General features: G+C 59.9%; 60 protein-coding genes and 2 pseudogenes (2 of these 62 only partly in view). 30 read left to right on the plus strand and 32 right to left on the minus strand.

Annotated features, from left to right (window positions below; translation table 11 throughout):
• From G6P99_RS07690 to G6P99_RS07725, 8 genes are all read right to left on the minus strand, one after another.
• Positions 1–31, minus strand: the 5' end (the start) of a protein-coding gene (locus G6P99_RS07690) for a HEAT repeat domain-containing protein (protein ID WP_165127714.1). 434 nt of this gene lie to the left of the window's left edge; only the first 31 of its 465 coding nucleotides appear in the window; its start codon is at positions 29–31; its stop codon lies beyond the left edge, outside the window.
• 140 nt (positions 32–171) lie between these two features.
• A complete protein-coding gene (gene cheB, locus G6P99_RS07695) occupies positions 172–1,242 on the minus strand; it encodes a chemotaxis-specific protein-glutamate methyltransferase CheB (RefSeq protein WP_029083818.1) in 1,071 nt (356 codons plus the stop codon).
• Entirely contained in the window at positions 1,239–2,765 is a 1,527-nt protein-coding gene (locus G6P99_RS07700) for a chemotaxis protein CheW (RefSeq protein WP_051346622.1), read from the minus strand. Before G6P99_RS07700 ends, cheB begins: the two co-directional genes overlap by 4 nt.
• The gene (locus G6P99_RS07705) at positions 2,758–4,539 is read right to left on the minus strand and encodes a methyl-accepting chemotaxis protein (protein ID WP_245284833.1); all 1,782 of its coding nucleotides are present in this window, start codon (positions 4,537–4,539) and stop codon (positions 2,758–2,760) included. The genes G6P99_RS07700 and G6P99_RS07705 overlap by 8 nt, the downstream gene beginning before the upstream one ends.
• A gap of 508 nt (positions 4,540–5,047) precedes the next feature.
• Positions 5,048–5,557 (minus strand): ferritin-like domain-containing protein, encoded by a 510-nt coding sequence (locus tag G6P99_RS07710; protein WP_035977790.1) that lies wholly within the window; start codon positions 5,555–5,557, stop codon positions 5,048–5,050.
• A gap of 311 nt (positions 5,558–5,868) precedes the next feature.
• On the minus strand, positions 5,869–5,973 hold the full coding sequence (locus tag G6P99_RS07715; protein ID WP_156928858.1) for a DUF2934 domain-containing protein: 105 nt from the start codon (positions 5,971–5,973) through the stop codon (positions 5,869–5,871).
• 14 nt (positions 5,974–5,987) lie between these two features.
• Positions 5,988–8,111, minus strand: a complete 2,124-nt coding sequence (locus G6P99_RS07720; protein WP_165127716.1) for a catalase — start codon at positions 8,109–8,111, stop codon at positions 5,988–5,990.
• Positions 8,112–8,262: 151 nt separating this feature from the next.
• Positions 8,263–9,042 carry a transglutaminase-like domain-containing protein gene (locus tag G6P99_RS07725; RefSeq protein ID WP_029083815.1) on the minus strand — a complete coding sequence of 260 codons (780 nt, stop codon included), beginning with the start codon at positions 9,040–9,042 and terminating at the stop codon, positions 8,263–8,265.
• Between the two features lie 676 nt (positions 9,043–9,718).
• Between G6P99_RS07725 and G6P99_RS07730 the strand changes: the two genes are divergently transcribed.
• Both G6P99_RS07730 and G6P99_RS07735 read left to right on the plus strand, forming a co-directional pair.
• On the plus strand, positions 9,719–11,101 hold the full coding sequence (locus G6P99_RS07730) for a serine hydrolase domain-containing protein (protein WP_029083814.1): 1,383 nt from the start codon (positions 9,719–9,721) through the stop codon (positions 11,099–11,101).
• A 705-nt stretch (positions 11,102–11,806) separates the two neighbouring features.
• On the plus strand, positions 11,807–11,935 hold the full coding sequence (locus G6P99_RS07735; protein ID WP_256375193.1) for a hypothetical protein: 129 nt from the start codon (positions 11,807–11,809) through the stop codon (positions 11,933–11,935).
• 442 nt (positions 11,936–12,377) lie between these two features.
• On the opposite strand, the gene G6P99_RS07740 is transcribed toward G6P99_RS07735, so the two are convergent.
• Positions 12,378–12,737, minus strand: coding sequence for a PRC-barrel domain-containing protein (locus G6P99_RS07740; protein ID WP_029083811.1), 360 nt, complete (start codon positions 12,735–12,737; stop codon positions 12,378–12,380).
• 369 nt (positions 12,738–13,106) lie between these two features.
• Positions 13,107–14,027, minus strand: a pseudogene (locus G6P99_RS07745) (SDR family oxidoreductase); the annotation flags it as partial.
• A 338-nt stretch (positions 14,028–14,365) separates the two neighbouring features.
• On the opposite strand from G6P99_RS07745, the gene G6P99_RS07750 reads away from it, so the two are divergent.
• The 7 genes from G6P99_RS07750 (at position 14,366) to G6P99_RS07780 (ending at position 18,709) form a co-directional block, all read left to right on the plus strand.
• Positions 14,366–15,214 carry a hypothetical protein gene (locus G6P99_RS07750; protein ID WP_165127718.1) on the plus strand — a complete coding sequence of 283 codons (849 nt, stop codon included), beginning with the start codon at positions 14,366–14,368 and terminating at the stop codon, positions 15,212–15,214.
• 34 nt (positions 15,215–15,248) lie between these two features.
• Complete coding sequence (locus G6P99_RS07755) at positions 15,249–15,470, plus strand: hypothetical protein (RefSeq protein WP_029083809.1); 222 nt, start codon at positions 15,249–15,251, stop codon at positions 15,468–15,470.
• Positions 15,471–15,477: 7 nt separating this feature from the next.
• Complete coding sequence (locus G6P99_RS07760; RefSeq protein WP_414645586.1) at positions 15,478–15,918, plus strand: hypothetical protein; 441 nt, start codon at positions 15,478–15,480, stop codon at positions 15,916–15,918.
• Between the two features lie 105 nt (positions 15,919–16,023).
• Positions 16,024–16,842 carry a mechanosensitive ion channel family protein gene (locus tag G6P99_RS07765; protein WP_051346621.1) on the plus strand — a complete coding sequence of 273 codons (819 nt, stop codon included), beginning with the start codon at positions 16,024–16,026 and terminating at the stop codon, positions 16,840–16,842.
• 55 nt (positions 16,843–16,897) lie between these two features.
• Positions 16,898–17,398 (plus strand): hypothetical protein, encoded by a 501-nt coding sequence (locus tag G6P99_RS07770; RefSeq protein WP_245284831.1) that lies wholly within the window; start codon positions 16,898–16,900, stop codon positions 17,396–17,398.
• 2 nt (positions 17,399–17,400) lie between these two features.
• On the plus strand, positions 17,401–18,486 hold the full coding sequence (locus G6P99_RS07775) for a YihY/virulence factor BrkB family protein (protein WP_029083807.1): 1,086 nt from the start codon (positions 17,401–17,403) through the stop codon (positions 18,484–18,486).
• Positions 18,487–18,496: 10 nt separating this feature from the next.
• Complete coding sequence (locus G6P99_RS07780) at positions 18,497–18,709, plus strand: hypothetical protein (protein WP_029083806.1); 213 nt, start codon at positions 18,497–18,499, stop codon at positions 18,707–18,709.
• A 107-nt stretch (positions 18,710–18,816) separates the two neighbouring features.
• Here G6P99_RS07780 and G6P99_RS07785 read toward each other — a convergent pair whose 3' ends face one another.
• Together G6P99_RS07785 and G6P99_RS07790 are read right to left on the minus strand one after the other, a co-directional pair.
• Positions 18,817–19,119, minus strand: coding sequence for a hypothetical protein (locus G6P99_RS07785; RefSeq protein ID WP_029083805.1), 303 nt, complete (start codon positions 19,117–19,119; stop codon positions 18,817–18,819).
• Positions 19,120–19,347: 228 nt separating this feature from the next.
• On the minus strand, positions 19,348–20,424 hold the full coding sequence (locus G6P99_RS07790; protein WP_029083804.1) for a flavodoxin family protein: 1,077 nt from the start codon (positions 20,422–20,424) through the stop codon (positions 19,348–19,350).
• 267 nt (positions 20,425–20,691) lie between these two features.
• Between G6P99_RS07790 and G6P99_RS07795 the strand changes: the two genes are divergently transcribed.
• From G6P99_RS07795 to G6P99_RS07805, 3 genes are read left to right on the plus strand one after another with little or no spacing between them, the layout of a single operon-like run.
• Positions 20,692–21,261 carry a phosphatase PAP2 family protein gene (locus G6P99_RS07795; protein WP_029083803.1) on the plus strand — a complete coding sequence of 190 codons (570 nt, stop codon included), beginning with the start codon at positions 20,692–20,694 and terminating at the stop codon, positions 21,259–21,261.
• Positions 21,258–21,635: a DUF3147 family protein gene (locus tag G6P99_RS07800; protein WP_051346620.1), complete on the plus strand. Its 378-nt coding sequence runs from the start codon at positions 21,258–21,260 to the stop codon at positions 21,633–21,635. Before G6P99_RS07795 ends, G6P99_RS07800 begins: the two co-directional genes overlap by 4 nt.
• The gene (locus G6P99_RS07805) at positions 21,601–22,056 is read left to right on the plus strand and encodes a DUF3147 family protein (protein ID WP_029083802.1); all 456 of its coding nucleotides are present in this window, start codon (positions 21,601–21,603) and stop codon (positions 22,054–22,056) included. The genes G6P99_RS07800 and G6P99_RS07805 overlap by 35 nt, the downstream gene beginning before the upstream one ends.
• Positions 22,057–22,471: 415 nt before the next feature.
• Here G6P99_RS07805 and G6P99_RS07810 read toward each other — a convergent pair whose 3' ends face one another.
• The gene (locus G6P99_RS07810) at positions 22,472–23,188 is read right to left on the minus strand and encodes a Crp/Fnr family transcriptional regulator (protein ID WP_035977788.1); all 717 of its coding nucleotides are present in this window, start codon (positions 23,186–23,188) and stop codon (positions 22,472–22,474) included.
• 17 nt (positions 23,189–23,205) lie between these two features.
• On the opposite strand from G6P99_RS07810, the gene G6P99_RS07815 reads away from it, so the two are divergent.
• The 5 genes from G6P99_RS07815 (at position 23,206) to G6P99_RS07835 (ending at position 25,622) form a co-directional block, all read left to right on the plus strand.
• Entirely contained in the window at positions 23,206–23,406 is a 201-nt protein-coding gene (locus tag G6P99_RS07815; protein ID WP_029083801.1) for a hypothetical protein, read from the plus strand.
• A gap of 117 nt (positions 23,407–23,523) precedes the next feature.
• Positions 23,524–23,679 carry a hypothetical protein gene (locus G6P99_RS07820; RefSeq protein WP_165127720.1) on the plus strand — a complete coding sequence of 52 codons (156 nt, stop codon included), beginning with the start codon at positions 23,524–23,526 and terminating at the stop codon, positions 23,677–23,679.
• A 200-nt stretch (positions 23,680–23,879) separates the two neighbouring features.
• Positions 23,880–24,122 (plus strand): DUF6894 family protein, encoded by a 243-nt coding sequence (locus G6P99_RS07825; protein WP_035977787.1) that lies wholly within the window; start codon positions 23,880–23,882, stop codon positions 24,120–24,122.
• Between the two features lie 637 nt (positions 24,123–24,759).
• Entirely contained in the window at positions 24,760–25,197 is a 438-nt protein-coding gene (locus tag G6P99_RS07830; RefSeq protein WP_156928829.1) for a hypothetical protein, read from the plus strand.
• Between the two features lie 332 nt (positions 25,198–25,529).
• Complete coding sequence (locus G6P99_RS07835) at positions 25,530–25,622, plus strand: hypothetical protein (protein ID WP_245284816.1); 93 nt, start codon at positions 25,530–25,532, stop codon at positions 25,620–25,622.
• Between the two features lie 19 nt (positions 25,623–25,641).
• Here G6P99_RS07835 and G6P99_RS07840 read toward each other — a convergent pair whose 3' ends face one another.
• Together G6P99_RS07840 and G6P99_RS07845 are read right to left on the minus strand one after the other, a co-directional pair.
• On the minus strand, positions 25,642–27,348 hold the full coding sequence (locus tag G6P99_RS07840) for an alpha-amylase family protein (protein ID WP_165127722.1): 1,707 nt from the start codon (positions 27,346–27,348) through the stop codon (positions 25,642–25,644).
• 329 nt (positions 27,349–27,677) lie between these two features.
• Positions 27,678–27,779, minus strand: coding sequence for a hypothetical protein (locus tag G6P99_RS07845; protein ID WP_334262126.1), 102 nt, complete (start codon positions 27,777–27,779; stop codon positions 27,678–27,680).
• On the opposite strand from G6P99_RS07845, the gene G6P99_RS07850 reads away from it, so the two are divergent.
• The 3 genes from G6P99_RS07850 to G6P99_RS07860 all read left to right on the plus strand — a co-directional run bounded on the left by G6P99_RS07850 (position 27,750) and on the right by G6P99_RS07860 (position 29,838).
• On the plus strand, positions 27,750–28,178 hold the full coding sequence (locus G6P99_RS07850; protein WP_246709892.1) for a hypothetical protein: 429 nt from the start codon (positions 27,750–27,752) through the stop codon (positions 28,176–28,178). The two genes, G6P99_RS07845 and G6P99_RS07850, sit on opposite strands and share 30 nt — an antisense overlap.
• A 334-nt stretch (positions 28,179–28,512) precedes the next feature.
• Positions 28,513–28,707: a hypothetical protein gene (locus G6P99_RS07855; protein ID WP_035977695.1), complete on the plus strand. Its 195-nt coding sequence runs from the start codon at positions 28,513–28,515 to the stop codon at positions 28,705–28,707.
• A 309-nt stretch (positions 28,708–29,016) separates the two neighbouring features.
• Positions 29,017–29,838 (plus strand): class I SAM-dependent methyltransferase, encoded by an 822-nt coding sequence (locus tag G6P99_RS07860; protein ID WP_165127724.1) that lies wholly within the window; start codon positions 29,017–29,019, stop codon positions 29,836–29,838.
• 598 nt (positions 29,839–30,436) lie between these two features.
• Here G6P99_RS07860 and G6P99_RS07865 read toward each other — a convergent pair.
• Positions 30,437–30,649, minus strand: coding sequence for a hypothetical protein (locus G6P99_RS07865; protein ID WP_165127726.1), 213 nt, complete (start codon positions 30,647–30,649; stop codon positions 30,437–30,439).
• A gap of 518 nt (positions 30,650–31,167) precedes the next feature.
• Here G6P99_RS07865 and G6P99_RS07870 point away from each other — a divergent pair.
• Together G6P99_RS07870 and G6P99_RS07875 are read left to right on the plus strand one after the other, a co-directional pair.
• Positions 31,168–31,479 (plus strand): hypothetical protein, encoded by a 312-nt coding sequence (locus G6P99_RS07870; RefSeq protein ID WP_165123019.1) that lies wholly within the window; start codon positions 31,168–31,170, stop codon positions 31,477–31,479.
• The gene (locus G6P99_RS07875; protein ID WP_198031225.1) at positions 31,476–31,661 is read left to right on the plus strand and encodes a hypothetical protein; all 186 of its coding nucleotides are present in this window, start codon (positions 31,476–31,478) and stop codon (positions 31,659–31,661) included. The genes G6P99_RS07870 and G6P99_RS07875 overlap by 4 nt, the downstream gene beginning before the upstream one ends.
• 193 nt (positions 31,662–31,854) lie before the next feature.
• On the opposite strand, the gene G6P99_RS07880 is transcribed toward G6P99_RS07875, so the two are convergent.
• The gene (locus G6P99_RS07880) at positions 31,855–32,193 is read right to left on the minus strand and encodes a DUF1236 domain-containing protein (protein ID WP_029083510.1); all 339 of its coding nucleotides are present in this window, start codon (positions 32,191–32,193) and stop codon (positions 31,855–31,857) included.
• Positions 32,194–32,943: 750 nt separating this feature from the next.
• Here G6P99_RS07880 and G6P99_RS47465 point away from each other — a divergent pair.
• Positions 32,944–33,090, plus strand: coding sequence for a hypothetical protein (locus G6P99_RS47465; RefSeq protein ID WP_156928828.1), 147 nt, complete (start codon positions 32,944–32,946; stop codon positions 33,088–33,090).
• Here the strand turns inward: G6P99_RS47465 and G6P99_RS07885 are convergent.
• The 4 genes and pseudogenes from G6P99_RS07885 to G6P99_RS07900 all read right to left on the minus strand — a co-directional run bounded on the left by G6P99_RS07885 (position 33,068) and on the right by G6P99_RS07900 (position 35,364).
• A complete protein-coding gene (locus tag G6P99_RS07885) occupies positions 33,068–33,727 on the minus strand; it encodes a DNA ligase (protein ID WP_245284814.1) in 660 nt (219 codons plus the stop codon). The two genes, G6P99_RS47465 and G6P99_RS07885, sit on opposite strands and share 23 nt — an antisense overlap.
• 801 nt (positions 33,728–34,528) lie before the next feature.
• The gene (locus G6P99_RS07890; RefSeq protein ID WP_165127730.1) at positions 34,529–34,744 is read right to left on the minus strand and encodes a hypothetical protein; all 216 of its coding nucleotides are present in this window, start codon (positions 34,742–34,744) and stop codon (positions 34,529–34,531) included.
• Between the two features lie 62 nt (positions 34,745–34,806).
• Entirely contained in the window at positions 34,807–35,001 is a 195-nt protein-coding gene (locus G6P99_RS07895) for a hypothetical protein (protein ID WP_035977693.1), read from the minus strand.
• Positions 34,998–35,364, minus strand: a pseudogene (locus G6P99_RS07900) (hypothetical protein). The gene G6P99_RS07895 and the pseudogene G6P99_RS07900 overlap by 4 nt, the downstream one beginning before the upstream one ends.
• 867 nt (positions 35,365–36,231) lie before the next feature.
• Between G6P99_RS07900 and G6P99_RS07905 the strand changes: the two are divergent.
• Both G6P99_RS07905 and G6P99_RS07910 read left to right on the plus strand, forming a co-directional pair.
• Positions 36,232–36,975 carry a hypothetical protein gene (locus G6P99_RS07905; RefSeq protein WP_029083506.1) on the plus strand — a complete coding sequence of 248 codons (744 nt, stop codon included), beginning with the start codon at positions 36,232–36,234 and terminating at the stop codon, positions 36,973–36,975.
• Between the two features lie 469 nt (positions 36,976–37,444).
• Positions 37,445–37,636: a hypothetical protein gene (locus G6P99_RS07910; protein ID WP_156928827.1), complete on the plus strand. Its 192-nt coding sequence runs from the start codon at positions 37,445–37,447 to the stop codon at positions 37,634–37,636.
• A 1,251-nt stretch (positions 37,637–38,887) separates the two neighbouring features.
• Here the strand turns inward: G6P99_RS07910 and G6P99_RS07915 are convergent.
• The 4 genes from G6P99_RS07915 to G6P99_RS07930 all read right to left on the minus strand — a co-directional run bounded on the left by G6P99_RS07915 (position 38,888) and on the right by G6P99_RS07930 (position 44,046).
• Positions 38,888–39,079: a transposase gene (locus G6P99_RS07915; RefSeq protein ID WP_165129280.1), complete on the minus strand. Its 192-nt coding sequence runs from the start codon at positions 39,077–39,079 to the stop codon at positions 38,888–38,890.
• Positions 39,080–39,649: 570 nt separating this feature from the next.
• The gene (locus G6P99_RS07920) at positions 39,650–39,847 is read right to left on the minus strand and encodes a hypothetical protein (protein ID WP_035977692.1); all 198 of its coding nucleotides are present in this window, start codon (positions 39,845–39,847) and stop codon (positions 39,650–39,652) included.
• 1,251 nt (positions 39,848–41,098) lie between these two features.
• Positions 41,099–42,235: a M91 family zinc metallopeptidase gene (locus G6P99_RS07925; RefSeq protein WP_165127732.1), complete on the minus strand. Its 1,137-nt coding sequence runs from the start codon at positions 42,233–42,235 to the stop codon at positions 41,099–41,101.
• A gap of 527 nt (positions 42,236–42,762) precedes the next feature.
• Positions 42,763–44,046, minus strand: a complete 1,284-nt coding sequence (locus tag G6P99_RS07930; protein WP_246709470.1) for a tyrosine-type recombinase/integrase — start codon at positions 44,044–44,046, stop codon at positions 42,763–42,765.
• Between the two features lie 452 nt (positions 44,047–44,498).
• Here G6P99_RS07930 and G6P99_RS07935 point away from each other — a divergent pair, with 452 nt between their 5' ends.
• Entirely contained in the window at positions 44,499–45,632 is a 1,134-nt protein-coding gene (locus G6P99_RS07935; RefSeq protein ID WP_156928826.1) for an HWE histidine kinase domain-containing protein, read from the plus strand.
• A 37-nt stretch (positions 45,633–45,669) separates the two neighbouring features.
• On the opposite strand, the gene G6P99_RS07940 is transcribed toward G6P99_RS07935, so the two are convergent.
• The 4 genes from G6P99_RS07940 to G6P99_RS07955 form a co-directional block, all read right to left on the minus strand.
• Complete coding sequence (locus G6P99_RS07940) at positions 45,670–46,530, minus strand: TorF family putative porin (RefSeq protein ID WP_029083502.1); 861 nt, start codon at positions 46,528–46,530, stop codon at positions 45,670–45,672.
• Positions 46,531–46,617: 87 nt separating this feature from the next.
• Positions 46,618–47,235, minus strand: coding sequence for a VIT1/CCC1 transporter family protein (locus G6P99_RS07945; RefSeq protein ID WP_051346588.1), 618 nt, complete (start codon positions 47,233–47,235; stop codon positions 46,618–46,620).
• A 275-nt stretch (positions 47,236–47,510) separates the two neighbouring features.
• Positions 47,511–49,148 (minus strand): calcium-binding protein, encoded by a 1,638-nt coding sequence (locus tag G6P99_RS07950; RefSeq protein WP_051346587.1) that lies wholly within the window; start codon positions 49,146–49,148, stop codon positions 47,511–47,513.
• 457 nt (positions 49,149–49,605) lie between these two features.
• Complete coding sequence (locus G6P99_RS07955) at positions 49,606–51,741, minus strand: calcium-binding protein (RefSeq protein WP_084518613.1); 2,136 nt, start codon at positions 51,739–51,741, stop codon at positions 49,606–49,608.
• 378 nt (positions 51,742–52,119) lie between these two features.
• On the opposite strand from G6P99_RS07955, the gene G6P99_RS07960 reads away from it, so the two are divergent.
• A complete protein-coding gene (locus tag G6P99_RS07960) occupies positions 52,120–52,449 on the plus strand; it encodes a hypothetical protein (RefSeq protein ID WP_051346585.1) in 330 nt (109 codons plus the stop codon).
• A gap of 134 nt (positions 52,450–52,583) precedes the next feature.
• Entirely contained in the window at positions 52,584–52,928 is a 345-nt protein-coding gene (locus tag G6P99_RS07965; RefSeq protein WP_051346584.1) for a hypothetical protein, read from the plus strand.
• Positions 52,929–52,940: 12 nt separating this feature from the next.
• On the opposite strand, the gene G6P99_RS07970 is transcribed toward G6P99_RS07965, so the two are convergent.
• A complete protein-coding gene (locus G6P99_RS07970; protein ID WP_256375189.1) occupies positions 52,941–53,075 on the minus strand; it encodes a hypothetical protein in 135 nt (44 codons plus the stop codon).
• Between the two features lie 34 nt (positions 53,076–53,109).
• On the opposite strand from G6P99_RS07970, the gene G6P99_RS07975 reads away from it, so the two are divergent.
• Positions 53,110–53,790 (plus strand): ParA family protein, encoded by a 681-nt coding sequence (locus G6P99_RS07975; protein WP_029083498.1) that lies wholly within the window; start codon positions 53,110–53,112, stop codon positions 53,788–53,790.
• Between the two features lie 185 nt (positions 53,791–53,975).
• Here the strand turns inward: G6P99_RS07975 and G6P99_RS07980 are convergent, their stop codons facing one another.
• Together G6P99_RS07980 and G6P99_RS07985 are read right to left on the minus strand one after the other, a co-directional pair.
• A complete protein-coding gene (locus tag G6P99_RS07980; RefSeq protein WP_165127734.1) occupies positions 53,976–54,119 on the minus strand; it encodes a hypothetical protein in 144 nt (47 codons plus the stop codon).
• Positions 54,120–54,274: 155 nt separating this feature from the next.
• The gene (locus G6P99_RS07985; protein ID WP_029083497.1) at positions 54,275–54,571 is read right to left on the minus strand and encodes a DUF4282 domain-containing protein; all 297 of its coding nucleotides are present in this window, start codon (positions 54,569–54,571) and stop codon (positions 54,275–54,277) included.
• Between the two features lie 315 nt (positions 54,572–54,886).
• On the opposite strand from G6P99_RS07985, the gene G6P99_RS07990 reads away from it, so the two are divergent.
• A protein-coding gene (locus G6P99_RS07990) for a MaoC family dehydratase (protein ID WP_029083496.1) crosses the window boundary here: on the plus strand, positions 54,887–55,206 show its 5' portion. 139 nt of this gene lie beyond the right edge of the window; only the first 320 of its 459 coding nucleotides appear in the window; it begins with the start codon at positions 54,887–54,889; its stop codon lies off the right edge, out of view.

Raw genomic sequence — 55,206 nt, forward strand, 5'->3', positions numbered from 1 at the left:
CGCTCTCCTTTGACAGCGCTTCACTGAGCAATGGAAGCGCGTTTGGAAGCGCCGGAGCGTTTCGCGCCGCGGTCCATCGGTCCTCCAATGACCCGCCGAGAAGCATTTCGGAAACTCGCCGGTTGTCCAGTATGGGCTCTGTTGGGGATGACGGCTTCCGTACCAACGGCATCAGCTCACCAATTTCTTCAACTGCGCTGCAATCTTGTTGAGTGGCATAATGAAGTCGGCGCCTTTCGCCTTGACCAGTTCTCCGGGCATGCCCCAGACGACGGCCGTTTCCTCCGCTTCCGCGATGGTCTTGCCGCCGCCCGCATGGATCAGCGCCATTGCCTCTGCCCCGTCATTTCCCATGCCCGTCATGAGTACTCCGATCAACTGGCTCGCGGCCATATGGTTCAGTGCGCTCCGGACCAACCGGTCCGTGCTGGGGTGCCACGGATAGTCAGCCTGTGCGGGGGCGGCCATGGCGAGAAGGGCCGAGCCCCGCCTTGAGACGATGACGTCGGCGTCGCCGCGGCCGATGTAGACGTGCCCGGGCTGGATCGCGATCGGATCGCGCACTTCCTGAACGCGAAGTGCGCTCATTCCGTCCAGGCGGCGCGCCAATGGCCCAGTGAAGGTGGCCGGCATATGTTGGGCAACCAGGATTGGCCACGGAAAGGACGGGGGAAGGCCCGAGAGCAGGGCCTCCAATGCCGGGGGGCCTCCGGTCGACGTTCCGACCAGCACCAGACCTTCGCCTTTGCGGATTGGCTTAGCTTTTCTGCCTGGTGACGACGCGGGGGGGCGGGCGCCTTCGCCGATCCGGAAGCGGACCCTGTCGCGGAGCCTCAAGCTGGATTTCAGGCGGGCCCCCGCGGCAGCCCGGACTTTCTCGATCAGCATGCGGCCGACATCGTCAAACCGGAGAGAAACCGCGCCGGTGGGCTTCGCCACGAAGTCGACCGCGCCGAGCCGCAACGCCTCGAGCGTGGCGTCAGCCCCTGCCTCCGTCATCGACGACACCATGACGACCGGGCAGGGCGTTTCGACCATGATCCTGTCGAGGCAGGCGAGGCCGTCCATCACTGGCATGTGAACGTCTAGCGTCACCACGTCGGGCCGAAAGCTCGCAATCGCGGCAAGCGCCTCACGCCCGTTTCGGGCGAAGCCGACCTCGAAATCGGCCTCTCTCGAAAACGCCTGGCCGATCAATTTCCGGACGAGCGCGGAATCGTCGACGACAAGGACTTTGATCACGGCTTCGTCTGCCGGCTCTCTTTGCTGAGGGCTTCCTTGTTGAAGGAATCCAGTAGGCCTCGTTCGGTCCGGGTCAATAACTCGGCAGGGTCGAGCAGCAGGACGATCCGGCCTGACGCCTCGAGATTGATGACCGACTGCACGACGCCAAGTGCATCCCCGGTCAGATCGGGGGAGGGCTTGATCGATTCAGGCGCGCAACGCAGGACCTCCTGGACGCTGTCGACGATCAGTCCGGCGCGATGTTGCTTGGTCCGAACCACAATCAGCCGCCGGTTCTCTCCCGCAATGGTTGCGGTCATGTCAAAGCGGCGTCGTTGATCGACAACTGGAAGGACTTCACCCCGAAGATTGACAACGCCTTCAAGGAACTTTGGCGTTTTCGGAAGACGGGTCATGCGATCCGGCACTCTTGCGACTTCCTCTACTGCTTCGATCGGTAACGCGAACTCACCGCCGTCGAGCCGGAAGACCAGAAACTGTAACTCGTCGGCCTTCGCCTCGCTGTGACTGTCCTCGGCCTTCGCTTTCATGGTTGCATCGCCCTGCATAAGCTTTTGCATGACGTCCTCGCGAAATAAGCGCTCCGGCGCCAGAATCGAAACGAGTCTGCCTTGCGCTGCACGATAGATTTCCTTGATTTCCGCTTCCCCGCCGGCCCGGGCAGCGAGAACGGGAGGCGCCGGTTCGACCCGGCTCGGATCGACCGAAAGAACTGCGTGGCTGCGATCGGCGACAAATCCGACCACAACGTCGCCGATGGCGACGATCAGCACCTTCTCTCGCGAAAGGACAGCCGATGGCAGCCCTAGAAGCCGCCGCAACGATAGCAATGGTAACAACCCGTCCCGGTAGGGCATGACGCCTCGCACCGCCTCGTCGCTCCCGGGAACGGATGTAAAGGTCTCGGGCGCAGTGACGATCTCCCGCACCGCTTCGAGCGGAAGCGCATACTCCTGGCCGGCGACCTCGAACGTGACCAGACGCTGCCGGATGGTCTCGACCGCGGCATTGCGCACGGTTGCCGCTAGAACCGCCGTCGCCTGCGATTGCCGTTTTGGTGCGCTCTGGGCGAAGCCGCGGCGCAGCAATTCGGCGACGTCCAAAATCTTGGTGACGTGAGCGCCGCTGTCGAAAACCCCCGTCAGATGTTCGCCGGCTTCGGACGCCACCTCGGCCTCCGCCGTCTTGACCTGTCCAGGCATAACTTGAACCAGCTTCGCGATCTCGTCCACCGCCAACGCGACGGGCGATGCGCCAGCAAGGACGATCAGGCGGGTGGTCTGTGTCGAGGTGGTTTCCTCCCGTCCCAGAAGCGCCCGGACGCTCGCCACGGGGAGCACCGCGCCGCGATGGTTGGCGAGACCCATGAGGCTCCGGGGTGCCTGCGGGATCCGCGCGAGAGGCAGCATCCGGGTCACTTCCGACACCAGCGCGGCGGGTAGGGCGTAGAAACGACCCTCGCTCTTGAACGTAAGAAAACGTTCGTCGGTCAACTCTCTGGTTTCGACGATGTCAGCCATTCTGCTTCGTCATTGCCTCAGACAAGGATGCAATTTCTTCGATCGCGGCGGCAAGGTCGTCCGCACCCTGAGCCTGCTCGGCGGATGCCGTCGCGGCCTGCCGCGAGGCTGTGCTTGCTTCCTCCGCGGCGGACGCGATCTGTCGGGCTGCGGCCGCGGTCTCTCCCGCCGCGGTCAAGATTGCGCTGGCGCCTTGCTGGATGAGCTTGTTGGCATTTCCCAATGCTGCGAACTCGCCGGTGGCATCTTCGAGCGCCTTGATGACCGACCTATTGTTCTGAACTTCGACTTCTCCGGCGGCGATGATCTGTTCGAGATCGCGCCGAAGCAGCGCGATATGATCAAGAATGCCGCGTACTGTATCCTTGATGCGTTCGACGCTTTCCGACGCCTCGCGGGCGAGGGAGCGGATATCGTTCGACACAAGGGCAAAGCCACGACCAGCTTCGCCGGCGCGCGCTGCTTCCACGGATCCACTCACAGCAAGCATGTTGGTCTGGATATTGACCAAGGCGATCGCATCGACGATCTTCTCGATCTTGCGGCCGATCGCTTCGAGGGAGATGATTGTTTCGAGGCTCGCACGGGTCTTGTCGAGGGCCTTGGCTACACCTTCGATCAGGCCTTCGACAGCCTTGCGGCCATCCGCGAGCGACTTGACCATGGTCGCGATACGGTCGGTAGCCAGTCGCCCCTTCTCCTGCGCGACGCGCGCGCTCTTCTCGATTTGGGCCAGCGCAGCCGAAGTCTGCTGGGCTGCCGCAGCCTGCTGTTGCGATCCGCGATTTATTTGTTCGACCGCGGTCGAGATCTGACTAGCTGCGCTGGAAAGCTCCTGAATCGTCGCCGAAAGCTGCTCCGCCATGCTGGCGATCTGCTCGGCCGCAGAAGTGCCGGCGCTCCCGGCGCGAAGACTTTCCGAGATGGACGCCAGGGATTGGGCGGCCGCCTGACCCTGATCCAGCGATTGAGCCTGTTGACGGATGGCCGACTGGGCCTCGTTTGCAGCGGAGGCCTGCTCCTCGGCCGCTCCAGCAACGAGTTCGGCACCTTTTTGTGCCTCCTGGATGGCCCGTTCGGCTTCGATGGCTGCCGTGAGGGTCTCCTCGCTGCCGTCGGCGAGCTCAATCATCCCGGCCCGCAGCCTGCCCAAAATTTCGACGACAGACTGCCCCGTCTTGGCATGCTCGACGGCCATATCCGCCGCCGCTTTGACCGTTCCGGCCGTCTCGCGAACGTTCGACTGGATGTCCTCCGCCAGTCCCTGCACTTCAATGGCGCTCTTGTCCGAAACCTCGGCGAGGGCTCTGACCTCTTCGGCGACGACGGCAAAACCGCGCCCGTGATCGCCGGCACGTGCGGCTTCGATGGCAGCGTTGAGAGCAAGCAGGTTCGTTTGATCTGAAATTCGGCTCACCGCGCCGGTGATTTCGCTCACATCCTTCGCCCGACGTTCAAGTTCGCGGATAATCGCGCTCGAGGAGACCTGCCGTTCGGAATTTCGCTCGATGGATTGAATGGACGCGCCGATCTGCGCAGCGGTTTCGGCGAGCAGAACCTGGGCGGTTTCCGTCCTGCGCCGGGAATTGTCGGCTTCTCCGCGGGCCGTTGTCAGGTTGGCTGTAACCTGCCTGATTGCCGCCAACTGCTCCTGGGAAGCGCCCGCTGCCTCGTCAGCACCCGCCGCAATCTGCTCCATGGAGCGCCGAAGTTCTTCCGCGGCCGCCGAGGCTTCCGAAAGGCCGCTGGATAGTTCTTCCGTGGCGGCGGCCACCCTCTCGGACACCTTGTCCTTGCCTAAGGCTTTCCCGGCCCTGGTCCTCCGGGGTGCCGGGGGCTGCGCGGCCACCGCGGCGCGCTGACCTTCGGCCGGGCGCCGGGCCTTTGTTGCCGAACCTACTATTTTAGACGTCTTTACAAGGGCCATATGGAATCTCGATTGAACGGGCGCCGGGCTCACGAGACGGACCATACGCCATATTTGCGCAGATTGGGTATTGCTCCGACGCGCCGCGTGGGCTGTAGGGATGGCGGGTGAATGCCCCATCGGCAGTGGTGGGATATGGACTAGTCGGCTGAGTGCGCCCGAGCGGCGACCGCCCTAGGCTTGCGGGACACGGACGCAAGAAGAGCTGCGCGCGCACCGATCCACGGCGGCAAGTTCGGCCTCACAACTTGCCTGTTGGTCTGCCAGGCAGGCTAAGCCTCACTCAATGGGAGCGCCGGACTTCGGTCGAAAGCCCGGCAATCGCAACGAACCCGATTGGTAAACCCTGGCCGTGCTATGCTGCAAGGTCGTGTTCGGCCTCGACATTAACCAGGGTCTTAGCGAGCTTGGTGAGGGCCGAATCCGTGGCTTGCTCCTCGTCTAGCGTCGCCTGCAGAAGCTTGGCAGCATCCGGCATCCCGAGCTCTTCTGCCCAGGTCCGCAACGTACCATAACGCGACATCTCGTAATGCTCGACGGCCTGGGCCGCCGCCAGCAAACCGGCGTCGAGTGCGGGCATTCCCTTGAAGTCTTTCATGATCTCGGCACCTTCTTCGGTGATGCCGTTGATGGCGGCGCAGGTCTTTCCGCGTGCCGGCTTGCCAATGATCTTGAAGATCCGATTGAGCCGTTTGATCTGGCCCTCTGTTTCTCGCAGATGCTTGGTGAAGGCCTTCTGCAGGTCCTTCGACTGTGCCGCCTTCGCCATCTTCGGGAGCGTTTTGACGATCTTGTTCTCGGCGAAATAGATGTCCTTCAGCGTTTCGTGAAAAAGGTCGCTCAGCAGCATTGGCTTTTTGGCCATGGGGTTACCTTGTAGTGAGAAGGGAGAGGCGTGGCGCCTGCGTTATCAGTCATGATGCTCATCTGACGTTGCAATGAGATGAGTTAGCGTGCCACGACAATGGGCAGCTATGTCAATGGTTCCTCTGCGAACCTCCTGTCACCGGTCTCCACGCAGTTTGCGGAGCGCATCGATTAAGCCGGCTCACATCTCGCCTGCTCAGCGCGCAAGAGACAAAAGCGTATTGATTTGATTGCAGCGTGTTTGCCGTCGGGCCCGCGATCCATTCCAGTCTGTCCTGCGGCGGTTCAAGTGCTGCTTCCGTTCCGACTTCACGTTTCCGCTTGCAGCCAGAGGACGATTTCCGAATAGCTTGTCTTGCCGCTCTCCTCCCAAAGCTCGTAGGCTCGCTGTCGACGCTTGTTCAGGCCGCGCATCGCGGACTCCTTTTCTAGGGCATCTTGACGTTGGGTTCGCGTCCCCAGACGCGGAGCTTGGCAAGACCGTCGACAAACGATTTGACGTCCTTAGCGTTTTTTAAGGCGATGCAACCTTCATCGAAATCATCAGCGGCGATACCTGCTTTCCCGAACAACGGCAGCGCAGAGCGGGCGTAGCCGATGAACTTGCAATGAGCAAAGGCGTCGGCGACAAAATCTCGTGCAGAAGACTCCTGCAGCAGATCCTCCATGGCCGCCTCAGCCGGCAGCAGGGCAACCGCGTCGTATAGCACCGATGGTCCGCCATCGATCATTTGATCGGCGTTAATCCAGCTGCCGTCGCTCGCCTCGACACCAGTGACCACTGGCGCGATGATCTCGTACGTCGCTCCGGCCTTGTCGAGAGCAGCCTTTAATGCCCGAAGCAGGCTGGCATCCGTTCCGCCGGAAACGAGGATACCCAGGTTTCGGCCCTCGAAGCACTCGGGTCCATTTTCGACGATGCTCAGCGCCGGGGAGGGATCAAGATCGTGCCGGGTCGGTACGGCTGCGTCCGCTGGCTTCGGTATCTTCTGCAATCCGAGCTTGCTGGCGACTTTCTTGGCAAGCGTCTCGTCGATGTTCAGGAGATGCGAGACCATTCGCTCTCGGATTGCGGGTGTTTTGACCTTGCTGAGTTCGAACGCCAAAGCCGCGGCGATATGGGTCTGCTCGCCCACGGTCTGGCTGATGAAGAACTGGCGGGCCTGGCTATAATGGTCCGCGAAACTCTCGGCGCGCAATCGACGTTTGGGGCCATGCTCTACGTCGGCGAATGACGTGAAGCCGTGCTGAGGTGACTCTCGCGGGCCTTCGCCGAAGGAATTCGGCTGGTAGTTGGCGCGCCCGACCGGATTGCGCATGGCCATGTGCCCATCCTGTTGGAAGTGAGCGAACGGGCATTTGGGCGCATTGATCGGAATGTGCGTGAAGTTCGCGCTTCCCAGACGCTTGAGCTGGGTGTCGAGGTACGAGAAATTGCGTCCCTGTAGCAGCGGATCGTTGGAGAAGTCGATTCCCGGCGGAATGTTTTGGGTCATGAAGGCGACCTGTTCGGTCTCCATGAAGAAATTGTCGGGCATGCGGTCGAGCACCAACCGACCAACCGGGACGGGAGGCAACATTTCCTCTGGTATGAGCTTAGTCGGATCAAGCACATCGAACTCGAAGGAATCTGCGAACGCTTGATCGAACATTTGCAGTTGAAGCTCCCATTCCGGGAAGTTGCCGCTTTTGATTGCCGTCCAGAGATCTCGCCGGTGGAAGTCTGGATCGGCGCCGTTGATTTTGACGGCTTCGTTCCAGACCACCGACTGCATGCCCAATTTGGGCTTCCAATGGAATTTGACGAAGGTGGACTCGTTCTTCGCATTCAACAGTCGGAAGGTGTGGACGCCAAAACCTTCCATGAAGCGAAACGAGCGCGGGATGGCCCGGTCGGACATCACCCACATGATCATGTGCATGCTCTCGGGGGTGAGACTGATAAAATCCCAAAAGTTATCGTGCGCCGATTGCGCTTGCGGAAACGCGCAGTCGGGTTCTTCCTTGACCGCATGAATTAGGTCGGGGAACTTGATGGCATCCTGGATGAAGAAAACCGGCATGTTGTTGCCGACGATGTCCCAATTACCTTCCTGTGTGTAGAGCTTCACGGCGAAGCCCCGGACGTCCCGGGCTAGGTCGACAGAACCCTTACTTCCAGCAACGGTCGAAAACCGGACGAACGCAGGCGTCATTTCGCCGGCGCGCTGGAATAGATCAGCCTTGGTGTACTTTGTTAGCGGCTTGAATGTCTCGAAGTAGCCGTGCGCCGCATAGCCACGCGCATGCACCACTCGTTCGGGAATCCGTTCGTGGTCGAAGTGGAAGATCTTCTCCCGAAAGTGAAAATCCTCTATCAGCGTCGGGCCGCGCGGACCAGTCTTCAGGGAGTTTTGATCGTCGGAAACAGGGCCACCTTGCGCGGTCGTGAGCGCAGGGGTCTTGCCTGATGCGAATTGGTGAAGTTCACCTCCTTCACCACGGTCGAGCTTTTGATCGTGGATCGTTGCCGTCCCGCTGGATTCGTGGGTTGCTTTCGTTGTCTTCGCCATTGTTTGGTTTTCCGGAGCCGGAGCTGAGGAACCTCTAATTCCGGCGAGACGCGCTACGTTCCTATTTCGACCACGTGTCCTTCTTGGTGTTGGTTGCAAATCGCCTCGTCTATCGCCGGACGTTTGTGTCGTCGGGCCGTCGTCCCGTGGCTCACCGTGCCTTGGAAACTGCGATCCTCTGGCTGATGACCTGGCACTGCCTGTCCGATGTCAGAAAGGCGATATCGGATGCGTCGCGGCCGCTCGCGATGCGGACGATGCCCTCGATCGGCGCCAGCCGGGTCGGATCGATGAGCCACCAGCAATTCTCAAGGTAGACCTCGAAGATGGCGTGAAAATCCGGCGGGTCGAGTTGCAGCGCGTAAGCGCTCACGGCCCGGGCCGGGATGCCCAAAGCCCTGGCCAATGTGATCCCTAGATGGGTAAAGTCACGGCAGACCCCAGCCCGGTCCACGAAGGTCCTCTCGGCCGTCGTTTCGGCATTGCTGACGCCGGCAACGTAATCGACGTTGCCATTGATCCACTCAAGAATTGCCATAATCCGGCTTACCCCGTCGCCCGCGTCGCCGAACTCACGTTGTGCGAACCGCATGAACTTGTCGGACGGGCAGAAGCGGCTTGGGAGCAGAAACGGGAGGACGTCGCTTGGCAGGTCGGACCATACACGCTGACGACCCGACCGAGGAAGCAATTGCCGGAGGTTGTTCTCGACGACCGCAACGTAGCTGATCGTCACCTCACCGGAGAGCGAGGCGCGAATCCGGCGGTCCCCGTGAGAGGTGATGTCGGAAAGGATTCGCGCCGTCGGCTGAACGCGAAACGATTCCGATAGGATGGCCTGATCGCTGGTGCTCGCGGCCTCGATGTTGGCGATGATTTGGGTATCCTGGACAAAATTGTAAACGAGTTCGGCTTCGATCGACAGCTTCATCGTATCCTCTATGTCCTGTATTGGACTGCGTGCTCTGCAAGACGCGAGCCGTTATCGTTGTTCCATCGGGCCATGCCGTCGGAGGTAGGAGCAGCATCTGAGTGCAACAGAATCCAAAGCAGCTCTTCGGATATAGATTTCCGCACTCGGGGCAGGGGCTCCAAAAGCCCTTAGCAAAGTTCCTCTAAAGCAAATCCGGAGGTCAGCATTGTGGGGCCGGACAAAAACCGCGACAGTTTGGCACGCCGCTCAACTGGTCCTCCTGATGCGCGCCGCGTTTTCGCTATGCGTCCCTCGCCGCGCTCGGCGGCACTGTTCAGGATACGACCATCGGAGTGCTGCCTAATCCGTCGAAAAGGAGGGCGCGGAGTTCGCCTTTACCTAGATCGGCGAAGGGCTGGATATGAAAGTCAGTTCCGTCTACGAAGACCGCGTCTCTGTAAAATTCTTCTCGTCGTCAACGGCATTGAAGCCATTCCGACAACGCGGCTTAACGAGATGATTTGGTTTGAAGAAACGCTGCAACGAGTTGGCCTTGCAGATGGGCCGCCAGCTGGCGGCCGATACCTCCTCCCGCAAAATGCAGCTATGTCTTCACCAACCCATCGCTCGATCCAGCCTGCAATATGTGCAGAATGGGCCCGATGGTGTCACCTCCGACAGGATTTAAGCGCTCATGTCCGAATGGCTCGCCTCTGCGCTTGATTACATCCCTATCTGGGTCGATTATCAGCGGGAATTGTCCGATCAGCCAGGTGTCTCGCTAGCCGTCGCTTACAAGGGTCAGGTGCTGCTTGAGCATGCCAGCGGTATGGCTGATCTCGCAACCCGGGAACTGCTCACCTCTCGTCATCGTTTTCGCGTCGCCTCGCACTCGAAGACGTTCACGGCGGCTGGTATCATGTTGTTGCGCGAGCGCGACAAAATCCGGCTTGACGACCGGCTCGGTGCGTACGTCGCAGACCTCACTCCAGAGGTTGCTGATGTCACCATTTCCCAATTGCTCTCGCATGCGGCCGGTCTAACCCGCGATGGGACCGACAGCGGTCAGTTTTTGGATCGCCGGCCGTTCCTGAGCGAGGCTGAGTTTCGCGCTGACCTTTCAGTGTCGCAGCCCCTCGAGGCCGGGGTCACGTTCAAATACTCCAATCATGGCTTCGCTTTGCTGGGTAAGATCATCGAGAAGGTGACCGGCGAGCCATATGGCCGGTGGATCTACGATCAGGTCGTCGCCCCAGCCGGCCTTACGGAGACAACACCTGACTTCGATCCGATCGTGTGTCGCCCATTTGCCCGTGGCCACTCGACCCGCTACCCCTATGGCCAGCGTTTCGTTATCCCCGGCGACAATGTGACGAACGATATGGCCTCGGCGACGGGCTTTACGGCATCCGCTGGCGACCTGGTGCGGTTTATCGGCCAGCTTTCTCCCGCCGTCGGATCGAGCATTCTGAAGGCGACAAGCCGTCGCGAGATGACGCGACGTCACTGGCGCGATGCCCACTCGCAACTGGAGCGCTACTACGGCCTGGGCACGATTTCCGGTCCGCCTGGGCCTTGGAGTTGGGTAGGTCATGCCGGTGGTTTCCAGGGAACGTTGACGCGCACGGTTGTTCTGCCTGAGCAGGATATCGCGATCAGCATCCTCACCAACGCCATAGACGGTCTCGCAAACGTCTGGTTCGAAAGTGTTATCCACATCCTGAAGACCATTCACGATCTCGGCGCCCCAGGTCCGGCAACCGCTGACTGGCGTGGCCGCTGGTGGACGTTGTGGGGCCCAATGGATTTGGTGCCTGGCAAAGATAAGGTGCTGGTTGCAACGCCCGGCCAATTGTCTCCCTTCTTCGATGCGACCGAACTTCGACCGACTGGCATCGACGAGGCCGTGGTGGCCAAAGCGCAGGCATTCGGCGATCTCGGCGAGGCCTGTCGCTTGATTCGCGGCGCTGCCGGCACCATCGAGGGAGTTCAAATCGGCAGCAAGCGGCTGGTGACCGAAGACATGATCAAGTCCGAAGTCCAACATCGATACCAGCCCAGCACCCCTGTAATCTAAACAGCTTTGGCCTTCGGTTGCCTTCCCGAACATACTCCGACTCTCTCGGGAGGGACGGTAGGATCCTGTTGGTCTGAAATGCCACCAGGCACCAATTACCTTGTTGCGCCGGCGCATCAACTGTCGAGCGATGCATTGACGCCGATAGAATTCCTTTTGACTGATCGCGGACGGCCCGTTTTGCTGTGCAGATTATGTTTGACGCAGCAGTTTCAGTACTTTTGATTTTGAGTGTTGGCATCCTCGTCGCTCACGCGATCGATGCGTTCAGATCGTGACATCAGGCAGCGATCTGCACTTTCGCGCCCAATAGATAGCGCTGGCGTCATTGGGAAAAAGTAGCAATTTTTCAGCGCGATTCACACACGTTATTTCCGGAACCTCAATCCGCCCCGATCATCCGAAACTTGGGCAGACTGTTTCATTTCGTATTTTTACAGGCCCAGCACGGCCGTTGAATTTCGCGGCAATCGGCGGTCTGCGACAGCATAGGAAGTAGGCCTCAGCGTTGTTACCCAACGCTGAGGCCGCTTTCGTTGCACGCGAAGCTGATCAACTGGGAGCAGGAACGAAGCGTATCCGGTGATGGTTGTAGTATGTCCGGTGTTAGGCAACGCCGGAGATGACCACAGTGTAAACTTGGCCCTCGGCGTGTTCCCCCTCGCCGGGGCCGCTTCTTCGGGCAAGTCGGATGGAGAGCCGTCCATGCATGATGATTACGAAATCTTTTGCGATGCGGAGCTTTGGTTAGCCGCTGGGGTGAGCTGCGCGCCGGCGTTTCTAATCGCGGCGGTGATGATAGCATCGCTCATTCAGCCGCAATTCCCGGGCTGAATAACAAGCGCGGTCGGGTCTATAACCCCAGGGCAACCACGATGGCGGGTTCATGGTTGAGATCCCTGTTCGCCCGCAATGCCATCTGGCTGCGCTTGAAGGGGACGAGCTGGCGTAAGCATTCCTTGCACCGCATGTAGCGCTTAATCAGTTCTCGTGAGCCAGGGTGGCGATTAACCGGAGGAGTGCCTGCTGCTCTGGTCCACCCTTGGCGTGAGCGAGGAGGTCCGAAATCTCTATTCGGTTGAAGGCGCCGCCCGAAGCAAGATTGGCCTCATGCAAGACGAAAACGCGTCCGTCTTCTTCGCTGCAAAGCGTCCAGCGATCTCCATTCGAGCTTTGGTAAAGTTCACGTTGACCGGGCATAATGATGCCACCAAAGGATTTGTTTTCGGCAGACGGCGCAGCCGTCGTTTGAGCGCGCGCCGCTGAGTTAATTCGATCAGATCGGCACGCCGTAGTAGTCGTTCACCGAGCGACCGATCGCCGGATCACTCCAATTCCAGCCGGCCTCATCGCGATACTTGGGCGCGCCCTGGAGTTGGCTTTCGGTAATGCCGGTGACATAGCCGCCGAGGTTAGTGTCGTACTTCAACGATTGCCACGGGAGAGGATAGTGGTCATCCCCAATGCCAAGGAAGCCCCCAAAGCCGAGAACGGCGTATGAAACCTTGCCGCTCACCTTGTCGATCATCAGCCGTTCGATGCTGCCGATCTTGTTGCTGTCAGCTCCGTAAACGGCCGTGCCCTCGACTTTGTCGCTTCCAATCAGATTACCAGTTTCTTTGCTATCCAACGCCATGGTGCTCCTCCAATGCGATTAGTTTAGAAAACCAATCATGATGATCGTTGATGGTTCCTACGGCGGCGGAGTCGCAAAGAGCAAAGGCTTGGCATTTGTCCCCGATGATCGTGTTGCGCCGACATACAGCCAAAGAAGCGGCCCCAGTAGCGATGTGCACGCGCTCGGGCCGGTGGGGCAACCCAACCGCCAATCGGCGCGTTTCTATTTCCTGATTCCGCGAAACCCGAGCGCCCGACGTCTTCATAGCCACCGAGGCAAAACCGGCTCGTTTTCGTCACCGGGGACGTGTGCTGTCCCATTGATCATTAAGTTGCTTCCGCTCAAAGTCTGCAGGTTACGGCAGCGGCTCATACGGCTGTTATGGCTGCCCAGTCCTCCCGACGAGCCGTAAACCTGACCCGTTGCGAAGCTTGCATCGGCGGCCGCCAATTGGACGTAAATCGAGCCCAGTTCTGCCGGTTGGCCAGGCCTGCCAAGTGGGGTATGGCCGCCAAATTTCTCGAGCTTCTCCATAGACGCTCCGCCGGAGACTTGCAGTGGGGTCCAGATCGGGCCAGGCGCCACACCATTCACTCGAATTCCTTTCGGGCCGAGCTGTTTAGCCAACGACTTCACGTAGTTCATCGTCGCGGCCTTGGTTTGGGCGTAGTCATAAAGTTCAGGCGAGGGGTCGTAAGCTTGCTCCGAGGTCGTCCCGATAATGCATGCGCCGGGCTGGAGATGGGGTAGCGCCGCTTTGATGATCCAGAACGGCGCGTAGATCATAGTCGCGTCGAAATCGTCCGACGAGATGTCTACAATAGAATCGTGCGACTGCTGTCGGGCGGCGTTACTGACGACAATATCGAGACCACCCAGCCCATCGACGGCACGAGTGACTAGTTCCTGGCAGAATGCCTCGTTTCTGATGTCCCCAGGGATCGCGAGCCCGTGGCGTCCTGCTGCTTTGATCAGCGCGATCACGTCCCGCGCGTCCGCCTCCTCCGTAGGGAAGTAGTTGATCGCGACATCGGCACCTTCGCGTGCGAAGGCGATTGCCGCAGCCCGGCCCATGCCGGAATCGCCGCCGGTGATCAATGCCTTCCGGCCTACCAGCCGCGCGGATCCTTTATAGCTTGTTTCGCCATGGTCGGGACGGGGGCTCCATCTCGCCCGCAAGTCCGGGCCACGGTTGCGACTGCTTCTTGAACGGCGGTTTCGGGTAGAGATCGGTCGGATTGGTCAAGATTTGCTGTTTCATTTGTCGTTTCCCTGGGCGGTCGCGGAGACACACGAGGCAACAGCGATACATCCGCCGGGCCCATGATGTACCGGGTAGGCACCGCTGATCTCCGTGCGAATAGGCAACATGCGAAGATTGACTTCGTTGCAAGTTTGCGTGCATCGCGTGCGCCCCCACAGCCGATACGGTCGCTCAAACAGGCGCCATCGAAGTTTGAAGAAAGCTCAACAGAACCTCGCGGCCACTCACATCAGCGAATGCCCTGGCTTAGGAACTTTGCCTTCTCGGCCAGATTGTCAAGCTAGAGCGGAGGAGGCGTGCATGAACCAGTTGATCTATCTGGTGGGGCTAATTGTGGTTATTCTTGCGGTGCTATCGTTCTTTGGATTGCGGTAGGTGCATCATGGACACCGGGCGAAGTACTGCTGACGTCCTCGACGATAAGGGCGGCTTGCGACTGCAATGGAGTCCGATTTTCGCGGGCGCGCTCACCGCTTCGGCCTTGTCGCTGATCTTGATCAGCTTCGGAGCAGCAGTTGGATTGGGTGTGAGTTCGAGCTCGCCCTCATGGCGTGATGCATCCGCCGCGCTCGCGCTGCTATCCGGGCTGTTTCTGATCCTTCAAGCCCTTGTGAGCTTTGTCGTCGGCGGCTACATCGCCGGCCGAACGCAACGTGTGATTGGCGCGATACCGGCCGACGTGGTCGATAGCAACGACGGACTTCACGGGCTGACCGCCTGGGCGCTTGCCGTTATCGTGGGCGGGACAATCATCGCGCTGGTCGGCTTGTCGACCGCTCGCCCGGTGGTCCAGAGCCGGCCTGTTGCGACGGCTGCGGAGCAGCTGCTGAGCGCTGAGCTCGATCACCTGTATCGGTCGGTGCGGCGTCCGGCCAATCTCGACATTGGTTACGATCGGGCCGAGGCGGGCCGTATCCTGCTGACCAGCTCTGGCCACAGCGGCGTCAGCACCGAAGATCGAAGCTATCTGATCCAGCAGATCGCGGCAGCGACCGGTTTGCCCGCCGCCGAGGCCGAGAAGCGCGTCGACAGCGTCGTCGGTGATGCTAGAACCGCCATCCAGCGATCGCGGCGGAGCTCGGTAATCCTCGCATTCTCGGTTGCGGCGGCGCTGTTGTTCGGCGCGGTCGCAGCCTGGGCCGCAGCCTGTGCGGGCGGCCGGCACCGCGACGGCGCGACGCTGCCGGAGTGGATGGGCGGCAGGCCAACGACCCCTGTGCCGGTGGTCTGATGCAAGGGCGAACGTGCTACGATGGGAGACGATGATGGCAATGATCTTGGTCATGGACCACACCGGCGACACAAGGCAATCTTTCGATCCCGAGGACAGCGAGCAACTGGCCTGGGCGAATGCACGCTTCGCGGAGCTGACGTCGGACGGCTACACCGCCGCAGTGCGGAGATCCTCCGGCGAAGCGGCGCTCGTCCGCACGCTGGATCCGACCGCCCAGGAAACATTGTTCTATCCCCGGCTGGTGGGCGGCTGACGCCGTGATCGCCCGTCTGCGCGCCGTGTCTCTGCTGTCAGTGCTGCAGCACGCCGTCGGCACGCTGCGTGCGACGCTGGTCGCGACCCGGGAGCGTTGGCAGGCTTATGAACGAAGGGAGACGCGCGGGCTGGCGCTGCTGTCCGCATGGCTCTCGCCGGAGCAGCAATCGCAATTTGAAAAGCACAATCGCTTCGACGTCATCGGCTCGGAGTCCGGCAAGCGTTATCGGATTTGCTATGGTACGTCGACTAATGTCTATGAAATGGACGGCCGCGACCGCGTGGTCCTCGGCTGGTGCTTCCGGCCTGTCGGTTCGCTGGTGGCGGGCGACGTGATGCTTGCCCAAAAGATCGCATTGGAGACCGACGAGCGCGCGACGCTGATGGTGGCGCGGCCATTTCCGAGTTCCCTGCCGCCACGCGCGATACTCCCTCCAGCCCGGTAAGCCCTCGGTCCGCTCGCCGTGCCCGCTATCGGGAACGCGACTTTCCCTGGCGCGTTTGCCTTGCTGCCGGCGGCCATGTTGGCCGCCTTCGCCGTAGGGGGACCCATGGCGCTCAATTTTGAAACCCTCAAGGCGACGCTGGTCCTCTATGGACTCAATGCGATCTTTGCCGTTCTGCTGCTGGTTCTTGGATGGTACGCTTCAGCCATCGCTCAGCGATTTGTCCTGCGCGTGCTCACGGCCACGCACCGTGTCGACGCCTTGGTCACGGTGTTCCTCTCCAGCCTTGCGCGCTATGCGGTGCTTGCCGTGGTCGGCATCGCCGTGCCGCAGCTTTTCGGCATTCAGACGGCGAGCCTGGTTGCGGTGCTCGGCGCTACGTCGCTGGCCATCGGGCTGGCCTTGCAGGGAACGTTGTCCAACCTAGCCGCTGGCGTGATGCTTCTGTTGTTTAGGCCGTTTCGGCTCAACGACGACGTCGAGGTTGCCGGCAAGGCCGGTAAGGTGCAATCCTTGTCGCTGTTCATGACCGAACTCATCACGTCCGACAACACCCAGATCCTGCTGCCCAATGGTTCGGTATGGGGCAGCGCCATCATCAATCACAGCACCCATCCCAGCACCGGTGATGTGAAGGTGTCCTTCCCGGTCCGCGCGGTCAGGCCGATCGGGCACATCGGCGAGCAGATTTTGAAGCATTTGCGCGAGGACTCGCGAATCGAGGCGCGACCCGCGCCCGAAGTGCACGTCTCGAAAGTGGTGGACATCTCCGATGCCGCGCATCCGATCGTCGAACTGACGGTCAGTGCAAAGGCGAAGCCTGCCGACGCGGACGCCGTGAAGCATCGGCTCCTGGACCTCGTCACCACAATGCTCAGCGACGCAGGCGCCACGCTGCCGGAGCGGTCACGCGTGGCGGGGTAGGGAACGTCGTTCACCCTGCCGGGTTGTCCGATGCCGACTAGCAGTGGACACCGCCATGCGCGCCAACGCTCGACCGTCACTCAGCCTGATCGCCCAATCTTACCTCGCGGACTTACGACAATGGATCGAGCGTCTGGTGACCGGCTACGCGCTGGCATGCGGCTTCATGCTCGTCGGCGCAGTGTCGCTTCTGGTGGCAATCGGGATCGGGGGTGCCGCGGCCTTCCATGCTATCGACCTTCGTTACGGCATTTGGATCGCCTATGCCGCGATCGGGGGTGTCTTTCTCCTCCTCGGGCTGCTGGGGCTGGGGACGGGCCGCGGGCTGCTCGCGCGTCCAGCGCCGGCGGCCCCGCGGTCAGGCCAGCAAGCCGACATGCTCAAGCGAGCGGTCGCAGTGCCCGTGGCGGCGCGCCTGATCGCCACCTCCCGATCGGGAGCAGGGGTAAACGCCGATCCCACGACCCAGGTATTGGCCGCCGGGGCTGCCGTGATGCTTATCGGCTGGTTTGCCGTTTCGCGTTTCAAGCGTCCGCGCGACGTTATTCAGGACTAGCGATGGCTCCGCGCTCGAATTGGCCGAACGACCTGCTGCTCGCTGGCGCAACCGCGCTGGCGACTTTGGCGATCTATCGCCACGTATCACGATCGGGGACACCATCCGTCCCAGGGCGGCGGGCGGAACCCGTGCTCGCCGAAGCGCAAGATCGTGGACGGCAGGCTCACACGCCGCTTCAGATTCCCGCCGCCGGCTGGAAGGACATTCTGCTGCGTACCTATCAGCAGATCGACGAGGACCGGCTGTTGGCGACCGCCGCCGGCGTCGTGTTCTACGGGCTGCTCGCGATCTTTCCGGCCATCACGGCGCTGGTCTCAAGTTACGGCCTGTTCGCCGATCCGTCCACGATCGCATCCAATCTGCAAAGCCTGGCGCTGATGCTGCCCGAAGGTTCATTTGTCATCGTCCAGGACCAGATCGCCCGCGTGCTCGCGAAGGGGACTTCGACGCTCGGCCTTACCTTTGCCGTCGGTCTGCTGATCGCGATCTGGAGCGCCAACGCTGGAATGAAGGCGGTCTTCGATGCGCTCAACGTCGTCTACGAAGAGAAGGAAAAGCGCGGTTTCGTCAAACTCAACCTGATATCCCTCTCTTTCACGATAGCAGCCCTCATTTCGGTCATGTTGATGGTCGGGGCCGTAGTGGTCGCGCCGCTTCTGCTCCAGCAAGTCGGTCTAGGCACACGGGCCGAACTCATCATTCGATTCGGACGGTGGCCTATCCTGGTCCTCCTGCTCCTCGTCGCGCTCGCGGTGCTCTATCGCTACGGCCCCAGCCGGACCACACCGCGCTGGCAATGGCTGAGCGTTGGTGCCGTTGCCGCGGCCGTGCTGTGGCTGATCGGCTCGGCGCTGCTGTCCTGGTATCTTGCGAATTTCGGCGATTACAACGCGACCTACGGCTCGCTTGGCGCGGCCATTGGCCTGATGACCTGGATGTGGATGTCCGCCATCATCGTGCTGTGTGGAGCGGAACTGAACTCCGAGATCGAGCATCAGACCACAATCGATTCGACCGTGGGCCGCGGGAAGCCGCTCGGGGTGCGGGGCGCAAGGATGGCGGATACGGTTGGCAAGGCTTCGTAAGGAGGAGACAATGGGATTGGCTCAATACGCTGTGATTGCAACCGGCGAGGGATGGGGCGTGCTGCACGACGGCAATCTGAACAGCGGGTACGCAACCAAGGAAGCTGCATTCGAATCTGCGGCGGCGGCCGCGTCGCTCGCGATTAGGATGGGGCACGAAGTCCATATCAGCGTGCCCGGCCGCGAGGAGGGGGAGGCCGCCCCGACCAAGCGGTCAAACTGAGACCATCGAAGAAATCTTGTAGCGCGGACTGCTGGAGATGAAGCCACTCGATACGCCCGGCTGACGTGATATTTAGTGTGAGTTCGTCGATGGGTTTCGCAGCGGCCTTAGGCAGCGCGCCGCTTTCGCGTCCGGGCAGCCTTCTTGGCGGAGCGGGACCGCTCCGCGGCGGGTCGTTTGGCCGACGCGGCGCCTCCGAGGCGGCCGCCTTTCCTGGACTGGGAGTGGTCTTCCTTGGTTCCACGTCCCGAGCCGCTTTTCTTGCCGCCGTGTGTTTCCTTGTTCACGGTCGCCCACGCGCGCCGCTCGGCTTCCTTCTTCGCAACACCGCGGTGCTCGTAACCTTCCTCGATGTGCTCGGCTTGGCGCTTTTGCTTGTCGGTGTAGCTGGACTTGTCGCCGCGCGGCATGGTGGTCTCCCTCGCTGGATTAGTTGAGAAACCAAAAGCCGAGTAGGCCCGAGGGTTCCTAGGAGTGGCGTCGCTACGGATGCTGTGGAGGAAGAAGCCGCCAATGCGGAATATCGCCGCGCGATCGCGAGACGGCGTCGTTGCTGCATTACTTCTCGAGATGACCGCTGCCGAGGGAGTGGTCTTCGGCGGCCCGTTTCCGCTTCCCGCGAGAACAGGAACTCCCAATTATTTCGGCTGTGGATCCCTGAGTCCCTTGGCGGGGTCTTCCAAATGACCGGTCCGCGCGAGATCCACGGCGGCGCCAAGAGCCAACGCGACGTTACGTACCTGATCCTGGAATGCACGGTCTTCGTCAAGTTCCTGGTGCGAAGTCGCATATGGCTTCATGTAACCAATGTAGCCGTCCATCTCAGCCATGCCGCCCGCCGAAATCAATTCCATATCGGTGAGCCAGTCAGCAAGGAAACGGCGGCATGTCTCCGCGCCGACGCTATCGCCATGGACCACGATGCCGAAATGTCGGCCCTTCAAATGCTTAGGATAGGGCCAGCCCCTGAGTTCGAGCGTCTTGGCTTCTCTCGCGGACTTGCCGTCGGTTGAGGTTGGATCAGGGTTGCCGCCGTCCGCGCAGACTAGGCGATCAATCATCGCCATGAGTGCGGTGGGCGTTTGGTACCAATTGACAGGAGAGACGATCATGATGCCATGCGCACGCACCCAGAGTGGATAGATCTCGTTCATCCAGTCATCTGCTTGCCCAAGCGAATAGTTTGGATAGCAACTACAAGGCCAGTGGCAGAGCGCCATCGACGTGGAAACGCAGGATTTGCAGGGATGAATCTCCCTGCCGAACTCGGATGTCAGCCGCGACAAATCGAGGACATCAACCGTGAAGCCCATCTCGCGAAAGCAGGCGTCAGAAATTTCGACCATACGCCAGCTCTTCGACATCTCGCCGGGGCAGGTGTGTTCGCTGCGCGAGGAGCCGTTGATCAGCAGGATATGCGGCGTCGCGTTCGGATCATCGTGCGTTCGCTGTGCTGCTTCGATGGCATCGCGCGCGGACAGCCAATCGACCGCGAGATCATAGTCGGGATCGGCAAACCCGGGGCCGGCCTTGCGCGTGACTGGCGCTTTGCGTGAATGGCTATAGGCATCCCACGCACCGGCGATGATCGTTGCAAGTTCCTCCTGCACGGATTGGAAGACTGGATCGAAAAATCGCTTGCGGTAGCGCCGCTCGAACTCATCGCGCGAGAGCATTACGACCGGCATCCCCTTGCGAACGTCCGGCTCCGCCATCGACATCTCTCCCCGAAAAGCGATCTTCGCCCACCATGCATCGCGACCGGTTGCGCGAAGCTTCGGTGCGTGTCCCAGTAAAAGGCTAGCAAACCTAAATTGATTGGAACTGCCATTGGTTCCTTCTGACCTCTCTCCTGACACCCGGCATGGGCCATTAGGACCCAGGCCGTATCTGGCGCGTTGGATGGAAATACGGCTTTGAAAACCATGCGTACGACCGCCCGCATAAGAGCAAGCCGCCTTCGCGGTGCACCAATTTTCCCGATGACCGTTCGCCCGACCGCGGCGGATGCCGTAATCGCGCACGCAATCGCCCGCAACACCGCGCCCGCCCCCGAAGCAATCGCGCGCGCGCTGACTTGGGGCGCCGACGAAAAGGTTCTGCTTGTTCTCGCCGCCGCCGGCTGGATCGCCTCGCGCGGACGCGATACCTCGCTGCAGCGCGCCGGCAATCATGCGCTGTTGGTTACGGTCGCGGCGTCGCTCCTGCCGCACGGTCTTAAATTGCTGTTCAACCAGACCCGCCCGGACCGGCTGACGGTGGTCGGCCACGTCCACGGCATCTCCATCTCGGGCAATCGTGAGGACGCATTTCCATCCGGCCACGCGCTGCACATGGGCGCGCTGGCGTCAGCGGCAGGAACGCTGCCCGCGGGCGCGTGCCGTGCAATACAGGCAGTTGCGGTCGCTCTTTCGGTGACGCGTGTTGTGGTTCTCGCACATTGGGCGAGCGACGTGGTCGCGGGATTCGCGCTCGGAGCAATTCTTGAGCGACTGCTGCGACTCTGGACCGGTTATTCGGCGGACGATCCGCGGCGGAGCAAGACGCGATGACCGAATACGTCCTCCGCTTTCTGCTGGGCGGAGCCGCGGTATCGACCTTCGCGATGCTGGGAGATGTTCTGCGCCCGAAGAGCTTCGCCGGTCTGTTCGGAGCGGCGCCGTCCGTTGCGCCGGCGACGCTCGGCATCGCCGTGTACCAGCACGGAGCCGACTACGCCGGCCTGCAGGGCCGCGCGATGATGGCGGGCGCGGTCGCGCTCGCCGGCTACAGCTTCTTCGTCTGCCAGCTGCTCGTTCGCGCCAGGCCGCGCGCCGTCCCCGCAACATTGCTGTCGCTCATCGTCTGGCTTGTGATCGCCTTCGGCCTGCTGGCCTTGCCGAAAAGCAGGCATGACACCCGTCCGCGTCTCACTGTCATCCCTTAGGGAAGGCCGCTGGTATGAATACCTGATCCGCTTTGGACTTGGTGGTGGCGCGACCATCTTCACCGGTCTGATCAGCAGTTACTGCGGCGGGTGTATCGGCGATGCCTTTCTCGCGCTTCCCGCCATCTTCTGCGCCAGTGCAACCCTGATTGAGAAGCATGAAATGCGCAGCAAGCGGGAAGCGGGTCTCACTGGCGAGTGGCGCGGGCAGCAAGCCGCCGCACTCGACGCAACGGGCGCAGCGCTGGGAGCAATCGGGATGCTGGCGTTTGCGTTTGCTTTCCAGTCGACGGTACGGAGCAGCGTTCCGGCCGCTTTCATCTGCGCATCATTCGCCTGGCTGGTTTGCTCGGTGCTTGCATGGTTCGTGCGTCCGAAGATCCGATCACCCCGGCGACTGGTCAAGAGGCGGGCGCAGTGATGGAGGAGACTAGGACGGCGGGAGCTTCGCTCTGACGCGTCGGCGCCGGCGCTAAGTTTGTACTTTGTGTTCGGACCCTCAAAAGGGTGCGACGTCTGATCAGGCCGGCAATACAGATATCTGGCTCAAAGTCTGCGCTTCCTGCTCGCCGAGCTCTCGCATGTATCGCCTGAGTGCTGGCAATCGTCGCTTGACGTGCCGGCGCGTATTGTCGCGAATGTCGGCGATGATATGGCTTTCGGGACTGAGACCAGTGTCGCGCGCGGCGTCTGCACGCCGGATCTGTTCGGGCCGGTTTATGGGCTGGCCGAATTTAAATTGCGCAAAGTCGTCATGGTCGGCGCCCCGCTGACCCGAGACGTCATGGTGAAGAACCTGCAGAACGAGCGCTTCCGGGCATCGCCAGAACCGCGTATTATGCAGTGCTTGTATCGTCCTCGAGGCTATCAAACCCACCAAGTTCAAGGACCTTTTCGAAGTCACGAAGCGTGACGACCCGGTTCCTTAAATCAAGGATGCCCTTCGTTCGAAACGCCTGAAGCACCCGGTTGACATGCACAACGCTCAACCCAAGCGCGTCGGCCAGCTTCGATTGGGTAACCGGAAAGTCAAACTGCTCGTTTGCAACCAATCCCATCGCGGCAAGCCGCCCCCGCAACTCCGCAAGTAAATAGGCCATGCGGCCAGATGCCGATCGCGTGCCCAGGTTGACGATCCACTGCCTGAACAACGCCGAGTCGGTAAGCGTCTCGCGCCAAAGTGCTTGTGCCAAGGCTGGCCGCGTGCTGAGGGTCCGTTCGAGCAAATCATGTCTTATAAAACCAACCTTGGCTTTCGAGAGAGTCGTCAGATCATGATCCATCCGCTTTACTGGCAGGCCTTGGAGATCAGGCATGTCACCGGCGACGTGGAACGACAGGATTTGCCGCTTGCCAGTTTCGGAGACTTTGGACCGATAGGCGAAGCCGCTCATGATTACGCAGCATTGGGTGCTGAGCTCCCCCTCGCGAACGATGAGCGAATCTTCCGGCAGGCTCCTCACCGGCGCCACGATGGACCGCAGAGCCGCGACGTCTTCGTCCGGCAACTCAGAGTGCAGCCGCAACTTACGGACCATCATCTCGAGGGGCATCTGAAAGATTCCTTGAAATGGCTGCGGCCGGAAAGGAGCCGGCTCTGCCCCGCAAATTTAGCGATGACGATCAGTCAAGACAATATGTCGAGGCCGGGCGTTCGGCCTTCTGGCCGCTGTTGCAGAGATCGCCGGTGCGTTCAAATGCGGCCAAGCTCGTCGGCGAGAAGGCAAACGGTCTGATCATTGGCGACGGTCGGGGGCGCCAGCTGGATTGACGCATAATCAGCTCCACGCAACAGAGCCGGATTCAAGCGGCCCGAACCGGGATCGGTCTGGCCTGAGGAACCGCCTGTGGGGTCAAAGCTTTGGTTTCATATGCACGGGAGCGAAGCATGAGCAAGGAAACACCGAAAGACGATCCGCGGCTGCAGTCGGATAGAGCCTCACATAAACAGACGGACAAGCCCTGGAAAGGCAATCCCGAGAAAGAGCAACGAAATGAGGCCGATATCGACCTCGAAAATTGGCACAGATCCAATACTCACTAAAAAAGACCGGTAACACTCGTCAGCGATGCTTGAATCCTAATTGTTTGTGGAAGAGCGACATTGGTCGACGTAAGGCCCATACCCTCAAAAGTGAGCCGGGGCCAAAAGTGAGCTGGGGCAAATTTGTACGTTGCAACTATTGGTCGATATATCTCGTTCGATACAACAGGAACGACTCTTTGTGCGCGGAGTTTCGGCTCATGAGCAAATACTTCTTTCATATATCTAACGGCCACCCCTTCGACGATGCGGATGGCGAAGAACTCCCAGACGACAAATCCGCCTGGGACCAGGCCGTCATGACCGTTCGAGACATCGAGTCAAATCTTGACCTCGATAGATCCAACCGCTGGTCGATTTCGGTCAAGCGAGAAGACACGCCAATCTTCCAGATCAGTGTAACCGCCAAGCGTATTGGCCCGGCCCGCCGAACGGGGAGGTAGGTAACGACTGAGCACAGTCAGAGCGGCATCACGCCGGCTGCTGTCGACAAGAGCTCTTCCATCTGCAAGGCGCGATCGGCCTCGTATGCTTTCCTGAGAAATCGATCACGCTCCTCACCTGGTGGCAGGCTAGCCGCTCTCGTCCTTGCTGCTTGTGCGAGCTGGATAAGGCGATAGCTCAGTGACGTCGTCTGCTTGAACCGGTTGCGCCTTTTCATCGTTGTTGCCTTCGTACGTTCGCGATAGGGCACCATCGCAAGACCGATCCGAAAATTCAGTAACTTGCGATATAAAGCGGCGGACCAAATTTTATTCTCTGATCAGAAACCAGTCGGGTTCTCGGAGTTGGAGGCGTGACTCCGTCGACGGGGACGACGAGGTGCCGGTGGGTGTTCCTCGCGAGGAACGGATACCGATATTCGCGCGTTCAGACCATGAAAGGATTCGATCATGACGAGAACATTTGACCCGGCGCCCGTGGACAAACACGCCGAGGATCCAAAGCAGGCCAAAGGCCGAGCCAAAGCGAAAGACGATGAACTCACAAGGAGACTGGAAGAAACATTCCCTGCGTCAGATCCGGTGAGTAGTACGCAGGCGTCAAAAGCGACGCCCGACGGCTAATTTGAAACAAAGGATGAGATTGGCATCGTTTGTGGCAGCGATGGCCGGCCAAGGCGTTAATGTTCCCATGTCATATCGCGCACTAACGCGTTTGAGCCTTCCGCTCTTGGTTGTTCTGAGTGGTTGCGAACAGCAGCAGATTGAGTGCGACTCGATCGAAACACGAAAAGCAGTGCTTCAAACCATTTCGGACAACCATCGGAATCCTTTAGTGGGTTATGCCGCTAAAGAATCGACAGCGAAGCCAACTCCCGAAAATTTGCAGCCGCAATACCTTCTCAGCGAGAGGATGGTAACGACCTCGAGGAGCAAAGATGGGAGAACCGTCCAGTGTAGCGGCGGAATTTCTGTTGCAGTCGGTGACACGAAGGCGTCAAAAGAGGTCGAGTTTACGGCACAGCAATCGGCCGACGGGAAAATATCCGTGTCAGTTGTTCCGTTTCAATTTTGAAATGGCCCGTTGCGCAATCAGACTCCAGCTGGGCAGACAAATACCGGCTCTGCTGCTTTCATCGCACTCGCGCTCGAGGCCATTCTGCTGACCTCTCGCGTTCGTATGCGGCAGAACGCGATCGACGGGAACGCCCGCCATCTGCGGGATCGCGAAGAGGCGAATGAGGGGACATGCGGTTCCCGCTGAGATGACGGCGGACGTCGGACAAGAGGACGTGCGTAGCCCCTGGACGCTTTGGCAGCGGCCCATGCGCATCAATTCCCGGACGCCCTTCCGCCGGTTTCCTTGCGACGTCCTGGATTGTCGGCGCTGGAATTACCGGCGCGCTTGTGGCCGAGCGGCTCATCCGGGAAGGCCGTCAGGTCGTTCTGATCGAGCGCGAAGATGCCAGTCACGGCAGCACGGCCGCCAGCAATCGATGAAGCCATACTCCGATCACGGCTAAGGTAGGACCGGACCGGCCGAGTTGCGCGCCGTGTTTTCGTCAATATCACTCCGCTTCAACAGATAATCCAGCCCGCCGACCCGGTACCAGCGGTACCCGTACGGCTCCAGAACGATGCGATGCTGGCCGCGTTTGTCGGCGTGGCTGTGGTCTTCCGCGAGAAGGTTGATCAGGTGCTCGCCGGCATCGCCCGGCAGCCCCGTCGCGAATGCGATCTCACACGGCTTTTCGTCAAGATTGTGCACGAACAGCACAGAATTGTTGCGCCAGTCATAACGCATGATGAAGACGGCAGGATCGCGTGTCGCGATCACCGCAAAATCGCCCCAGCCGATCTCGGGCACTTCCTTGCGCATGCGGACGATGCGCTCGGTCCAGTTCAGCATGGAGTTCGGATCGCGCCGCTGGTTTGCGACGTTGACATGCTCGTAGCCGTAAGGCCCCTTGTCGATCACGGGGCTCACAGGCTTGCTGCTCTTGGTGAACCCGCCATGCGGCTCGGTCGACCATTGCATCGGCGTGCGCGCGCAGTTGCGTTCGGGCAGCGAGAGATCGTCGCCCATCGCGATTTCGTCGCCATAGCGGATGACAGGCGTTCCCGGCAGCGTGCACATCAGGCTGTAGGCGAGCTCGAGCCGCCGACGATCGCCTCCGAGCATCGGCGCGAGCCGGCGCCTTATGCCACGATCGTAGAGCTGCATATCCTTGTCGGGGCCAAACGATTTGAACACGATATCGCGTTGTGCCTTGGTCAGTCGTCCGAGGTCCAGCTCGTCATGATTGCGAAGGAACAGGCCCCATTGCGCCGTGGCTGGCCGCGGTTTTGTTGCTTTCAGTGCCTTGGCCAACGGACCTGAGTCGCTCGACGCCAGCGCATAGAACAGATGCTGGTTGACGTGAAAGTTGAACATCATATGCATGCGGTCGGCGTCCTTGCCGAAATACTCCATGTCCGTTTCCGGCAGCACATTGGCCTCGGCCAAGATGATGGCGTCACCCTCGCGCCATTGCAGGAATTCGCGGAACGCGCGCAGCATGTCGTATTGCTCGACCGGCTTCGTCACCTTGGCGCCCTTGGTCGCGATCACGAAGGGAACCGCGTCCATGCGAAAGCCGGAGACGCCGAGCTGAATCCAGAAGCCCATAATCTTCAGGATCTCCGCCTGGACATGCGGATTCGACGTGTTGAGATCGGGCTGGAAATCGTAGAAGCGGTGAAAGTACCAGGCGCCGGCCGCCCTGTCGCGTGTCCAGGTCGATTTCTGCACGCCGGGAAACACCATGCCCTTGTTGGCGTTGGCCGGTTTCTTGTCCGGCCAGACATACCAGTCGCGATAAGGCGAATTCTTGTCGCGCCGCGCCTCCTTGAACCAATGATGCTGGTCGGAGGTGTGGTTGACGACGAGATCGATGATGACGCGCATGCCGCGCTGCTTGCAGCCATGGGTGAATTCGACGAAATCGCCGAGCGTGCCGTAGCGGGAATCGACGCTGTAATAGTCGGCGATGTCGTAACCGTCGTCGCGGCCGGGCGAGGTCTGGAAGGGCATCAACCAGATTGTGGTGATGCCGAGGCCGTGCAGATAATCGAGCCGGCGCAACAACCCCTTGAAATCACCGACCCCGTCGCCGTTGGCATCCATGAAGGTGCCGACGGACAGGCAATAGATGATGGCGTTCTTGTACCAGAGATCGTCGATCATGCCACGGGCTCGATGTATCCGCCGGGCCGGCGGCTGCGTGATAAGTGCTTGAGGACGGGGAGGTTCCGTGTCGCTGGTGCTGCACGGAATTCGATCCTGACAGAATAAGGATCTCCCGACGGGCTTAACAGCAAGGATAAGCGGGACATCGAACGAACTTGGCAGCTTTTCCTGATCGGGCGTTGCGGAGGCCTTGGAGGGCGTGGCGTCCTGACGAGGTATCGGATTGGCCGGGCTCGGCCCGGTCATGATGACATGGGAATTCCAAAACTACGCCGCCGGGCTCGAAACACGCTGTCCCGGCGCGATATGATCGGCTATTAGGCCGATCAGATTACCTTTGCTTCCTTTGTGATGGCGGAAATCGAGGAACCTGACTTTCGCGCGATTGAAGCAAACTGTTGATTGGAAACCTTCAAGCGCTTCCTCAATATTTTGACTTGGACCTTGTCTCGCAGATCCAGCGAATTGCGAAAATAGCTTTGCCTACGCTTGTTCATGGTGGCTCGCAAAGAAAAGATTGCACGCGACGTTGCGGCATTGCCGTCGACATCGATTGGTCGACGATCGGGACCGGGTTGTTGCTCCCGCGTGAGCGCCGTCTCCATCTACGCAACGCCGAGCCTAGGACGACGTTCCGTCCCTCTGAAAGAGAAGATGGATTGCCGCTGTGCCCGTGGACCTTTGACGACGACAAAAACTCCAATCGCGCATGCTTAATAACGAGCGGAGTTGATTCGGCCATGATGCTGGAAGCCGTCGTGCCGCTGATGGGTCTGGGCGCTTACTCCTTACTGGTTATTGCCTTCTGGGGGCTTACGTCGCGCTAGGTCCAAAAGACGCCGGTCTCACAAATAGACGTTGGCGATGCCTAAGTGAATGTCCGCCAAGGGCCACAACCGGACTTGACCCATTTAGCGGAGTGGACGTCGGTCTCTGCGGGTTGAAAGGCGATCATAGGGGCCGGCGGCCCCGCGACGGGAGGGGTTCCTTTTTGCTCGCTGCCGGTGTTTCCTCTGCACGGCGGAGAACGGGCATGCAGGGATCGCTGGGAGAGAAGATCGGCGAAGGCGTCTTCGCTGATGTCCACGCCTGGGCGCCCGGTCAGGTCGTCAGGTTGTCCAAGCCAGGTATCCCGCAGTGGTCGTCCAGCACGAGACGCAAATGACCCGCGCGGTCTTCGCCGCCGGCGGCCCAGCGCCGGAGGTGCTCGGCGAAGTCACCCTGGACGGCCGCTTTGGCATCGTGCTGCCGCGGTTCGATGGGCCGACCCTGACGCAGGCTACGCGCACCGGCGCCATCACGCGTGAACAAGCCTCCTGCTCGGCGGGGCCATGCCTGACATGCGGGAGCGGCTGATCCAGCGGGTCGAGGCGGCCTTGCGCTCGGAAGGCTGAATTGTTTTGGTCGCGCGCGAGCCGGAGTGGCCTGTCGAAGCGAGCCGTCAGTGTCTCCTTTGGGTCAAACTCGGAAGTCGGAGCGTGCAACCGTAACGTCGGCTTCACCCCCGATATCGGACTTTCGATAGCCAGCGCGGCACTTCCGAAAAGGGCCAGTGGTGGAACCGCGTCAAACGGCCACGCTCTGGCGCTCGTCCTCAATGGACGTCCCCGTAGTACGATGTTCCGATCTCTGGTTGAGCTTTGCTCCAAAGCGTCGGAGATTTCCGTGACAGATGCAACGAAGTTTCAGTACACAAGCTCTTCGGTTCCGAAAGCTTACGACACGTTCTTCGTGCCGAGGATATTCGAGCCGTGGGCAAAACTCTTGCTCAACGAAGCCAATCTTCAAATGGGCGAGGCCGTCCTTGACATCGCCACTGGCCCCGGGACCGTGGCACGGCTAGCCGCAGCACAGCTTGGGCCCAAGGGCCGCGTCGTTGCGGTCGATATCGCCCAGCCAATGTTGGACATTGCTAGATCCAAACCTCCGCTTGCAGACGCAGCCTCGATTGAATATGTGCAATCCGCGGCCACACCGTTGTCTGCCGCAACCGGCGCCTTCGATGCCGTCCTATGCCAACAGGGCTTGCAGTTCTTTCCTGACAAACCGGGCGCACTCAGAGAGATGTATCGGGTACTGAAGCCCAATGGACGTGCGGCGATTGCCGTGTGGGCCGAGATCGAACGCAATCCGATATTTGTTGCGTACCATGCAGCCCTGCGCGCTACGGTGCCCTCCGAGCTCGCCGAATTGGCGACAGCACCGTTCAGTTTCCCAAGCGGCACGGTGCTAATGGCTGCAATTGAACACGCAGGTTTTCGCGAAGTCCGCCTATTGACGCCAACGCTGCCCATGGTGTTTGAGGCGGGATTGGACCAAGCAATACAATCCTTCGCTGCTACGCCTGTTGCGCCAAGTGTTGCCGCACTACCCCAGGATGTTCAGGAAGCCTTCGCCGCCCGCGTGAGGCACGAAATGACGCCGTTGCTGAGGGACGGCAAGGTCATCGGCGAGATGAATTCGAACATCGTTGTAGCGTATCGTTAGTCCGCATTTCCGAGGTTGAGCAGTTTCTCAGTTCATTGCGGCGCAACGACGGCTCCGCGTTCTGCGCGAATATGGTCGATCGCCAGTTCGCAGCGTGCCTGTCAGGCCGAGCCACTAGGGGGACTGCTATTGGTCGATCCATGATCCCTCGATCAAGGCAATCTGCGCGCAAATGCGTTGCGCTGAAAACGAAAGCCCATCAACAGCTGCCGGCAGAATACAGGAAGCGAGGCTAGCGGCTTCTCGCCGCGGACGAGGAACTGATGTGCATATCGGCATGTTGCGCATACGAGAAGATGGAGGTTTCAGTGCGAGCCCGATTAGCATCGATATGCCTTGTGCTGTCTTGTGGATTAGCGACGGCGCAACCTGCCACAAAAGGGGACGTCAATGCGCCAACTGGGCGTTCGGCGCCCGAAGACAAAGGTCAATTGCAACCCCAAGGCTGGACTGGGCCAATCAACACCGGCTCAGGCGGCGCTCCGCCGGAAAGCCCCCAGGGACAAAGCCCGCCAGGAATGCAGCCGGCGCCGGACGGATCGACAAAAACGATGGTCGCGCCTCCTAAATAGAAGGGTTTGCTTTTCTGGTGCCCACGCTACTGTTGGCTGCTTGCACGCCGACGGAAGCTGTCGATCGCGCGGTTCGATAGCACAAGTCTCCGTCTTTCGCCCTTCAGCATCTGGGACTTGATGTTCCCGAGGAGAAATTCGGCGGTTTGCTGAGCATCGTCGATCTCGTCCAGACCGCCGAGAAAGTCCCAGGCGATCTGAAGCGAGCTTTCGATAAGCGGTGGAAGTGGTTCGGTCATCCGTTAGGAGCACCCGCCCACCTCGCACTGTTCCTGAAAATTGATAGCGGAAGCTGCAAACGACCAAAGCCCGCCCGTGTCAACGCTACGGACAGTGAAGGGCACGGCCGGTCCGCTCGCCGAGCTTCTTCGCTTTCTTTGCCATCACGGCCGGTCAGTCAATGAGGCCAAACGCAACTACATTTCGTGGGTTTCTTGGCAAGCGACTGCTCCAGGAACTAATCGGACGGCGCTCGCTTGAATCCCGGTTCTGTGGCGTGGAGTTGTTTATGTGTCCAGCCGCGATCGAACTGTCCAACGAGGCAGATTAGCCAGCCGGCCGCAGGCGGCCCGCCTGTGATCGTTCCGGGCGAACCGCCCATGCATTTAACTGTGACGAGAACAGAGGTGCGTCGGGCAATCGTGCTCATTCTTCACGATACAAACAAGCCACCGACAACGCCGCATCACGAGTGAACCCCAAAGGGGCTTTACAAGAGCTGATGCGCGCTTTGCGGTCGAGGCCGAGATCGCCGCGGATGCCGCCGTATCGCGATCGTCATGCGCGTGGCGGGCCTCACCGGCGTCAGCTTCTCGCCATTTGCCGCCGGCGCTATTTCGCCGGCGGCCTCGCCGTGCTCGCCGGTGGCGCTGCGATCGCCGGCGCCACGCATCTCTACAACGCCGGCGTTAGCTCGGCCGATGCCAAATGCGAGGCAGCGCAGGTCGCCGAGCAGAACGCTCAATTGGAGGCGCGCCTCCAGGAAAGGGATCGCCAGCTCGTTTTCGCCAACGCCCTGCAACAGCGACGCCAAGCGCGCCGCGGAGGCCGAGAGTCATCGCCGACATGAAGCCGACCTTCCAGGCCGTGCAGAACGTCCGCGAGCAAGCAGCCGGCGTGCACAACGTGAGCCGCTGGCTCTATTGGATCGCCGTTCCATTAAGCGGCGGGGTTGGCTGGATAGTGACAAACCTCATCAACATCCCATTTCAAGCGCTGACGTGGCTAATCAGCTGCACCTGCCGTTTATGAGGCTTCGGTGGAGGTCGCGCTCGGTGTTTAGGTGGCTCCAATCGCAGCGAGTGTTATAAAGATTACATAAATCGCCGCGATGCTCAGCCCAACGATCCGTGCCTCTTTGCGTGAGTCCATCGTCCGTTACCTCAAATTTCCAGCTGCGTTTTTGGCGGGCCGTGCTGTGTCGGACGGCCCGCCATTAGTGGTGTCAGTCGACTTCCTGAACGACCATGCGAGTGGCTGGATCGACCAGCATTACGCGCTCGCCTGAATAGATATAGCGATACTTCGTTACAGACGGTCCCCACTCGGTCGGAACTGCCTCCAGTTCAACATCACGCGGAACCGTTGTTCCCACCACGATCTTCTCTCGGGTTTCAATCGGACGGATCTTGTGCTCGGTGACGTAGCCGCGAATCCGTGTGCGGTACTCTGGTTCGATCTGCACGGCCGCCGTGTGGCCGGCGCCTGTCGTTGTAACGGTGGTCTGAGCAAACGCGCCCGCCGATGACAGCAAGATCGCAGACGTGAGCAATAGCTTCTTCATTAAGATTCTCCTCGGCCGCTCGATGCGGCTCGTCGTGAACCGACATGAAGCTCTAAGGTTCCTTGCAACCAGCTACGCGTCGGGAATAAATGGCAATTCAGTTTGTGATATTGACGGAGACCGTTTCCCAGAAGATCGGCCCCATTGGGCGGGTAAAATTTCATTAAGGAAAGCCTTTAGACCCAGTACGCGGTAGGTTTTTCAGCATAGGACAGAGGACGGCCTCAGCGCTCGCGGCAGCCGTTCTTGTTTTCAACAGTTGGGCCCGCGGCGGCCCGCTTTTCTTGCGGACCATAGGAACTGCCGAGCACTTGGGCTCTTCACATTGTCGGGAAAGAATGGCAATCAATTCCAAGCGTGATATTAGCCATTAACTCACACACCGAAGGCATGTGGCCTCAACGGTGAGGAAACGGTGATATTCCAGACATATCGTGTCTACGTAATAGGTGAGGATGACCGAATTCAGTCGCGGATCGATCTCATTTGCGAGAGTGAAGATGAGGCTATGAATCGAGCGCGTCTCCTCTGCAAGGAGTTTGCTATAGAACTCTGGAAAGACACTTCTCTCGTTCGCAGATTTGAGCCTTGGCAATAGGCTCGGTCCTTTCTTCAAAGGGCATGGACTCTCTCACCGCCGGTTCGTCGCTGCCGAAGCGGAATTATCCTGGTCATCAGTAAGAAGGGCGCCGCATCTTGGCGAGCTTTTCCGACGAAACTCCCATTTCCGCGATTGAGTTGCCATCGCGCATGCGAAACGCGCTTATCAAGGCCGGTCTGGTGACTGCGGGGCACGTAAGGAAGGCATCTGATACCAAGCTTCGGAGCCTTCCCAACATTGGCCCGACGTTCTTTTCCCAAATCCGCAAGGTATTTAATCGTGCGCGAACACGTTGATCCATGGAGGGGCGCAGTCCGAATTGTCATCAGAGGTTGGATATGGGGTGGTCTCGAAGAGCGTCGATAACCGTCCCATGGCCGGATGGGCTCGGTTCTCAACCTTGATCCAATGTGGACACCGGCCGCCAAGATAGGGACGATCCGATCGCTTCGACACCAGGTCCTCAAAACCGAACTCGCAGGCCTTCCGGAAGAGGTCCGGGCCAATCTCCCCTTGCTTATAGTCTGATAGGAATATGCCCTCAGGCCGCGCGTAAGAAGCCGTTGCAGGTTCGTCTTGCGCATCGACAACGGCAGGTCTCTCAGGTCGTCGCCGTCCATGGCGAGGATGTCGAAGGCCAGCATCTCGCGGAGTAACCGTCCACTCCGCGCACGATCCATCGATCACGAACTGCTTCTGACGGTTCTGCAGCGCGGACTCGACAATCAGGGAGAAGCGCTTGGCCCGGTCGTGGCCGCCTTTGGTAATCAGCCGCACGCGGTCTCGGTCGCGCTCGAGCCGCAAACGGTAGCCGTCAAATTTCAACTCGTGATACCAGAGGGAGCCAGCCGGGACGGTCTTTCTGATCGTCGAAGGCAAAAATCGAATTTGAGCATCACGGGGTAGACAGGTATCGGGTGCCGGTTTGGCCAACGGAACGGCCCCAGCACCCTTGGGGGCCCCGGAGGCCGGTGCTGGGGCCGCATGGCCAGTCTCGCGTCAGTCGAGATTGGTCAGCTTGATCGCACACTGAATCCGAAGAAGAGACAATCGCGAACCGGAGTTCCGCGTTTCGATGCCGGGAAACAGTGGCAAAACTGCCACCACGCCAGGCGCAACGTCGCCCGCTTAAAATACACGCGGGCGACGTCGGCTCTAGCCCCAGGATGTAAAGTGCAAAATCCTGACGAGCATTAAGACTGGGCAGGCGCAAACGTTTCATACCCAAGAGGGGGTAGCCTGCCGGGTTCGTCCCGGACGAGGAACGAAACTATTTGGTTGATATGAAGGCTGATCCTGGCTGGCTTCGGCCGCCGTCTACGTTGAGTAGACAGGGCGGCATCAGCCGGAAAAACGAAGCGGCCCCAACCTGGGGGCCGCCAACCCGAGCGATACGGGTTTTCTTCCAGCAGTCGGGGGGCGCCCTTGGCTGGAAGCTTTATATAGACGTCCCGTAGATCCGATCGTTCCTTATCGCCCTGTTAATCCGGGAAAAAGTGGCATGTTCTTACGCCGCGACGCACAGTATATGGAACCGGACATGCATGCGTGGTCTAAGGAGCCCACATCGGCGGGATTCGATCGATTTTTGGCCGCCGGGCTAGATTTCATCCAGAATACATTTGCATTTTTCCGAAAGTTGCCGCGCGTGATGCGGCCCTTTCGGTTCAGCGTGAGCCTGCACGTTGGGGGAGTTTCTTTTCCGTCGGTCTTGTTGATCGCGCGCCACCAGCGCTAGGGATGTAGAAGCGAAAGCAGCCGTTGGCGGTTCTGCTCGCGGTCGAGCTGATTTTTGCGCATCACTTCAAGCTCGGCGTGAACCTTGGCCGTGTCTTCATTCAGCCGCTTCAAATTAATCAAGAGCGCCTCAAGCTCAGCGAGCCTTTTCTCACCTTCGACCACATCGAGCTCAATCTGTCTGAGCTCGTCTATGATCGCGTCTTTGTACATCGTCGTGTTGCGGCCTATCGCGCTAACCTAAGAATATAAATGAGCGCGAACCCTGCCGGTTCCTAGCACCCAAAGACGGTCTTGCCTAACTGGGTCATCCGGGTGAAGGTGCCGCTCTCATGCAAGTGCCCCAGCCAACCATGCGCAATCGCCAGCTTCAGGCCGGCCGTGTACTCGGTCGGGGTGGCCTTGTCCTCGCGCAAGAACGGGTCGTTCAGCTTCGCCCCTCTGTCGCGCCGGCGCGTTAGCTCGGTCACTTCTCGTCTCCGATCGGACAGCGTTGCCACAACTGCAGCAGCTCGGCGGCTGGCCGCTTGCCGGCCTTGCTGCATTTCACGCAGCGCAGGCGGCCGGCGAGATTGTGCACAGTGGTTGTTGGAACGTGGCGCAGGGCGGCCAGATCTACGGCTCGCGGCGTCTTGCAGTGCGAGCATTTGATCTCGAGCCACGGCCCGGTCGATCGAGGGCCAGGGGGCGATCGGTCCGCCATCGGCCCGCATCTTATCATTCCGGCTCTGGCAGAGCAGGTCGTCCGCCTCGCGGATCAGGGTCTTCCCGGCGGCGCGTTTCTCGGCCGATCGTGTTGCAAGGATCGTGGTCACGGCACGAGGGCGCCGCAGCTCCTTTGTAAGCGCCTGTGTTTAGGAGCCATGAGCGGCATTCTCCCGCCGAATCGAGCGAGCGGGAAGCCGCTAGAGCTGGTGGGCAGTCCGACGGCCCGTGGCAACTCGTTGGTCAAGGTTTAGGAGTATCAGTCGACTCCAATCATGACGTCGGAAGCTTTGATGACCGTGATGACATTGCAGCTAGCCTCTGCGAGAGCGGCCGGCTTTGAGGCGATAGCGACCCATCCGTCTTGAGCGGATCAATGCCGTCGCAAGAAATGCAGCGGAGCTCGGTTCGTTGATCTTGAGCCAAGACCGATTTAAGGCCATTTCCGCAAAGCGGGCACTTGGTCAGGTCCATGGCGACCTCTCTTCTGCCCGCTCTAACTTTCGCATGGAACAAAGGTTCCTCTCCGGCGTTTTCGATTTTTCGGGAGAGGTTTAGTGGTGGAAAAAATTGTCGAGAGGGTCGTCCAAACCTACGAGATGATGGCGGGTCTAAGCGCCGCGGAAGTGGAATTGGCGCGGCAGCGCGTGATTGAATTCATTCGAGGTAGGACAGGCGACGAAAACACCCTTGCGGTCGAGGCGATCAAGTATTCTACGCGGCCCGAAGCGCTCGCGGACCCGCAGGCCCCGATGATGTGCCTTCAATGCGAGAACCCGATGCACACATTGAGCATGGCCTCGAGTGCGAGTCCTGCCGGGAGACCATCGCTTTGTTTAAGGTCGCGGGTAGTTCTAAGCCGTGGCTACGAACTGGAGCGTATGGCTTTCGGTCTCGCGCAGGCCATGATCGGAGAAGTACGCATTGACTGCTGCCAACAGCGTGTGTCGCCCTTGTCGCGGTAATGTGGGAAGCCGTCCTGGAATTGCCGCTTCTTGAACTGGCCGGTCGACATCCTGGCGATCGTCGTTTCCTCTGTTGATCTCAAATTCGGACGACCGGCCGGAAAGCATGATCTCGGGAGGGTCAACTTGGCCTCGGCCGTGGCGGGTCAAAGTAAGGAGGCCGGGCTTCCGGTTGACCATCGTCCTGCGTCGAAAATCGCGAGCGTCGAAGATAGGTACGCTCAGAGCGAGTTGAACCACTCGCTACGAGTTGGTACTCTTCGGCTCATGGGCATATTCGGTAAGCAAAGCGGAACTCTGGTTCCAATCCACGAAGACAACGCGCACACCAAGAATTGGCTTGTCCTGTTGGAGGCAGCCACCATCGTCGGCCAAGAACGTGACAAACTGCGGGTTGCCCTCACGACCCAGGACAAAAAGCTCGTGAGAAAGCGACGGCTATTCCGTAAGCCGGAGCACTTTCTCGTTCTGGACGAATACGACCCGCGAATACACGCTCTCTATTTTTGCCCTCAGCTTTACAAGAACGAAGAGGGCGGTCTCGTCCCGCTGAGCGGCCCCGAAATCGGGCAGTTGATGGCGCAGGCGCTTCAGGGCGGTGCGATCGAAAAAGCGCCGTGGTACCAGCCGGCCGAAAGCCTTCCAAACGATCCGGTCATCAGGGCCGCTCCCGGAATGGAATTCGACAGCCTTGTCGTGGACGCACCTGGCCCAAAAACCAGCAAGCCTGCCGCTCTCCGTGCAGTCACGGCCACTGACAAGGCGACCAGCTGATCTCGTCGGGCAAAAGCGCAAGCGGTCCGCTCCAAACACTCATGATGCGTTCGGTGACGATAATTAACCCAGGCGAATCGCCTCGCAAGCGGCGGCTACTATTCCGACCGCCATCAGGACGATCAAAATTTGGAAAATTGCTCGCCCGATTATTCTTATCGACTCGGCTCTGGCGATCAGGCGAGGGTCGCCGTCTGATTGCGCGGTAGTCTCAGATTTTCGGCGCAACGCCGGCTCGGTCAAATACGGGCGTTCTTTCGATATCGTCTGACCCGCCTCCCTAAGGCGTTTTCGGCGGCGCGTCGCAACGTCTCGGTGCTGGCGTCCAGTCCATCGACGGTTTCGTTTGCCTGACTGCCAGAATCATGGGGGTGAGCAGGAACCTGCCCGGCGCCGGAACCAGTAACGGCATCTGTTGCGCTCGATTGAGGTGGCATCCGATTTTTTCGTGTCAAAGGAAATCTCCCTGATGAGTCAATTTTTTCCCTGGCTACAGGTTCCGTTGGTAGTTGAAGCCAAACCGCAGCAACGGGCGCGAGAACGCAGCTTTTTCGCCAAAGAGTCACACATGATATTTGCGGAACCGCAAATCATTTGGATGATCTTTGGGACGGGGCGACCTGATTTTCATTTCGTATTTTTCAGCCCTAACGACCGCTAGTTTTGTCGGAGCAGCGGTTCGGCGATCCGGAATTTGGCCCCAGCTTGACTCCTCGCTGGGGCCCTTTCTTTGGCAAGTGCCAGCCGAAGTGGTGACTGCCACCAGACTGGCGACCGTTTTCTTACATGCCGAGGAACGCATCCTTCCACAAGCGACTTGGAAGGAGATGCGCTATCGAAAGTGGACGGCTGAAGAGACCGAACGACTAAAAGCTATGGTTGCTGCGCGAGCGAGTGCTAACCGCATCGCCGTCGCACTGAGGCGCTCGATACACTCCGTCTATGACCGGGCTCACAGGCTCGGTTTGCCTCTTCCGACCCGCATGGAAGAGCGAAGACGAGCGAGAAATTTGCTCAACTCTAGTACAAGCTCGGAATGAACGGAGCGGGCGCAAACGAGGCGCCGACTGACGCGCGACCTGCTTGACCGACCTCTTGCGTCGGAAGCGCCGCCGACGCGCTAGCTATCGTGGGATTGTGAGCCGCTCCGGGGAGCGCTGTATTCGCGCGCATGAAGGACTATCTCACGAAGATCACGTTCGGCGAAATGCGCGAAACCGGCGCAACGCGCATCATCGTATATTGCAAAGACTATCGGTGCTCTCACAACGTCCAGATGGACGCGGCGAGATGGCCAGACGAGATGCGGCTGTCCGATCTCGAGCCGAGGTTCACTTGCACGGTTTGCGGCAAGCGAGGCTCTATCATTCGTTCGGTTGATGCGCCGCCAAGGATGGGCACTGGCGGCTGACAGGATGGCAGCTGTTTTGCCAAAAGTTGCTGCGGCGCATCTGCCATTTTCCGGCATTGATGAGCAGGGTACGGGTCGTGGCTCCGCCTCATTCTTTGGATGACATGGTCAGTAAGTCAGCGCGGAGGGCGGGCGCGCGGGCGACTGGGCCCGGAGTGAAGCGCTTGCACCGCCAGCCGCGATCGCGCTCCTCCGGGCTGCGCTTCGCGTTGCAAGCGCCGCTTTTCGCTACGGTTCTCCGTTGAATAGCGCAATATGCGGCGTAACGTAGTCAAGCCAGACTGGCCCCCGCCGCCCAGCGAGGCGTTGCCCCGGCTCGGCCGCCCACGGCCCCCAGCCAGCCGGGCTGGGGCAGCCGGCTCCATCAACTACGAAGATTAGGACGTTGCCAAAGCAGCCTCAAAACTGCGCGTAGCGAGCCCGCAATATGATGGGGATACCGATCTCAGCGCGGCGCAAACGGCTGAAATACTCCTCTGCCTGATTAGTGCAGACACCATCCTAGGAGTAAGCTTCTTGGTGGTTGATTCGTTTCATTTCAAAACGTTCGTGTAATTCATCCCAAGAAGCGGCTTCGTCGCCATGAACGACAGTCCCCTTCGCAATGCGGCCACGGATGAAAGCGGCGGCTTCGCTTTCAGAGCCAAACACTGCTGGCGCCGAATTGTTACCGCGCTCACGGACGACGACGATGAGCTTCCGTTTCCCATCCTGATTGCGGGCATATCGGCGGTCGCGGCGATTTTCTTTCTAGTTTGCTGGCTTTACGTATCCGCCAAAATAGCAACCATCCACTTCAACCGTCTTGCCTTCGCCGCCAATGACGCGCCCCTTCAATTTCTCCGCCATTGCCTTGCGCAGCTTATGTAAGAGATTGGTCTAGGCGTATCATGCGGCGGCATCGACGGTCGCAATATTACTGCGCATGTCGCAGGCTAGCTGGCGGTAATGCGCGGTGTAATTCCGACAGTCGACGCCGCCGCGTAATGGCGCTTAATTCCACGCCTTGACGACTAAATCTCTTGTTGAGCAAGACATCAGCGCCGCGATTGTGCGCGCGCACATTGGCAGCGGACTTGCGCGCGACCTCAGGCGGGATCTCGAGGGGCTTTCGGGTGATCGACACGGCCTAAGCTAAACGTACAACAAACGCCGCCAGGCTTAAAATGCTCGCTGGCGGCGTTGATCTTGCCCCGGCAAGGCTTGCAAAATCCCGACATGTGAGCAGTCAGTACAAAGCGTGCCAAGGTTCATATCGCAGCCTCATGCGAGCAAATCCGTATTGGGTGATGTTTCCCCACGAGCCACAAACTTCAGCATCTCGATTGCGCAGCGCTCTTCAGATAAGCGCCGTTCGATGAAGTGAGCCTCGACTTCGCTAAGTTTGGTGCGAAGCAACCCTCGGTAATGCTCGATGTTTTGCTCGTGCACGCGCAACATCGCAATTCTTCGTTCATCCATTTACGCCCCCTGTGTCTGGGAGGCGCTTTCGCGCCGGTTACCGTACCACGATAGCGACCCCAGTAACCATGAGGACTTGTGCATCGAGGAAGATTGGCTGCTGGGGCCATCTACCGGCCCGATGGTCCGTGGTGGGCCAGCGCCGATTTACTGCCCATACATTGCGATGCCGATGACAATTAGCGGGCTCAGCCCCAACAATACGATGCAAACGCTTCCAAGGAGACTGTCACTGCCCATGACATAACCTCCACGCCGGAGTTGAAATCTAATCCACTGAAACAAAATCGTGATCGATAAAAGGGACGACCTCAGGGCGGTGCACCCCGAGGCCGGGAGGTATGCCGTATCTAAACATTTTTAGCTGACACGAGCCTTACACCGAGGCCGTTTAGATTTCTTCTAGCTCCGCCTGTTCGAACTCCTCGCGCTCTCAAATGGGACAACAATCCGATATCAAAGCGCGAGATCCTAAGCCCGCCTGAAGCGGTGGAACGTCAAGAATTCACCCTTCTCGGCGGCTTGAGGGGCCCAACTAAACTTCCTGATTTGGCCGACCGCATTAAACGTTAAAACCGCATTGACCAGGCCGGAGCCCGTAAAATAGGAGAGTCTGATTTCGTTGCTGGATGGCTGGAGGTCGTCCATTCCAAAAGCCGGGTAACGCCTCAGGCGATCAACCCAATAGCACTTCCTCTTGGAGCATCTGCCGAAGGTCACGAAGCTGCGACTGGCAGACGTCCTCGAATTGTTCAAGCTAATGCGATGACACATCGGAATTTATTGGTTTGAACCTCGAGATCTTCGCGCTTCAGGCGAGCGATCCTCCTGTAGTCAATCCACGGCTACGCGGCCCGGGTTGCTTAGCAAATCGCCTTGCGTAGGTTGCTCTATCACGCTGGCATGCGGTGGTGGTCGTTGGAGCGATACTGGGAAGGTAGCAGCTACCGCTGCTTTTCAACGAGCAATGTCTTCGGCCGCCGTGATTTGGCGGTGTCGAACAAGGAATAGATCCGGCTAACATAGTTGGTCACCTCCGACACAGCACATAGCTGAACGAGCCGAAGCCTGTGCCATTCAGTTGTCCGGTGTCTGTACTCGCGTTCCAGTCCTGCACCACCTAGACGGCCGGCGAGTTGTTAGAGGTAGCGCATTTCCCGGAGCGTGATCTTGGTTGGATAGTCTTTCATGGGCGGGACTGCTCTTCGCGGTGCGGGTTGGTAATCCGCTAACAATTGCAGACAGTGCGCCTCACATCCCAAAACCCTGCAATCTCAAATGCGGCCGCGTCCAGACCGACCCTGCCGGTCGACCAACCATCGGGCCGCGCGCCCGCGTCCGTCCCTTGACCCGGATTTGGTCGTACCAATAAATCCAATTATACTTCCTTATTAGCTCGCCTACGGGCGGTAGATGAACGAGTCTCCCGTACAAGTCGGGCTGGCTGAGCCTAAACTGTTCGATGATTTGCACGGGCGATGGAGATGTGTTCTGCGGATTGTCGAGGAAGACGGCCGCGTCCCACAACGCATCATCGGGCGCGGGATCTTTACCTTTGTATGGTCCTTCGGCAGGTCCATAAAATGCCCTGAAAAGCGGGGGGCCGCCTTTATCAGATACATATATGTTTGCCAAAATGACTGCGAGGTACTCTTCAGAATCTTGGTACCAGTGGTTCGCAGGGGTAAAGTTCATCACGCCGGCGATCATTCGGGAGGCGTGAACGAGTTCGTGGTACAGCACTTCGTCCGTCGCCATCGCGGGGGCATGACCATGGTGGGCCTTCCGATATTTTTTTCTAAGCAGCTCTGCTTTCTCGGGCGAGAACAAGACATCACAATTAGCGCCGCCGCCTTTTCCGACTACTTTGAACAACTCACTTTTCTTATCAAAACTTAGGCGCGTGCCGCGAGCAATGATATATTGCTGCTGGTCAATGTCGTCCGCCACCGTAAGCGCGTTGGCGTCGGCCATGTTATATGGGCGAATTCTGGTGAACGATGGTCTGCCAGCCCCGAATTCGGCAAGCAAAGCGCGGCCAGTCGGGTAGCTTTGTATTTGTTTTAAGAGACAGACAATCTGACGCCTGTAGTTGCTCTTGTCCGCGATATATTTCTGCTTCAGAAGATCGAATTTGCCGGGATGGTTGTCAGCACTTTCGTGATTCACCACCATCCACGATCCCATGCTTCGAAAGGCTATGAGAATGCCATCCGGCAGACCTTCGTCAATCACGGGATCGCCTAGATCCCACTCCAACATCGACGCACCAAGTGGAGATGCATGTTTTTCGATATATTTATTGAATTTTTTATATTGCTCGTTCTGCTGAAGGGTGAAACCTAAAATATCATAATCGAGCTCCGTAAGATCAACACCGTCGACCATGGCAGCTCTCCGTATGAAGCATTCAACAACGCGATGGTCCGCCGGGACTTACGCTGGGTAGTCGCGGAAAAGATAAGGTCGGTTCGTCCACTCGCGAACACACGACCGTGATAAAGATCCCATTCGACGAGGTGTCTACTTCGTCGGCTTGAACCGAGTGGAGGCACAGCATCGCTGAGTTTTGTGCGCGCGACGTGGGTCTCGATCGTGTCACTATCGGTCTAGTGGACCATGCGGCGGTCAGCTCGAGCCCGAAATTCGATTTAATTGGTTTTTCGAGGTACTTTTGGCCCTTTTATAATTAGGCATAACTCGAATTACCGGGGCTGAAAAATCGCTTCTTTGATGGCGTGGGAAGTTGGCCTGAATTTCAGCCTGGTGGCGGGCAGCGAAACTGAGCAAAAATCCAAGCTGAAGTGCCCGAGTTTGCTGGTGGTCGATGTCTCTACGCCTGAAGCAGCAATTTGAGACGGTCCATGTCCCCGATTTGACCCAACACCCGCCTGCTCGAAGGGGCCGTCCTTGAACTAGGAGGGGACGCCGACAGCCCCGTGAGCGACACCAGTATGAGAAAGGTCGGAGCCCGCTATCACAATGCCAATCTTTCCCGGCTTTTGAGCTGGCAAGGCCGCAACGTGCTGTGCCCAGCGCTCGAGCGCCTCGCGCATCTCGGCGGCGTACCGAGCGCGGTTATATACCCCGGCAACGCCAGCCCGGTGACCGCTGACATGGTTTAGGATCGCCTCCACGATGTGCGGCAACACGCCAAGCCGGTCGGCCATCACCGTGGACGCCGATCTCCGAAGATCATGAACTGTCCAATGGGGGAGGGGCTTGCCAAGGGCCTCGGCGATGCGCTCATCAAGCGCTGCCTTCGACTTTGACCAGCCGGAGAACCCACGATGCGGGTCACCGCCGCGTCGGGGTCCGTCACCAAAGAGGTAGTCTCGGCCGTTTCGGCGGGGCGGGAGTAGGGCCAAGGCGGCGGGAACCAACGGCAGCAGGTGCTCGCGATGGTTCTTGGTTCGGGCACCTGGCAGTGTCCAGAGCCCCGAAATAGTATCGAGTTCGGTCCATTGCATACTGCCTACTTCATCACGGCGTTGGGCTGTGAGCAGCAACAAACGCACAATGCGCCCGTAATCGTCATCGCCGCTGGCCCGCCAGATGGCTGACAGCTCCGTCTCCGTGAGAACCCGTTCGCGGCTTCCCGGCTGCGCGGGTCGATTAGTGCCGAGAACCGGGTTCGCGGCAATGTCGAGGCCCTCGCGTATTGCCCAGTTGAACATTGAGGACAGCGCTGTACGGGCGCGGGCTGCCGAGACCGCTCCATGACCGGATGTGAGGTCAGCAATACGAGCCGAGATATGACGGCGGGTGATTTGGAAGACCGAGACCGGATGCAGGGGTTTCCAACTGACCAACAAGTATCGTTCGATTTCCGAATAGGTCCGGGGCTTCAGTCTTTGTTTGGCGTTCCGGAGATATTGATTTGCGATCACCAGGAGCGTGTCGGCCGCCTGCAGGCGGGCCTTGGCTTTCTCGTCCGCCGGGTCTTTGCCATTGGCAACCAAGCCCAAAAGCCGCTTGGCCTCCCTGCGTGCGAGCTCGGGCGTCCAGGGGGCGCCATGAGGACCGATGGTGACGAAGCGCTGCCGGCCGAACACGCGGTACTTGAGGACGTAGGTCGCTTGGTCACGTTGACGCCGAACGCCAAAGCCCCGCACCGCTTCGCGGTGGTCTGCGTCCCAAATAGTCTCGCCCGGCTTGAGCGCTTGTACTGCGCGAATCGTTATACTCGAGACCGACATCGATCGCCTCTGTAGCTACCACGTAGCTACCACAATAGCGCCAATTGCAGCGCAGGTAAGGCGAGACACTGCGGGCTTATTGTTTGATAATGCTGCAATTTTCGTAGGAATGGCGGAAGTAGCGTAGAATCGACGAAGCCCTTATTGTGTCTGTGGAACAGGAGGTCGGTGGTTCGAGCCCACCCAACTGTACCATTGCAGTTGAGTTGCCCGCATCTCCAGCACCTTACTGACAAGCCAGATGGAATTGCGCCGCCTGAAATACAAAAGGCGCTGCAGATGGCATTGCGGATGTCCGCGAGGAGTACGTGCGCCTCTACGGCGTCAGGTTGGAAGCGCAGCTCAAGCTGGCCGGCCCAACACCTGACCGAGGGCTTGAGGGCGCAAACGCCGCGCGGATCGTTCGCAGGTAGGGATGCCATCCGTGACGGGTTTTGCGCGGCTTGTTCCCGTTGGCAAAATCTGATTGCCTGAAGGCCATGGGCATCGGTCGCAAACTGGAAAGTGATTTTCCACCAGGTGTGAGCGACGTCGCCGCACTCATTCGCGCCTTCGATTGGTCCGCCACAAGCTTGGGGCCAATCATGGAGTGGCCTGCGCACCTCAAGAGTGCAGTCAGCCTTATGCTGCCGGCCAAAGCACAGATCGTGCTGTTCTGGGGGCCGGAGTTCGTGGCGCTATACAATGACGCCTATGCGCCGACGATAGGCCAGAAGCATCCGAGGGCGCTTGGACGACCAGCTCGCGAGAATTGGACCGAGCTGTGGGACGACTTAGAACCCCTGCTCCGACGCGTCCTCGATACTGGCGAGACGGTCTTCGCGAAGGACCGCCCCTTTTACATCGAGCGACACGGCTACCCAGAGACAGTTTACTTCGACATTTCCTACTCTCCGGTACAGGACGAATTTGGTGAAATTGGCGGTGTTCTTTGCATCGTTAGCGAGACGACCGAGCGTGTAGTTGCGCAAGAGCGCCAACGGTTGCTCGCCCGGGAGGCGAACCACCGCGTCAAGAACATGTTCGCCGTCTTCCACGGCATCATCAATCTGAGTGCTCGGTCAGCCCGAACGCCGCAGGAAATGGCTCAATCGCTACGGGGCCGTCTGAACGCTCTCATGCAGGCCAAGGATCTCATCCGTCCTGGGATCATGGGTACGGAAGCGCATAGCGAGCGAACAACGGTGGGAGACGTCGTGCGAACGGTGTTGCTCCCGTACGAAGACGACACGTCTCGCGAACGCATCATGATGAGAGGACCTAGTGTGCCCGTGGGTGCGATGGCCGTGACAAGTCTCGCTCTCGCCCTGCATGAAACAACGACGAATGCGGCCAAATATGGCGCGCTATCGGAGCCGACTGGTTCGGTCAGCATCACTTGGGAGACGCATGGCGGGGATTTCCATCTTGAATGGGAGGAGACAGGCGGGCCCGTGATTGTCGCCCCACCGTCAGCTAAAGGCTTTGGTAGCGTGCTCGCAGAGCGCAGCATTGCTGATCAGCTCGGCGGCAAGGTTGAGCATGATTGGCTGCCTAGCGGGCTCAGGTTGAGGATTTCGGTCCCTTTGGATCGTCTTGCAGTCTGAGGCCCTGCCTCAAAGTGGTAGCCCGCAAACGACGGGACTAGTTGAACGCGAACCAGGCCTTGGCAACGAAGGCCGCGCCGCACCAGTTCGAGACCAGGCCGCCCGGGTTGGTGGCGAGATCGACGCGGCCGCCCGGCCGTGCGTTTGGATCGCCCGTGAAGACGAAGCAGTTTTCCTTCGACAGATTGGTGTCGTAATAGCGCAGGTCGAGGTTGAAGGCCTTGTGGGTGAAGGTCACACCCGCCTGCCAATTGAGATAGGCAGGTAGCGGGAAGCCGCCGAGTTGCAAGCTCTGATTGCCGAACCAAGAGTAGCCGGCAGCGGCCGTGAATGATACGGCCAAGTCGTTCGCCAGCAAGCGGCCCGGCACGTCGAAGCCGGCCCCGGCCGCCACATACTGACTCCAGGCGCCGGTGTTCGAGACGTTCGGCGAGTAAGCGTAGCCGGCGGCGACGCGGACCTGTTCGCCGATCTTTCGATCACCGCGGATAACCGCCTCCCAATAATTGATGCCGTTGGTCTCGCCGGGAAGCCGTTCACCGGGATAGGCGAAATAGGTCACGCCAAGATCAAGATCAATCGTAGCGATCGTCGGGCGGATACCGCCGGCGAAAGTGAGTTCGGCCGCCGGTTGGGTCGGCAGCTTTACGGTGGCGACCGTGGTGCCGGCGTATAGCGAGCCAAATCTTGCTTCGAAGGCGGCGCCGACCGCAGGCCCATGATCGGACAGCGTGGTCCCTCGATAGATATAGTCGGATGCAGCCCCGGCGCGGGCGCTGAATTCGAACTCGTTCGAAGACGTTGCCTGGTTGGCGCCGGTTGCCGACCAGCCGCGATTGCCAAGGCCGATCGCCCCGCCCGGACTGGGGGTTTCGGTCTGCGCAAGACCGGCGGCCATTGGTGAAAGCCAGAACCCGATCAACGCGGCGATCGAGGCACCGCTTGCACGCTGAACAGATGCAATGCTCCGCTGCCGCACTGTCGATCACCCTCCAAGAGCCACCGCGACACCTACCAGCGCACTGCCAACCGCCACCATCGCAAGACCCGCCGCCCAAGGTCGCAGCCCGCTACGAACTCCGAATACGTAACCACAGCCGAACAGCATCACAATGGCAATGGCGTAGGAGATGCGCAGCGCCAATCTGGCGTCGCTAAGGAACAGGAACGGGATCACCACAGGGAAGGTCGAAAGGAAGCTTAGCAGGCAAAGCCCCAGCGCTCCGGTCCAGTCGCGCTTCGTCAGTCCTCGATCGCCCGGCGGTTCGGGCGATTGCAGCAGTTTCTGCCGCATCAAATCGATCTGGTGTGGAGGCAACAGCGCCACCAATTCCGGCGACAGCGCGTTGGCGATGACACGCCGCGCTGTTTCGGGGTTCGGTGCCTGCCGTATCGCGCGGAGCGTCAAGAGCTTGTCTCCCCGATCGTTGATGCGAGCCAGCAGATAAAGGCCGCCGTCGACAATACCCCACGCCAGATTGCAGCCGAGCGCACCGATCAGCAGTGTTTGAACATTGACGCCGGCCCCCGTCGCGACACCGAGCGAGCAGATGAAGGTGAGCGCCATGATCAGGCCGAACAGGGTTTCCGAGATCCGCTCCATCGGATCAAGGATGCTACCGGCAGGCGTATCTGAAATCTGCGACATCCCAGCCCCGAAATTCGTCGATAGGCGACTATGCGAGCGAATGCGTCGGTCTGATGTGTTGATCTATCTCAAACATTCTGACGCCGGATCAAAAATGTTTATCAGAAAATCTTGCCTCTCTCGCCACTCACCAGGAGGTCAAGCCGCGGCGGAATTCGCGCAACCGCGAATTCGAGCGCAATCGTGGTGGTGGTCGGGCCGGTTCGCGCGTCGCAATCCCCGCCGCCCCCTCAGCTGAACTTGAACATCCCCGCGCTCAGCTGTCCGGGGGCTTCGCCGATCAGCCACACCGCGTTGCCTGCGGCGTCGGTGATGATGGTGGTGTTGATGCCGGCCGCGTAGAACTCGGCGGCCTGGACGTCCGCGAACGAATGCAGCGACGTGCCTGCGAAATTGACGAAGTCGTTGACTCCGCCGGCGTTGAAGTCCTCGACGACCATCACTTCGGTATCGGACGCCTTGTCGTTGAGGTTGAAGATATCGCTGCCGCCGCCACCCCAGGCGTAGTCGACGCCTCCGCCGCCTGTGATGTTGTCTGCGCCCGAGCCCATCAGGAAGACGTCGACGCTGGTGCCGCCGGTGACGGTGTCCCCGCCGTTCGAGCCATAGACGTAGTTCTGGCCGGAGCCGCCATAGATCAGATTGCCGTCGGTCTCGCCCGACGAGATGAAGATGTTGAGACCGGAGCCGCCATACATCGTGTCGACGCCGGCGCCGCCATAGAAGTAGTTGGTGCCGGCGCCGCCGAACAGATAATCGGCGCCGTCGCCGCCATACATCACGTTGATGTCGCTGGCCGACGTGCCTCCCGCGCCGACCAGTGTGTCGTTGCCGCTGCCGCCGAACAAATAGTTGAAGCCGGTGCCGCCGTAGATCGCGTCATCGCCGTCTTCGCCGAGCAACACGTCGTTGCCGTTGCCGCCGCTCAAGACGTCAGCGTCGGCGCCCGCGTAGACGTAGTCGTTGCCGTCGCCGCCATCGACGGTATCGAAGCCGGCACCCGCAACGATGATGTCGTTGCCCGCGCCGCTCGAGATCAGGTCGTTCAACGTAGTCCCGTACAGCGAATCCGCGCCGGCTGTGCCGTTCATGGTGTCGTCGGCATAGCCGCGCACGCTGTATCCGAGGTCCTTCAGCACCCCGAGATCCAGCGGCGAGATGGCGTATTGGTAGTCGTCGAAGAAGACGATGCCATTCATCAGATCCAGCGTGAGCGGATCCGCGACTGTCGATGGCGAGGCGAAGAAGTCGGACTGCTGATTGCCGAAGTGATAGTAATTCTGCGTGGTGCTGTCCGTCGTCAGCGGCACCGGGCCGCCATACGCGGCCTCCGCATGCGAACCGATGAAATAGGCCAGCGATCCGGACTTCTGGATAAAGGTATCGAAGGTCGATTCATAGGCGCCGGGGAGCTGGCCGCTCTGGCTGTACCAGCCCGTCATTCCGAACCCGTGCATCATCTCGTGCAGGAACACGTCGATGGGGTTGAGCTTGTTGTACGGGACCGAGCTGTTCCAATTCAGGCCGTAGGTCAGATCGAGATACTGGAAATAAGTGGTGTCGACATTGATGGTGATGTCGCTCGTCGTGCCGCTGACGTGTTGTCCCGTCGTCAGCTCGTACTGGCTCGAAGGTTCATAGACGGCCAGGCCATTGCTTGTTCCGACGTAGTAAGACGACGTCGGCCCGCCATCTGCCCGCCCCACGGCGGTAGTCGTGATATTGAGATCGACAACCAGATTTCCGATGCCGCCGACGTACTGTTGCCAGACGCTTAACGCCTGTTGCAGGTCGTAAACCAGGGCCGAATCCGTTGCCGCTCCAGCGCCACCGGCGTCGTTGAGCTGAACAGTATAAGTCCACGCCATCTCATAGTCCCTTTAATCTAATCGCCCGTCTAATCTAGTCGCCGTCGAAAGATGCACTTGAATAATCTGGCCTTACTGGCGCTTGGTACCATTTTTGATTGATTGTAGGCGAAAAAATTCTCTTAACGCGCGAGACTTTCGGGGTGCCCAGAACGGACAATCCCCCCTTGAACAGGGGTGACTTTAGCTCACGATCGAGAAGTTCGAGGCCGGGACGATGCTGACCGTGGCGCCGTTCATCTAGACCACGGTGCAGCCATTGAATGCACGACGGAATTGCGCCACGTCGCGGGCGAATCCCGGTCCTGGATCACCCGGACGCCAGGCGCATCGTTGGAGGCGTGATGTGAGGCCATCCGCGATCCTCAGCAACGAACAGCAACATTTGCACAGGCCGGCGCAGAGCAAGCCGGGCTGGTGCAGATGCCTCGTAGATGCCTCGTCCTGGCCGAAGCGCTCAGCTGAACTGGAACATGCTCGCGTCCAGCTGTCCCGGCGCGATACCGGTGAGCCAGACCGCATTGCCCGCGGCATCGGTGATGATGGTGGTGTTGGTGCCGGCCACGTAGAACGAGGCCGCCTGGACGTCCGCAAAGGAATGCAGCGATGTGCCGGCGAACTTGATGAGGTCGTTGACGCCGCCGGCATTGAAGTCCTGGATCACCATCACTTCGGAGGTCGAGTCGTTGATGGTGAAGGTATCGCTGCCGAGGCCGCCCCAGGCGTAGTCGACGCCGCCGCCGCCGGTGATGCTGTCCGCGCCCGAGCCCATCAGGAAAACGTCGACACCCGTGCCGCCCGTGACGGTGTCGCCGCCGTTCGAGCCATAGACATAGTTCTGGCCTGAGCCGCCATAGATCAAATTGCCGTCGGTCTCGCCCGACGAGATGAAGATGTTGAGACCGGAGCCGCCATACATCGTGTCGACGCCGGCGCCGCCGTAGAAGTAGTTGGTGCCGGCCCCGCCGTAGAGCAGATCGGCGCCATTGTCGCCGTACATCACGTTGACGTCGGAGGGCCCGGCGCCCCCCGAACCGACCAGAATATCGTTGCCGTTGCCGCCAAACAGGTAGTTGAAGCCGGTGCCGCCGTAGAGAACGTCGTTGCCGTCTTCGCCGAGCAGCACATCGAGGCCGGCATCGCCGAACAAGATGTCGTTTCCGGCACCGGCATAGAAATAATCGTTGCCGTCGCCGCCATAGCCGATGTCGTCACCGCCCTGGCCAACAAGAATATCATTGCCGGTGTAACCATACAGCGTGTCCGCGCCGGCATGGCCGTAGACCGAGTCATTCGAAATGCTGCCGACCGCGGTCGGTTGCGCGGCGGTCGCGAAAAACGTCGTCGCGTTGCGATCGTCGTAGATCGATTCCTGCAAGGTATCGGCAAAGCCGGGCTGGCGCTGGTCCCATATGATCTGTTCGCGTCCGTCGCCATACATGCCAATCGCGGCAGCGCCGATCGCGGACGTGTTGGTCGACGTGGTCGTCACCGTGCTGGCATCTGCAAGCGATCCGTTGCTCGCAATGTGGTAGCGGCTGACCGACGTCAGGCCGACGAACGCATCGTTGTCGCTATAGGTCACGGTCACGCCGCCGTCGGTCGCCGCGGCTGCGTCGATCGAGGTGATGAAATAGCCGGTGCCGACGCCGTCGATCTGGAGGGCCGGTGCGACTGCCGTTCCCGTCGCGTCAAAAATCTGGACGTCGATCACGGGATTGAGGGCGATGATGATCGAATTGGTGTAGTCGCGAACCAGCGCGAAGCCGCCGCCGGAGAGCGCGACAACCTTGTCGTAGCCGACCGAAGCGCTGGGCCCGGGCGCAGTCGACAGCGTGATCTCCGTCCCGACGGGGACGCCTGCCGAGGTGTAGATCTGCGCCTCGACATTGGCGCCGCTGATCCAGCTGACCAGGATGTTGCCGTTGGTGAGCGTCGTCGCCGAAGGGTTGGTCTGACTCCCCGCGGTCGTCGTGTTGACGGTGAATTGGGTGCCGATCTTGTTTCCGGCGGCATCGAACAGCTGCGCGCTGATGCCCGAGCCGGCGCCGTCGCCGCCGACACCGCCCGGTCCAGGGGAAACAGCGTCTTGCCAGACGGCAAGCAATCCGCCGCCTGCCACGGCCGTGATCGTTGCGTTGGTTTCGTTGCCCGCGGTGGTATTGAGCTTGATTTCCGCTCCTACGGTACCGTCGGGCGCGACAATCCTCGCGAACACATCGGTCCGCAGCGTGCCCGCGTTGTAGGATCCGAACGTGTAGGAAACGGCGACCGATCCATTGGACAGCGTGGTCACGTCGGGCGAGGAAACGACCGAGCCGATCTGGGTCGGGCTGACAGCACTGCTGGCGATCGTGATCGGGGTCCCGCTGGTATTGCCGAGCGGATCGACCCGCCGCAGCACGACGGATTGGTACATGAGGTCCGGGAAGTTGGCATAGCCACCTTGCAGGTAGACCATCGCCATCTGGTCGTTGCCGATGGCGGCCAGCGCGGTTGAACCCAGGCCATTGGTGCCGTTGTCGACGCCGTTGGCTGGAGGGTTGGGCTGCACGCTCGCGATGAGCACCGGGGGCCGCCAAACGTTACCCATGACTCGTTCCTCCAGCTAGGCACGGTCGATGCGATCAAAAATGGGGTCGCAATTTCTTGCCGTGCAGTGAGACCCGCCAGCCTTCAAATTCACCAGCGGGATGATTTCGAACATGCTTGAACACTGTTTGCAACGGGACGCGCAATATCCAGGGTAGTTTTGGTCCCGATGAGCGACCATGGGTCGCACCAACTTTCGAATGACGATTGCGCTCGGCGACGACGAAACTGCCGATGGTGGAGGTGAGACATCCTCGTGCGGTGCAGCAACTGTTCCCGCCGTGTCATCTCGCCCGCTTGCGATTCACTGTGCGTTCACCCACTATCGGTGAAACGACGCCTTAAACGACGCCTTTATGACACCTTTGGGGGGACGCGCATGGGGACCGCCGGTGCAGGGAGTTTTTCGTTTGCGTTGATGCTCGGGCTTGCAGCGCTGCTGCTGCCGGACCGGGGCGAGGCTTACACGGCCGACCAGCAGCAGACCTGTACGCCTGACGCGTTTCGGCTTTGCGGGCCGGAGATTCCCGACGTCGATCGCATCACCGCCTGCATGATCAGGAACAAGGCGCAGCTTTCGCCGGCCTGCCGCGCATTCTTCCGCGCCGGTCCCGAGCCGCGTGACGCGCGCGAGCGCGTAGAGCGACGGCCTGCTGCCGCCAAGCACAAGGCCACGAAATCGCGCAAGGCGAAGAAGCCGGCCAACTGATCCGGTACCCATCCTGCGCAGTAGATGTCGTCGCAGCGATTTCAAGGCCGCGATGCGCGACAGACTGACGCCTTGTGACGCTGTCACGCAGCATCATCTGTGGGGCTGTGTTCATTGCAGACTCCGTTTCCGCGATGGGCGAAACGGGTGGAGTGGGACGCGTGAGCGAATACTACAAGCAAGAGATCGATCGGCACTTCGCCTGGTTCGAGGCCAAGCTTCCGCGTGGCCCCGCGCGCTTCGTCGCGTGGCTGCGCAAGCCGTCGTCGCGCTACGTGCGGATTCCGTTGGCGTTCCTGTTGATCATCGGCGGCATCTTCAGCTTCCTGCCGGTGCTCGGACTCTGGATGCTGCCGCTCGGACTCCTTTTGTTCGCACAGGATGTGCCGTTCCTGCAGAAACCCACCGCACAATTGCTCGGCTGGATCGAGCGCAAATGGACCGAACGCGAGCGGGCTAAAGCTGCCGAAAAGCGCTAGCGATGAGTCAAATCAAGCGCTTAGCGCTTCCATTTGCAGTTGTGTCATAGATGAAGTGTGACTCAAAAAGCAGAATGCACCGGTAATCTTGGCCACTTTGCGGATTGCAAGAAGTTTCTTCTTTCGCGAATCAGCGCGCTGATTCATTTTCGCCTCCTGGGGTCAATCTGGAGGCCAAGGTATGAACGTGATTGTTTTCGCTTCGCGTAAGGGGGGCTCGGGAAAAAGTACCCTGGCTGCTCACCTCGCCGCGCAAGTGCACAAGGCAACGAAGCCATGTCTGCTGATCGACGCCGATCCGCAGGGCTCGCTGACTCTCTGGCACAAATTGCGCGGCACCAACGAACCCGCGATCAAGACCGCGGTGAACTCGGTCGCCGGGATCATCGCTCAAGCCAAGCGTGACGGCATCGAGTGGGTTTTCATCGACACGCCGCCGAACCTCTCGGCCGTGGTCGACGACTCCATCAAGAACGCCACGATGGTGATCATTCCGGCGCGGCCCGGCGTGTTCGACGTCAACGCGGTGCAGGAAACGATCCAGACCTGCCGCTCGATGCGCAAGCCCTACGCCGTCGTGATCAACGGCGCGCCCGCGCAGCGTGACAACGCCGAAAGCCGGATCGTCGCGATCGCGCGCGAGGCGCTGGCGAAATTCCGCGCTCCGGTGTGGAGCGGCCAGATCACCAACCGCGCCGACCTTCTGATGGCGCTCGGCCAGGGTGAAGGCGCCCGCGAATATTATGCGGAAGGCCGCGCCGCCGCCGAGGTCACTCGGCTGTGGGCCGCGATCGAACGCTCGATCAAGGCGATCCGCGGCACGGCGTCGGCCTCCGGCGCGATGCACAAGCAGGCGGCGTAACAACGCCGTTTCCGTTCGAACTGGAAGAACGCGCGGCTCTCGCGCGTTTTTTGCGCGATCATGCTTGAACAGTGAGATGCCATTCCGGGGCGATGCGTGAGCATCGAACCCGGAATCTCGAGATTCCCCGATGCGCAATGGCGCATCTGAGGTTCATGCTTCGCATGCACCGGAATGACAGGGCGCTACGCCACCATCAGCAGATAGAACACGATCACCGGCGCCAGGGTCAGGATCACCGACCAGATGCCGACAGCCCATAAAATATCCTCGGTCGTAAAGCCCGGCTCGGCAGCCGGCCTCACGGCAAAACCATTCCTCGAATTCACGACGCCCCCGCGTTGGTCTTAAGCGCAATGCAGAGGCTGATACGCGAGCGGCTTTAAAATCCCGGTCGGAAATTCGCGGGCATTTGCGCGCTTGTGCTACTTCGGATTAACCACGGCTCGCCCGGCAGGCCGCGTCGGGCCGGAGGCGTTGCGCCTCAGTGCATCGCTCCGTCCCGGTCGCGGATCGCGCCGAGATGCTCGTTGATCCGGAATACGATCAGGATGAACTCGGCGGCGATGCGCGAGAACACGATGCCGACGAACATGCTGGCGATCGACGCGAGCAGTTGGATGAAGCCGACGAACGGGCTGATCGCCATCGCGGTGAGGCTCCACAGGATGCCGGAGATCCCGAACAGCACGATGACCGCGATCACGAGCCAGTAGAACGTCTTGATGATCGTGGGCGTGATGAAGCGGTCCCACTGAAACAGATCCTGGAAATCGAACATCGTGGTTCTCCCGGCCGCCGAAATATGATTCGCATCGCATCCTACTGCGTCATCCCCGGCGTTAGCACTTCATCCAGGCCGCCTGCGGGGAGGCGCCCGTCAGGACGAGGCCTTTGGCCGGGCCAATGGTTCGGGACGGCGCCACAGCGCCGGCCGCACCATCGGGATCGATACCGCAGAAGCCCAGTCTGTCCCGCCAAAGGCGAGCCCCGGACCGGGCGCCGGCAGTCCAGGGGCGAGCTATGCGAGTGGGCCGGTTGTGATTGCCGCAAATAACGGCCACAATCGGGCTTCCTTCCGGCTTATCCTTACCCCATGACCACACTGACCTTCGAAGACTTCAAGCCCGGCCATTTCGGCACGTTCGGCCCCCGCCATGTGTCGCGCGAGGAAATCCTTAGCTTCGCCGCCGAATTCGACCCGCAGCCGATGCATCTCGACGAGGAGGCGGCGAAGAAATCCATGCTCCGCGGCCTGTCGGGCTCAGGCTGGCATCTCGGCTCGCTGATGATGCGGATGCTGTTCGACGGCTTCATCGGCCGCACCGCCTCGCTCGGCTCGCCCGGGGTCAACGAGATGCGCTGGGTGGCGCCGCTGCGTCCGGGCGACGATTTGACGCTGGACGTCGACGTGGT

It is taken from the genome of Bradyrhizobium sp. 6(2017) (assembly GCF_011058295.2).
GTDB classification, from domain to species: Bacteria; Pseudomonadota; Alphaproteobacteria; order Rhizobiales; family Xanthobacteraceae; genus Bradyrhizobium; species Bradyrhizobium septentrionale.

Coding starts and splice junctions, on each gene's coding strand:
- G6P99_RS07700 (WP_051346622.1), bottom strand. CDS start 2,765: ATGGCTGACATCGTCGAAACCAGAGAGTTGACCGACGAACGTTTTCTT.
- G6P99_RS07710 (WP_035977790.1), bottom strand. CDS start 5,557: ATGGCCAAAAAGCCAATGCTGCTGAGCGACCTTTTTCACGAAACGCTG.
- G6P99_RS07715 (WP_156928858.1), bottom strand. CDS start 5,973: ATGCGCGGCCTGAACAAGCGTCGACAGCGAGCCTACGAGCTTTGGGAG.
- G6P99_RS07720 (WP_165127716.1), bottom strand. CDS start 8,111: ATGGCGAAGACAACGAAAGCAACCCACGAATCCAGCGGGACGGCAACG.
- G6P99_RS07725 (WP_029083815.1), bottom strand. CDS start 9,042: ATGAAGCTGTCGATCGAAGCCGAACTCGTTTACAATTTTGTCCAGGAT.
- G6P99_RS07730 (WP_029083814.1), top strand. CDS start 9,719: ATGTCCGAATGGCTCGCCTCTGCGCTTGATTACATCCCTATCTGGGTC.
- G6P99_RS07735 (WP_256375193.1), top strand. CDS start 11,807: ATGCATGATGATTACGAAATCTTTTGCGATGCGGAGCTTTGGTTAGCC.
- G6P99_RS07740 (WP_029083811.1), bottom strand. CDS start 12,737: ATGGCGTTGGATAGCAAAGAAACTGGTAATCTGATTGGAAGCGACAAA.
- G6P99_RS07750 (WP_165127718.1), top strand. CDS start 14,366: ATGGACACCGGGCGAAGTACTGCTGACGTCCTCGACGATAAGGGCGGC.
- G6P99_RS07755 (WP_029083809.1), top strand. CDS start 15,249: ATGGCAATGATCTTGGTCATGGACCACACCGGCGACACAAGGCAATCT.
- G6P99_RS07765 (WP_051346621.1), top strand. CDS start 16,024: ATGGCGCTCAATTTTGAAACCCTCAAGGCGACGCTGGTCCTCTATGGA.
- G6P99_RS07770 (WP_245284831.1), top strand. CDS start 16,898: ATGCGCGCCAACGCTCGACCGTCACTCAGCCTGATCGCCCAATCTTAC.
- G6P99_RS07775 (WP_029083807.1), top strand. CDS start 17,401: ATGGCTCCGCGCTCGAATTGGCCGAACGACCTGCTGCTCGCTGGCGCA.
- G6P99_RS07780 (WP_029083806.1), top strand. CDS start 18,497: ATGGGATTGGCTCAATACGCTGTGATTGCAACCGGCGAGGGATGGGGC.
- G6P99_RS07785 (WP_029083805.1), bottom strand. CDS start 19,119: ATGCCGCGCGGCGACAAGTCCAGCTACACCGACAAGCAAAAGCGCCAA.
- G6P99_RS07790 (WP_029083804.1), bottom strand. CDS start 20,424: ATGGCGGAGCCGGACGTTCGCAAGGGGATGCCGGTCGTAATGCTCTCG.
- G6P99_RS07795 (WP_029083803.1), top strand. CDS start 20,692: ATGACCGTTCGCCCGACCGCGGCGGATGCCGTAATCGCGCACGCAATC.
- G6P99_RS07800 (WP_051346620.1), top strand. CDS start 21,258: ATGACCGAATACGTCCTCCGCTTTCTGCTGGGCGGAGCCGCGGTATCG.
- G6P99_RS07805 (WP_029083802.1), top strand. CDS start 21,601: ATGACACCCGTCCGCGTCTCACTGTCATCCCTTAGGGAAGGCCGCTGG.
- G6P99_RS07810 (WP_035977788.1), bottom strand. CDS start 23,188: ATGCCCCTCGAGATGATGGTCCGTAAGTTGCGGCTGCACTCTGAGTTG.
- G6P99_RS07815 (WP_029083801.1), top strand. CDS start 23,206: ATGGCTGCGGCCGGAAAGGAGCCGGCTCTGCCCCGCAAATTTAGCGAT.
- G6P99_RS07820 (WP_165127720.1), top strand. CDS start 23,524: ATGAGCAAGGAAACACCGAAAGACGATCCGCGGCTGCAGTCGGATAGA.
- G6P99_RS07825 (WP_035977787.1), top strand. CDS start 23,880: ATGAGCAAATACTTCTTTCATATATCTAACGGCCACCCCTTCGACGAT.
- G6P99_RS07830 (WP_156928829.1), top strand. CDS start 24,760: ATGAGATTGGCATCGTTTGTGGCAGCGATGGCCGGCCAAGGCGTTAAT.
- G6P99_RS07840 (WP_165127722.1), bottom strand. CDS start 27,348: ATGATCGACGATCTCTGGTACAAGAACGCCATCATCTATTGCCTGTCC.
- G6P99_RS07855 (WP_035977695.1), top strand. CDS start 28,513: ATGACCCGCGCGGTCTTCGCCGCCGGCGGCCCAGCGCCGGAGGTGCTC.
- G6P99_RS07865 (WP_165127726.1), bottom strand. CDS start 30,649: ATGACCGAACCACTTCCACCGCTTATCGAAAGCTCGCTTCAGATCGCC.
- G6P99_RS07870 (WP_165123019.1), top strand. CDS start 31,168: ATGCCGCCGTATCGCGATCGTCATGCGCGTGGCGGGCCTCACCGGCGT.
- G6P99_RS07875 (WP_198031225.1), top strand. CDS start 31,476: ATGAAGCCGACCTTCCAGGCCGTGCAGAACGTCCGCGAGCAAGCAGCC.
- G6P99_RS07880 (WP_029083510.1), bottom strand. CDS start 32,193: ATGAAGAAGCTATTGCTCACGTCTGCGATCTTGCTGTCATCGGCGGGC.
- G6P99_RS47465 (WP_156928828.1), top strand. CDS start 32,944: ATGCGAAACGCGCTTATCAAGGCCGGTCTGGTGACTGCGGGGCACGTA.
- G6P99_RS07890 (WP_165127730.1), bottom strand. CDS start 34,744: ATGTACAAAGACGCGATCATAGACGAGCTCAGACAGATTGAGCTCGAT.
- G6P99_RS07910 (WP_156928827.1), top strand. CDS start 37,445: ATGAGTCAATTTTTTCCCTGGCTACAGGTTCCGTTGGTAGTTGAAGCC.
- G6P99_RS07920 (WP_035977692.1), bottom strand. CDS start 39,847: ATGGATGAACGAAGAATTGCGATGTTGCGCGTGCACGAGCAAAACATC.
- G6P99_RS07925 (WP_165127732.1), bottom strand. CDS start 42,235: ATGGTCGACGGTGTTGATCTTACGGAGCTCGATTATGATATTTTAGGT.
- G6P99_RS07930 (WP_246709470.1), bottom strand. CDS start 44,046: ATGTCGGTCTCGAGTATAACGATTCGCGCAGTACAAGCGCTCAAGCCG.
- G6P99_RS07940 (WP_029083502.1), bottom strand. CDS start 46,530: ATGGCCGCCGGTCTTGCGCAGACCGAAACCCCCAGTCCGGGCGGGGCG.
- G6P99_RS07945 (WP_051346588.1), bottom strand. CDS start 47,235: ATGGAGCGGATCTCGGAAACCCTGTTCGGCCTGATCATGGCGCTCACC.
- G6P99_RS07950 (WP_051346587.1), bottom strand. CDS start 49,148: ATGGCGTGGACTTATACTGTTCAGCTCAACGACGCCGGTGGCGCTGGA.
- G6P99_RS07955 (WP_084518613.1), bottom strand. CDS start 51,741: ATGGGTAACGTTTGGCGGCCCCCGGTGCTCATCGCGAGCGTGCAGCCC.
- G6P99_RS07960 (WP_051346585.1), top strand. CDS start 52,120: ATGGGGACCGCCGGTGCAGGGAGTTTTTCGTTTGCGTTGATGCTCGGG.
- G6P99_RS07965 (WP_051346584.1), top strand. CDS start 52,584: ATGGGCGAAACGGGTGGAGTGGGACGCGTGAGCGAATACTACAAGCAA.
- G6P99_RS07970 (WP_256375189.1), bottom strand. CDS start 53,075: ATGAATCAGCGCGCTGATTCGCGAAAGAAGAAACTTCTTGCAATCCGC.
- G6P99_RS07975 (WP_029083498.1), top strand. CDS start 53,110: ATGAACGTGATTGTTTTCGCTTCGCGTAAGGGGGGCTCGGGAAAAAGT.
- G6P99_RS07985 (WP_029083497.1), bottom strand. CDS start 54,571: ATGTTCGATTTCCAGGATCTGTTTCAGTGGGACCGCTTCATCACGCCC.